This is a genomic window from Synechococcus sp. MEDNS5 (assembly GCF_014279875.1).
Classification (GTDB): domain Bacteria; phylum Cyanobacteriota; class Cyanobacteriia; order PCC-6307; family Cyanobiaceae; genus Synechococcus_C.
This window is the reverse complement of record NZ_CP047952.1, coordinates 1262117-1315687: the sequence shown is the minus strand read 5'-3', so window position 1 is coordinate 1315687 and position 53571 is coordinate 1262117. Positions and strand designations below refer to the sequence as shown.

Annotated in this window: 60 protein-coding genes and 3 tRNA genes (2 of these 63 only partly in view); 34 read left to right on the top strand and 29 right to left on the bottom strand. The window is 57.6% G+C overall.

Going from position 1 to position 53571, the window contains the following annotated elements; all coding sequences use genetic code 11:
• A protein-coding gene (locus tag SynMEDNS5_RS07060) for a magnesium chelatase subunit H (RefSeq protein WP_186582741.1) crosses the window boundary here: on the top strand, positions 1-2991 show its 3' portion. Its footprint begins 1017 nt before the window's first position; 2991 of the gene's 4008 nt are visible here — the last part of the coding sequence; the start codon falls outside the window, past its left edge; the stop codon is at positions 2989-2991.
• A 29-nt stretch (positions 2992-3020) separates the two neighbouring features.
• Here the strand turns inward: SynMEDNS5_RS07060 and SynMEDNS5_RS07055 are convergent, their stop codons facing one another.
• The 4 genes from SynMEDNS5_RS07055 to SynMEDNS5_RS07040 are packed head-to-tail and all read right to left on the bottom strand — an operon-like array spanning position 3021 to position 5275.
• A complete protein-coding gene (locus tag SynMEDNS5_RS07055; RefSeq protein ID WP_186582740.1) occupies positions 3021-3428 on the bottom strand; it encodes a thiol-disulfide oxidoreductase DCC family protein in 408 nt (135 codons plus the stop codon).
• Positions 3429-3471: 43 nt separating this feature from the next.
• The gene (folP, locus tag SynMEDNS5_RS07050; protein WP_186582739.1) at positions 3472-4305 is read right to left on the bottom strand and encodes a dihydropteroate synthase; all 834 of its coding nucleotides are present in this window, start codon (positions 4303-4305) and stop codon (positions 3472-3474) included.
• Between the two features lie 7 nt (positions 4306-4312).
• Positions 4313-5044 (bottom strand): triose-phosphate isomerase, encoded by a 732-nt coding sequence (tpiA, locus tag SynMEDNS5_RS07045; RefSeq protein WP_186582738.1) that lies wholly within the window; start codon positions 5042-5044, stop codon positions 4313-4315.
• A 33-nt stretch (positions 5045-5077) separates the two neighbouring features.
• On the bottom strand, positions 5078-5275 hold the full coding sequence (locus SynMEDNS5_RS07040; protein ID WP_186582737.1) for an RNA-binding S4 domain-containing protein: 198 nt from the start codon (positions 5273-5275) through the stop codon (positions 5078-5080).
• A 39-nt stretch (positions 5276-5314) separates the two neighbouring features.
• Between SynMEDNS5_RS07040 and SynMEDNS5_RS07035 the strand changes: the two genes are divergently transcribed.
• Positions 5315-7057: an ABC transporter ATP-binding protein gene (locus SynMEDNS5_RS07035; protein ID WP_186582736.1), complete on the top strand. Its 1743-nt coding sequence runs from the start codon at positions 5315-5317 to the stop codon at positions 7055-7057.
• Positions 7058-7093: 36 nt separating this feature from the next.
• Complete coding sequence (locus tag SynMEDNS5_RS07030; protein WP_186582735.1) at positions 7094-7324, top strand: DUF6447 family protein; 231 nt, start codon at positions 7094-7096, stop codon at positions 7322-7324.
• On the opposite strand, the gene SynMEDNS5_RS07025 is transcribed toward SynMEDNS5_RS07030, so the two are convergent.
• From SynMEDNS5_RS07025 to carB, 3 genes are read right to left on the bottom strand one after another with little or no spacing between them, the layout of a single operon-like run.
• Positions 7299-8666: a sodium:alanine symporter family protein gene (locus SynMEDNS5_RS07025; protein ID WP_186582734.1), complete on the bottom strand. Its 1368-nt coding sequence runs from the start codon at positions 8664-8666 to the stop codon at positions 7299-7301. The genes SynMEDNS5_RS07030 and SynMEDNS5_RS07025 overlap by 26 nt on opposite strands.
• Complete coding sequence (locus tag SynMEDNS5_RS07020; protein ID WP_186582733.1) at positions 8666-9337, bottom strand: DUF3386 domain-containing protein; 672 nt, start codon at positions 9335-9337, stop codon at positions 8666-8668. The genes SynMEDNS5_RS07025 and SynMEDNS5_RS07020 overlap by 1 nt, the downstream gene beginning before the upstream one ends.
• A 25-nt stretch (positions 9338-9362) precedes the next feature.
• Complete coding sequence (gene carB, locus SynMEDNS5_RS07015) at positions 9363-12686, bottom strand: carbamoyl-phosphate synthase large subunit (RefSeq protein ID WP_186582732.1); 3324 nt, start codon at positions 12684-12686, stop codon at positions 9363-9365.
• 118 nt (positions 12687-12804) lie between these two features.
• On the opposite strand from carB, the gene SynMEDNS5_RS07010 reads away from it, so the two are divergent.
• The 6 genes from SynMEDNS5_RS07010 (at position 12805) to SynMEDNS5_RS06985 (ending at position 17257) form a co-directional block, all read left to right on the top strand.
• On the top strand, positions 12805-13440 hold the full coding sequence (locus tag SynMEDNS5_RS07010) for a DUF3318 domain-containing protein (protein WP_006041593.1): 636 nt from the start codon (positions 12805-12807) through the stop codon (positions 13438-13440).
• Entirely contained in the window at positions 13433-13798 is a 366-nt protein-coding gene (gene rsfS / locus SynMEDNS5_RS07005; RefSeq protein WP_186582731.1) for a ribosome silencing factor, read from the top strand. Before SynMEDNS5_RS07010 ends, rsfS begins: the two co-directional genes overlap by 8 nt.
• A gap of 9 nt (positions 13799-13807) precedes the next feature.
• A complete protein-coding gene (locus SynMEDNS5_RS07000; protein ID WP_186582730.1) occupies positions 13808-14302 on the top strand; it encodes a CGLD27 family protein in 495 nt (164 codons plus the stop codon).
• A gap of 22 nt (positions 14303-14324) precedes the next feature.
• Positions 14325-15296, top strand: a complete 972-nt coding sequence (locus tag SynMEDNS5_RS06995) for an asparaginase (protein ID WP_186582729.1) — start codon at positions 14325-14327, stop codon at positions 15294-15296.
• Positions 15297-15346: 50 nt separating this feature from the next.
• Positions 15347-15423 (top strand) — tRNA-Met (locus SynMEDNS5_RS06990).
• 172 nt (positions 15424-15595) lie between these two features.
• The gene (locus tag SynMEDNS5_RS06985) at positions 15596-17257 is read left to right on the top strand and encodes a GMC oxidoreductase (RefSeq protein WP_186582728.1); all 1662 of its coding nucleotides are present in this window, start codon (positions 15596-15598) and stop codon (positions 17255-17257) included.
• Here SynMEDNS5_RS06985 and SynMEDNS5_RS06980 read toward each other — a convergent pair.
• Positions 17232-17498, bottom strand: coding sequence for a DUF2811 domain-containing protein (locus SynMEDNS5_RS06980; protein ID WP_186582727.1), 267 nt, complete (start codon positions 17496-17498; stop codon positions 17232-17234). The two genes, SynMEDNS5_RS06985 and SynMEDNS5_RS06980, sit on opposite strands and share 26 nt — an antisense overlap.
• A gap of 392 nt (positions 17499-17890) precedes the next feature.
• Positions 17891-18985 (bottom strand): sirohydrochlorin chelatase, encoded by a 1095-nt coding sequence (locus SynMEDNS5_RS06975; RefSeq protein WP_186582726.1) that lies wholly within the window; start codon positions 18983-18985, stop codon positions 17891-17893.
• A gap of 50 nt (positions 18986-19035) precedes the next feature.
• On the opposite strand from SynMEDNS5_RS06975, the gene SynMEDNS5_RS06970 reads away from it, so the two are divergent.
• Together SynMEDNS5_RS06970 and SynMEDNS5_RS06965 are read left to right on the top strand one after the other, a co-directional pair.
• Positions 19036-20265: an FAD-binding protein gene (locus tag SynMEDNS5_RS06970; RefSeq protein ID WP_186582725.1), complete on the top strand. Its 1230-nt coding sequence runs from the start codon at positions 19036-19038 to the stop codon at positions 20263-20265.
• 30 nt (positions 20266-20295) lie between these two features.
• A complete protein-coding gene (locus tag SynMEDNS5_RS06965) occupies positions 20296-21876 on the top strand; it encodes a SulP family inorganic anion transporter (protein WP_186582724.1) in 1581 nt (526 codons plus the stop codon).
• 4 nt (positions 21877-21880) lie between these two features.
• Here the strand turns inward: SynMEDNS5_RS06965 and SynMEDNS5_RS06960 are convergent, their stop codons facing one another.
• Positions 21881-22204 carry a hypothetical protein gene (locus SynMEDNS5_RS06960; protein WP_186582723.1) on the bottom strand — a complete coding sequence of 108 codons (324 nt, stop codon included), beginning with the start codon at positions 22202-22204 and terminating at the stop codon, positions 21881-21883.
• 110 nt (positions 22205-22314) lie between these two features.
• Here SynMEDNS5_RS06960 and SynMEDNS5_RS06955 point away from each other — a divergent pair, with 110 nt between their 5' ends.
• Genes SynMEDNS5_RS06955 through SynMEDNS5_RS06935 form a run of 5 tightly spaced genes read left to right on the top strand, consistent with a single transcriptional unit; the run spans position 22315 to position 26572 of the window.
• Complete coding sequence (locus SynMEDNS5_RS06955) at positions 22315-23367, top strand: amino acid ABC transporter substrate-binding protein (RefSeq protein ID WP_186582722.1); 1053 nt, start codon at positions 22315-22317, stop codon at positions 23365-23367.
• On the top strand, positions 23364-24263 hold the full coding sequence (locus tag SynMEDNS5_RS06950; protein ID WP_186582721.1) for an ABC transporter permease subunit: 900 nt from the start codon (positions 23364-23366) through the stop codon (positions 24261-24263). Before SynMEDNS5_RS06955 ends, SynMEDNS5_RS06950 begins: the two co-directional genes overlap by 4 nt.
• 24 nt (positions 24264-24287) lie before the next feature.
• Positions 24288-24788 (top strand): HdeD family acid-resistance protein, encoded by a 501-nt coding sequence (locus SynMEDNS5_RS06945; RefSeq protein WP_186582720.1) that lies wholly within the window; start codon positions 24288-24290, stop codon positions 24786-24788.
• Positions 24789-24821: 33 nt separating this feature from the next.
• Entirely contained in the window at positions 24822-25832 is a 1011-nt protein-coding gene (locus SynMEDNS5_RS06940; protein WP_186585892.1) for an amino acid ABC transporter permease, read from the top strand.
• Complete coding sequence (locus SynMEDNS5_RS06935; protein ID WP_186582719.1) at positions 25829-26572, top strand: amino acid ABC transporter ATP-binding protein; 744 nt, start codon at positions 25829-25831, stop codon at positions 26570-26572. The genes SynMEDNS5_RS06940 and SynMEDNS5_RS06935 overlap by 4 nt, the downstream gene beginning before the upstream one ends.
• Here the strand turns inward: SynMEDNS5_RS06935 and SynMEDNS5_RS06930 are convergent.
• The gene (locus SynMEDNS5_RS06930) at positions 26557-26772 is read right to left on the bottom strand and encodes a hypothetical protein (RefSeq protein WP_186582718.1); all 216 of its coding nucleotides are present in this window, start codon (positions 26770-26772) and stop codon (positions 26557-26559) included. The two genes, SynMEDNS5_RS06935 and SynMEDNS5_RS06930, sit on opposite strands and share 16 nt — an antisense overlap.
• 77 nt (positions 26773-26849) lie before the next feature.
• On the opposite strand from SynMEDNS5_RS06930, the gene SynMEDNS5_RS06925 reads away from it, so the two are divergent.
• Positions 26850-27755 (top strand): AEC family transporter, encoded by a 906-nt coding sequence (locus SynMEDNS5_RS06925; protein ID WP_255440048.1) that lies wholly within the window; start codon positions 26850-26852, stop codon positions 27753-27755.
• On the opposite strand, the gene SynMEDNS5_RS06920 is transcribed toward SynMEDNS5_RS06925, so the two are convergent.
• Positions 27712-28353: an alpha-ketoglutarate-dependent dioxygenase AlkB gene (locus SynMEDNS5_RS06920; protein WP_186582717.1), complete on the bottom strand. Its 642-nt coding sequence runs from the start codon at positions 28351-28353 to the stop codon at positions 27712-27714. The two genes, SynMEDNS5_RS06925 and SynMEDNS5_RS06920, sit on opposite strands and share 44 nt — an antisense overlap.
• An 11-nt stretch (positions 28354-28364) precedes the next feature.
• On the opposite strand from SynMEDNS5_RS06920, the gene SynMEDNS5_RS06915 reads away from it, so the two are divergent.
• The gene (locus SynMEDNS5_RS06915) at positions 28365-28661 is read left to right on the top strand and encodes a hypothetical protein (protein ID WP_186582716.1); all 297 of its coding nucleotides are present in this window, start codon (positions 28365-28367) and stop codon (positions 28659-28661) included.
• Here the strand turns inward: SynMEDNS5_RS06915 and SynMEDNS5_RS06910 are convergent.
• From SynMEDNS5_RS06910 to SynMEDNS5_RS06875, 8 genes are read right to left on the bottom strand one after another with little or no spacing between them, the layout of a single operon-like run.
• Positions 28658-28900, bottom strand: a complete 243-nt coding sequence (locus tag SynMEDNS5_RS06910; RefSeq protein ID WP_186582715.1) for a hypothetical protein — start codon at positions 28898-28900, stop codon at positions 28658-28660. The two genes, SynMEDNS5_RS06915 and SynMEDNS5_RS06910, sit on opposite strands and share 4 nt — an antisense overlap.
• A gap of 18 nt (positions 28901-28918) precedes the next feature.
• Complete coding sequence (locus SynMEDNS5_RS06905) at positions 28919-29812, bottom strand: homoserine O-succinyltransferase (RefSeq protein WP_186582714.1); 894 nt, start codon at positions 29810-29812, stop codon at positions 28919-28921.
• Between the two features lie 17 nt (positions 29813-29829).
• Positions 29830-31158: an O-acetylhomoserine aminocarboxypropyltransferase/cysteine synthase family protein gene (locus SynMEDNS5_RS06900; protein ID WP_186582713.1), complete on the bottom strand. Its 1329-nt coding sequence runs from the start codon at positions 31156-31158 to the stop codon at positions 29830-29832.
• Positions 31159-31210: 52 nt separating this feature from the next.
• Positions 31211-31888, bottom strand: coding sequence for a hypothetical protein (locus SynMEDNS5_RS06895; protein ID WP_186582712.1), 678 nt, complete (start codon positions 31886-31888; stop codon positions 31211-31213).
• A gap of 9 nt (positions 31889-31897) precedes the next feature.
• Complete coding sequence (locus SynMEDNS5_RS06890; RefSeq protein WP_186582711.1) at positions 31898-33163, bottom strand: MFS transporter; 1266 nt, start codon at positions 33161-33163, stop codon at positions 31898-31900.
• Between the two features lie 41 nt (positions 33164-33204).
• Positions 33205-34218, bottom strand: coding sequence for a lytic transglycosylase domain-containing protein (locus SynMEDNS5_RS06885; protein ID WP_186582710.1), 1014 nt, complete (start codon positions 34216-34218; stop codon positions 33205-33207).
• Positions 34215-34796, bottom strand: coding sequence for a DOMON-like domain-containing protein (locus SynMEDNS5_RS06880; protein ID WP_186582709.1), 582 nt, complete (start codon positions 34794-34796; stop codon positions 34215-34217). The genes SynMEDNS5_RS06885 and SynMEDNS5_RS06880 overlap by 4 nt, the downstream gene beginning before the upstream one ends.
• A 1-nt stretch (position 34797) precedes the next feature.
• Positions 34798-35934: a phosphotransferase enzyme family protein gene (locus SynMEDNS5_RS06875; RefSeq protein ID WP_186582708.1), complete on the bottom strand. Its 1137-nt coding sequence runs from the start codon at positions 35932-35934 to the stop codon at positions 34798-34800.
• Between the two features lie 122 nt (positions 35935-36056).
• On the opposite strand from SynMEDNS5_RS06875, the gene SynMEDNS5_RS06870 reads away from it, so the two are divergent.
• Both SynMEDNS5_RS06870 and SynMEDNS5_RS06865 read left to right on the top strand, forming a co-directional pair.
• Positions 36057-37202: a DNA repair exonuclease gene (locus SynMEDNS5_RS06870; protein ID WP_186582707.1), complete on the top strand. Its 1146-nt coding sequence runs from the start codon at positions 36057-36059 to the stop codon at positions 37200-37202.
• Positions 37193-39865, top strand: coding sequence for an ABC transporter (locus tag SynMEDNS5_RS06865; protein WP_186582706.1), 2673 nt, complete (start codon positions 37193-37195; stop codon positions 39863-39865). The genes SynMEDNS5_RS06870 and SynMEDNS5_RS06865 overlap by 10 nt, the downstream gene beginning before the upstream one ends.
• A gap of 8 nt (positions 39866-39873) precedes the next feature.
• Here SynMEDNS5_RS06865 and SynMEDNS5_RS06860 read toward each other — a convergent pair whose 3' ends face one another.
• A complete protein-coding gene (locus SynMEDNS5_RS06860) occupies positions 39874-41403 on the bottom strand; it encodes a hypothetical protein (protein WP_186582705.1) in 1530 nt (509 codons plus the stop codon).
• A 160-nt stretch (positions 41404-41563) separates the two neighbouring features.
• Here SynMEDNS5_RS06860 and stpA point away from each other — a divergent pair, with 160 nt between their 5' ends.
• Complete coding sequence (gene stpA, locus SynMEDNS5_RS06855; RefSeq protein WP_186582704.1) at positions 41564-42775, top strand: glucosylglycerol 3-phosphatase; 1212 nt, start codon at positions 41564-41566, stop codon at positions 42773-42775.
• On the opposite strand, the gene SynMEDNS5_RS06850 is transcribed toward stpA, so the two are convergent.
• Complete coding sequence (locus tag SynMEDNS5_RS06850) at positions 42729-43640, bottom strand: hypothetical protein (protein WP_186582703.1); 912 nt, start codon at positions 43638-43640, stop codon at positions 42729-42731. The two genes, stpA and SynMEDNS5_RS06850, sit on opposite strands and share 47 nt — an antisense overlap.
• 78 nt (positions 43641-43718) lie before the next feature.
• Here SynMEDNS5_RS06850 and SynMEDNS5_RS06845 point away from each other — a divergent pair, with 78 nt between their 5' ends.
• Together SynMEDNS5_RS06845 and arsS are read left to right on the top strand one after the other, a co-directional pair.
• Positions 43719-44480, top strand: a complete 762-nt coding sequence (locus tag SynMEDNS5_RS06845) for a hypothetical protein (protein ID WP_186582702.1) — start codon at positions 43719-43721, stop codon at positions 44478-44480.
• Between the two features lie 32 nt (positions 44481-44512).
• Complete coding sequence (gene arsS, locus SynMEDNS5_RS06840; protein WP_186582701.1) at positions 44513-45457, top strand: arsenosugar biosynthesis radical SAM (seleno)protein ArsS; 945 nt, start codon at positions 44513-44515, stop codon at positions 45455-45457.
• Here the strand turns inward: arsS and SynMEDNS5_RS06835 are convergent.
• On the bottom strand, positions 45450-45710 hold the full coding sequence (locus tag SynMEDNS5_RS06835; RefSeq protein ID WP_186582700.1) for a cell division protein SepF: 261 nt from the start codon (positions 45708-45710) through the stop codon (positions 45450-45452). The two genes, arsS and SynMEDNS5_RS06835, sit on opposite strands and share 8 nt — an antisense overlap.
• A 55-nt stretch (positions 45711-45765) precedes the next feature.
• Between SynMEDNS5_RS06835 and SynMEDNS5_RS06830 the strand changes: the two genes are divergently transcribed.
• On the top strand, positions 45766-46248 hold the full coding sequence (locus tag SynMEDNS5_RS06830) for a hypothetical protein (RefSeq protein ID WP_186582699.1): 483 nt from the start codon (positions 45766-45768) through the stop codon (positions 46246-46248).
• Between the two features lie 7 nt (positions 46249-46255).
• Here SynMEDNS5_RS06830 and SynMEDNS5_RS06825 read toward each other — a convergent pair whose 3' ends face one another.
• Positions 46256-46705 (bottom strand): Fur family transcriptional regulator, encoded by a 450-nt coding sequence (locus tag SynMEDNS5_RS06825; protein WP_186582698.1) that lies wholly within the window; start codon positions 46703-46705, stop codon positions 46256-46258.
• Between the two features lie 55 nt (positions 46706-46760).
• On the opposite strand from SynMEDNS5_RS06825, the gene SynMEDNS5_RS13040 reads away from it, so the two are divergent.
• The 5 genes from SynMEDNS5_RS13040 to SynMEDNS5_RS06810 are packed head-to-tail and all read left to right on the top strand — an operon-like array spanning position 46761 to position 48904.
• Positions 46761-46946 carry an AAA family ATPase gene (locus SynMEDNS5_RS13040; RefSeq protein WP_222929777.1) on the top strand — a complete coding sequence of 62 codons (186 nt, stop codon included), beginning with the start codon at positions 46761-46763 and terminating at the stop codon, positions 46944-46946.
• A complete protein-coding gene (locus SynMEDNS5_RS13095) occupies positions 46915-47553 on the top strand; it encodes an AAA family ATPase (protein ID WP_255440046.1) in 639 nt (212 codons plus the stop codon). The genes SynMEDNS5_RS13040 and SynMEDNS5_RS13095 overlap by 32 nt, the downstream gene beginning before the upstream one ends.
• Positions 47547-47777: an AAA family ATPase gene (locus SynMEDNS5_RS13035; RefSeq protein ID WP_255440045.1), complete on the top strand. Its 231-nt coding sequence runs from the start codon at positions 47547-47549 to the stop codon at positions 47775-47777. Before SynMEDNS5_RS13095 ends, SynMEDNS5_RS13035 begins: the two co-directional genes overlap by 7 nt.
• Positions 47778-47836: 59 nt before the next feature.
• Positions 47837-48634, top strand: a complete 798-nt coding sequence (locus tag SynMEDNS5_RS06815; protein ID WP_186582697.1) for a metallophosphoesterase — start codon at positions 47837-47839, stop codon at positions 48632-48634.
• Positions 48635-48667: 33 nt separating this feature from the next.
• Positions 48668-48904: a hypothetical protein gene (locus SynMEDNS5_RS06810; RefSeq protein ID WP_255440043.1), complete on the top strand. Its 237-nt coding sequence runs from the start codon at positions 48668-48670 to the stop codon at positions 48902-48904.
• Between the two features lie 13 nt (positions 48905-48917).
• Here SynMEDNS5_RS06810 and SynMEDNS5_RS06805 read toward each other — a convergent pair whose 3' ends face one another.
• From SynMEDNS5_RS06805 to SynMEDNS5_RS06795, 3 genes are all read right to left on the bottom strand, one after another.
• Positions 48918-49265 carry a hypothetical protein gene (locus tag SynMEDNS5_RS06805; protein ID WP_186582696.1) on the bottom strand — a complete coding sequence of 116 codons (348 nt, stop codon included), beginning with the start codon at positions 49263-49265 and terminating at the stop codon, positions 48918-48920.
• A 109-nt stretch (positions 49266-49374) separates the two neighbouring features.
• A complete protein-coding gene (locus SynMEDNS5_RS06800) occupies positions 49375-49512 on the bottom strand; it encodes a hypothetical protein (RefSeq protein ID WP_186582695.1) in 138 nt (45 codons plus the stop codon).
• 40 nt (positions 49513-49552) lie between these two features.
• A tRNA-Pro gene (locus tag SynMEDNS5_RS06795) sits at positions 49553-49626 on the bottom strand.
• A 100-nt stretch (positions 49627-49726) separates the two neighbouring features.
• Between SynMEDNS5_RS06795 and SynMEDNS5_RS06790 the strand changes: the two genes are divergently transcribed.
• Positions 49727-50104 carry a PAS domain S-box protein gene (locus SynMEDNS5_RS06790; protein ID WP_186582694.1) on the top strand — a complete coding sequence of 126 codons (378 nt, stop codon included), beginning with the start codon at positions 49727-49729 and terminating at the stop codon, positions 50102-50104.
• A complete protein-coding gene (locus tag SynMEDNS5_RS06785) occupies positions 50094-51269 on the top strand; it encodes a histidine kinase dimerization/phospho-acceptor domain-containing protein (RefSeq protein ID WP_186582693.1) in 1176 nt (391 codons plus the stop codon). Before SynMEDNS5_RS06790 ends, SynMEDNS5_RS06785 begins: the two co-directional genes overlap by 11 nt.
• On the opposite strand, the gene SynMEDNS5_RS06780 is transcribed toward SynMEDNS5_RS06785, so the two are convergent.
• Positions 51217-51636, bottom strand: a complete 420-nt coding sequence (locus SynMEDNS5_RS06780) for a response regulator (protein ID WP_255440042.1) — start codon at positions 51634-51636, stop codon at positions 51217-51219. The two genes, SynMEDNS5_RS06785 and SynMEDNS5_RS06780, sit on opposite strands and share 53 nt — an antisense overlap.
• Positions 51637-51677: 41 nt before the next feature.
• Positions 51678-51749, bottom strand: a tRNA-Lys gene (locus tag SynMEDNS5_RS06775).
• A 143-nt stretch (positions 51750-51892) separates the two neighbouring features.
• Here SynMEDNS5_RS06775 and SynMEDNS5_RS06770 point away from each other — a divergent pair.
• From SynMEDNS5_RS06770 to trmFO, 3 genes are all read left to right on the top strand, one after another.
• Complete coding sequence (locus SynMEDNS5_RS06770) at positions 51893-52426, top strand: gamma carbonic anhydrase family protein (protein ID WP_186582692.1); 534 nt, start codon at positions 51893-51895, stop codon at positions 52424-52426.
• Between the two features lie 61 nt (positions 52427-52487).
• Positions 52488-52610 (top strand): photosystem II protein Y, encoded by a 123-nt coding sequence (locus tag SynMEDNS5_RS06765; RefSeq protein WP_186582691.1) that lies wholly within the window; start codon positions 52488-52490, stop codon positions 52608-52610.
• Positions 52611-52662: 52 nt separating this feature from the next.
• Positions 52663-53571, top strand: partial view of an FADH(2)-oxidizing methylenetetrahydrofolate--tRNA-(uracil(54)-C(5))-methyltransferase TrmFO gene (trmFO, locus tag SynMEDNS5_RS06760; RefSeq protein ID WP_255440041.1) — the 5' portion only. The gene runs 468 nt beyond the window's last position; only the first 909 of its 1377 coding nucleotides appear in the window; it begins with the start codon at positions 52663-52665; its stop codon lies off the right edge, out of view.

Below are 53571 nucleotides of genomic sequence, written 5' to 3'. Positions count from 1 at the left end.
ACTGGATTCGCACTGGTTGGTGGTCCGGCTCGCCAGGATCACCCCAAGGCGATCGAGTCCCTCAAGAAGCTCAATCGCCCCTACATGGTGGCCTTGCCATTGGTGTTCCAGACCACCCAAGAGTGGGAGGAGAGTGACCTCGGTCTCCATCCCGTGCAGGTGGCTCTGCAGATTGCGATTCCGGAGCTTGATGGTGCCATCGAACCCATCGTTCTTTCCGGCCGTGATGATGCAACTGGAAAAGCCCATACCCTCCAGGATCGGGTCGATGCCATCGCCGAACGGGCGATTCGCTGGTCATCCCTGCGAATCAAGCCGCGTCAGCAGAAAAAGTTAGCGATCACCGTTTTCAGCTTTCCTCCTGACAAGGGAAATGTGGGAACGGCTGCTTATCTCGATGTGTTCGGATCCATTCATCGTGTTCTCGAAGAGATGAAGGCGAAGGGATATGACATTCAGGATCTTCCGCGTGATTCCAAAACTTTGATGGAAGAGGTGATCAATGACCCTGAGGCGATGCAGGGAGCACCGGAGCTTTCAATCGCCCACCGCATGAGTGTGGAGGAGTACGAGCGGCTGACCCCTTACTCCGAGCGTTTGGAGGAGAACTGGGGTAAACCTCCTGGAAATCTCAACAGCGATGGGCAGAACCTGCTGATTTACGGCCGTCACTTTGGCAATGTGTTTGTTGGGGTGCAGCCCACATTTGGTTACGAAGGTGATCCAATGCGCCTTCTCTATTCCCGTAGTGCTAGCCCTCACCATGGCTTCGCCGCTTATTACACCTACCTCGAAAAAGTGTGGGGAGCTGATGCAGTCCTCCACTTTGGAACTCACGGGTCACTTGAGTTCATGCCCGGCAAGCAGATGGGCATGAGCGAAACCTGTTATCCGGATTCATTGATTGGCTCTTTGCCGAATCTGTACTACTACGCAGCTAATAATCCCTCCGAAGCAACAATCGCCAAGCGTCGCGGATATGCCTCCACGATCAGCTACCTCACGCCACCAGCAGAGAATGCTGGCCTTTACAAGGGCCTCAAAGAGCTTGGTGAACTCGTCGGTTCCTATCAGCAATTGCGCGAGGGTGGGCGCGGCGTTCAGATCGTGAACACGATTGTTGAAACGGCCCGACAGTGCAATCTGGACAAGGATGTTGATCTTCCTGATGACGATGCTGCATCCCTTGATCTCGAGGGACGGGATGCTCTTGTTGGAGCTGTTTACCGCCAATTGATGGAGATTGAAAGTCGTCTCCTCCCCTGTGGTCTCCATACCATCGGCAAACCACCCACGGCTGAAGAGGCTGTCGCAACCTTGGTCAATATTGCGGCACTGGAGCGTGAGGAGGATGGTCTTCGCTCACTCCCTGGGCTTCTCGCTGAAGCGATGGGACGCACCATTGAAGACATTTATCGAGGCAATGATGAGGGGGTTCTCGCTGATGTTGAACTGAATCGGACGATCACTGAAACTTCCCGGGCGGCCATCGGCTCCATGGTTCGTTCCTTGACCGGTCTGGATGGCAGGGTGAACATGCGTGGCAACTTCGGATGGCTTCTAGACCTCCTCACCAAGTTCGGCCTTAAGCTCCCGACTCCCTGGTTGAGGTCATGCTGTGGCGCAGGCTTCACCAGCATCGATTCCACCGAACTCGACAAGCTTTTTTCCTATCTGCGTTTTTGCCTTGAGCAAATTTGCGCGGATATGGAGATGGAAAGTTTGCTGCGGGCGCTTGATGGTGAATACGTGCTTCCAGGGCCAGGCGGAGATCCCATCCGTAACCCCGGTGTTCTTCCCAGCGGCAAAAATATTCACGCCCTTGATCCGCAGGCCATTCCTACCCGTGCAGCAGTTGCGGCAGCGAAGGGTGTGGTCGATAAGTTGATTGAGCGCCAGCGTGAAGAGCAAGGCACATGGCCAGAAACCATTGCCTGTGTTCTCTGGGGTACGGACAACATCAAGACCTACGGTGAATCTCTCGCTCAGATACTCTGGTTTGTTGGTGTTAAGCCGATGGCTGATTCTGTCGGCCGTGTCAACAAGCTTGAGTTGATCCCTCTCGAGGAGTTGGGTCGCCCCCGGATTGATGTTGTTGTGAACTGCTCCGGTGTGTTCCGTGACCTGTTCATCAACCAGATGGCTTTAATTGACCAGGCTGTGAAAATGGCGGCTGAAGCTGATGAACCGCTCGAGCAGAATTTTGTGCGACGCCATGCCCTCGAACAGGCCGAAAAGGAAGGTACAAGTCTTCGCGATGCTGCTTGCAGAGTGTTCTCAAATGCCAGTGGCAGCTACAGCTCAAATGTCAACCTCGCTGTAGAAAACAGCACATGGGAAGAAGAAGGTGAGTTGCAGGAGATGTACCTTTCCCGTAAAACGTTTGCCTTCAACGCGGACAATCCCGGCGAGATGAACCAGAAGCGTGATGTGTTTGAGAACGTGATGAAAACCGCTGATGTCACCTTCCAGAATCTTGATTCGGCAGAGATTTCACTGACGGATGTGAGTCATTATTTTGATAGTGACCCCACCAAGCTCATTAAGGGCTTGCGTAATGATGGCAAAGCACCAACCAGCTACATCGCTGACACCACAACAGCCAATGCGCAAGTGCGTTCCCTGAGCGAGACGATTCGTCTGGATTCTCGGACCAAGCTTCTCAATCCCAAGTGGTACGAAGGCATGCTTGATTCCGGTTATGAGGGTGTTCGCGAAGTGGCCAAGCGCCTCAACTTCACGCTCGGTTGGAGTGCTACCAGTGGTGCGGTTGATAACTTCGTATACGAGGAAGCTAACGAAACCTTCATCAACGATCCAGAGATGCGGAAGCGTCTCTTGGAGTTGAACCCTCACAGCTTCCGGCGCATTGTCGGAACATTGCTTGAGGTAAATGGTCGGGGATACTGGGAAACATCCGATGAAAACATCCAACAGTTACAGGAGCTGTACCAGGAAGTTGAGGATCGGATTGAAGGTGTCACGACTTAATCCTGAATGCTGTCAGAACTAGCTGGGATTCAGGTGTCAGTTCGTTCACATCGCTCAGCGCATAATTTGTCCAAGGATGGTCTTCTGGTAATCGGCAGTCGATAGCGCGCCCAAAGTGAATACAACCAGTCGACGATTGGACCGACGACAGGCCATGTTGTAGGCGCATAGATCCAGCCAAGACCGATCAAGCGGTAAGCAGCTCGAAACACAGCCACATCCTTGAGAACTGTTCCGTCGGCATCGATGGCATGAATCCTTGCCATGGCTTGGCGGTAGGTGATTCCACCCCATGATTCAGAGCAGTAATCCAGGGCATTGATATCCACAAATTGCATCGCTTCCTGTAGATCCTTGCGGCGGAGAAAGTCCACCTCTCTGACACAGAGTGGGCAGCCACCGTCATAGAGAAGGGTTAGGGCATGCTCTGATGTCATGGACGAACGTGACTTGCAAGGATCCCTGTTCTAGCGAAATCAATCAGGTGTCTCGGGCAACGGCTTCGCCCATGCTCACCACCTGATGGATCGGACCAACATCGTGCACCCGCAAGACATGCACGCCTGCGGCCTGGGCACGTGCGCAGACTGCAGCAGTCCCCCAGATGCGTGCTTTAGGTCGTGGCTGGTTCAAGACCGCGCCGATGAAGCGTTTTCGAGATGGGCCCAGTAACAAGGGAATGCCATCGTGTTGAAGTTCTTCGAGCTGGCGGATTAGCTCCAGGTTCTGTTCATTGTCTTTGGCAAATCCCAGTCCTGGATCCCAAATTAGTTGCGCAAGCTTCACTCCTTGCTTGCAGGCCTGTTGGGTGCTTTCCCGCAGTTCTCGTCGGACTGCATTCACCACGCCCTCCTTGCCGTAATTGGTGCAAGAGTCCATCGTTGCGCTGTTTCCTCGGCTGTGCATCAACACGTAAGGACAGCCCGCTTCAGCAATCAGCGGAAGCATGGCTGAATCGCGGCGGCCTCCGCTGACATCATTGATCCAGTCGGCACCCGCATCGAGAGCCGCTGATGCCACAGCAGCCAGGAACGTGTCGACGGAAATGATTACATTTGGATGGGCGTGTCTGATTGCTTTGAGGCAAGGGATCAGACGTCTAAGTTCCTCTTCCGCACCCACTTCGTCTGCCCCAGGTCGCGTGCTTTGAGCGCCGAGATCGAGCACATCGGCGCCTTCCCGGATCTGTCGATCGGCTTCTCTTGTGGCCTGATTCTCACCGTTGAACTGGCCTCCATCACTGAAGGAGTCTGGGGTGAGGTTGATCACACCCATCACAGCTGGTCTGTGACCCCAGCAGGTGGGATGGCGCATTGCTCGCTCAGGCTTTCTTGTAGTTCGCGATTCTCGCGAAGCCCTCTGGATCAAGCGACGCGCCTCCGACCAGCACACCATCGATGTCGCTCATGCCCATGAGCTCATCGATGTTTGCTGGTTTCACTGATCCTCCGTACTGAATGATCAGATCAGGTGAACCCACCCAGCTTCGGATCAGTCCGCAGATTCGATTCGCCTCCGCGGACTCACAGGTTTTTCCTGTGCCGATGGCCCAGATTGGTTCGTAGGCCACGACCAACCGAGCCGGATCAAGACCTTCAAGGCCCTGTTCCACCTGACGACGGATGACCCGTTCAGCTTCACCACGGCTGCGCTGCTCATCGCTTTCGCCCACGCACACGATGGGGATCAGGTCGTGAGCTTGCGCTGAACGGGCCCTGTGATTGATCTGTTCGTCGCTCTCGCTGAAGTATTTCCGGGGCTCGCTGTGGCCAACGATGGCGTAACGCACGCCATGCTCCTGAAGCATCGCTGGTGAGATCTCGCCTGTGTACGCCCCATGACCTTCCCAATGCACATTTTGGCTGGAGATTTCGACCCGACTCCCAGTTCCCACATCCGCCAGTGTGCTGATCGCGGTGAAGGGCGGAGCCACCACCAAGTGACGGTCATCCGGAGTCTCAGCGATCAGGGGTAAGAAGGTACCCATCCAGTCCCGGGTCTGGGTACAGGTCATGTGCATCTTCCAGTTGCCTGCGATCACCGGTTTGCGCACGCTTGCGTCCTCTGCAGCTCAGCAGCAGCCAACTTACGGCCCAGCCTGAGGGTCTTCGGGAACCGTGGCGCTTTCTCCACCGAGTTCAACATGATCTCCAGCCGTGAGCTGCCGCCCTCGGCGCGATTCCACTTTGCCGTTGACCTGTACCTGGCCATCGCGGATGCGCAGCTTGGCCTCGCCTCCTGTGGAAACCCATCCCTGCCATTTGAGGAACTGATCGAGCTTCATCAGGGCAGTTCGTCTGGATGCCATTGATAGTGTGCACCGATGCTGACCCCTTCCGAAGCCGGATTCCGCAGACTTCTTCCCCTGTTGCGGCCGCATTCCGTCCAGCTGCTTTGGGGTGCGCTCAGCATGATTCTTTTTGTTGGCAGCTGGCCGCTGCTGATGGATTTGGTCGGACGGTTGATTCCAGCCCTTGGCTCTGGCGATCTCTCGGTCGTGCTCCCAGTGATCGGGCTCGTTCTTGTGGTGTTTCTGCTCCAGAAGTTGGCTCAGTTTGCTCAGGATTCTTTGTTGGCCGGTCCGGCACTGCAAGTGAGCCAGAGCCTGCGCAGGGATCTCTTCCGGCAGCTGCAGCAGGTGGAACTCGGTGCCCTGGAGAAGCTCTCAGCGGGGGACCTCACGTATCGGCTGACTGAAGACGCGGACCGTGTCAGTGAAGTCATCTACAAAACTCTCCACGACACGATTCCCAGTGCTCTTCAGCTTCTAGCTGTGCTGGGTTACATGCTCTGGCTCGACTGGAAACTCACCCTTGCGATCCTTCTGCTGGCGCCGTTGATCGTGTGGTTGATCAGTTTGTTTGGTGGAAGGGTCATGGCCGCCACTGAACGCAGTCAGAAAAAAGTCAGTGAGTTGGCAGGGCTTCTCGGCGAAGCGATTGAGGGTTTGCCTCTGGTGCGGGCCTTTGCGGCCGAACCCTGGTTGCAGGGCCGCTTTGAACAGGAGATCGATCAGCACAGGAGGGCCCGCTACAACACCTACCGGCTGGTTGCCTTGCAACATCCGGTTGTTGGCATCATCGAAGTGCTAGGCATTGCGGTGGTTCTCGTTCTCGCTGCTTACAGGCTGAGCAATGGAGACCTCGACAGCAAGGGTCTCACCAGCTACGTGACCGGTCTTGTGGTGCTGATCGACCCCATCGCTCATCTCACCACGAATTACAACGAGTTTCAGCAAGGTCAGGCTTCGTTGCGACGTCTGAGGGCGATCGAGAAAGAGCCTTCAGAGCCCGCCGATCCCGATCCTGCTCTTCCCCTTGATCGGCTCCGTGGTGATCTCGTCTTCAAGAACGTGCAGTTCGGTTATCGCCTTGATCAACCCGTTCTGCATGACCTCAATCTGACCATTGAAGCGGGAAGCGTTGTGGCCCTGGTCGGTCCTTCGGGGGCCGGCAAGAGCACACTGTTTTCACTGGTGCTGCGCTTCAACACCGCACAGAGCGGCCAGGTTCTGCTGGACGGCAAGAATCTGGCTCAAGTGAAGGCCCGGGACCTGCGCCAGCAGGTAGCCCTGGTTCCGCAGCGCAGCAGCGTGTTCTCAGGCACCATCGCCGAGGCGATTCGCTTCGGTCGCGCGGCGAGCCAAGAGCAGGTCGTGGAAGCGGCCCGTCTGGCCAATGCCCACGATTTCATCATCAACCTCCCGGAGGGATACGCGACCCATCTGGAAGAGAGGGGTACCAATGTGTCCGGGGGGCAGCTTCAGCGCATTGCCATCGCCCGCGCCGTTCTTGGGGATCCTGCGGTGATGCTTCTCGATGAAGCCACCAGTGCGCTGGATGCCGAAGCGGAATCTGCTGTGCAGGTGGGTCTTCGTCAGGCCATGCGCGGCCGGACGGTGCTGGTGATCGCCCATCGACTGGCAACGGTTCAGGAAGCCGACCGGATCGTTGTGCTCGAGAATGGCTCGATCATCGAGCAGGGAACCCACGATGCCCTGATGCAGCACAACGGCCGTTATCGCGAACTGTGTGAACGGCAGATGATTCGTGATCGGCAGCGTTAAGTTTCAGGTGTTTCGCTCGAATCTCGCTGCAAAGCCATGACAACCACTCCCACCGACAATCCAATCTTGACTTTTGAAGGCAAGCGCTATGACCTCAATGCCTTGCCTGATGAGCTCAAGGAGCTTGTACGCGGGATGCAAGTGGCCGATGCACAGCTGAGGATGCATGAAGACACCCTGAAGGTGCTGGCTGTTGGACGTCAGACCATGGCGACGCAACTGAATGAACGCTTGAAGAACGTCACTCCTCTGCCTGAGAATGGTTGAAGTTGTATTCCCTGGTGATCTTGAAGATCACCGGGGAGAGAAGCAGCAAGGACAAAAGATTCGGGATTGCCATTAATCCATTGAGGATGTCTGCAATTAACCAAACCACGTCGAAGCTGGCGGTGGCTCCAATGACAACCACCGCCACCCAGACGAGACGGAACCAGCGAATCGGACGAACTCCAGCGAGAAATTCCAGACAGCGTTCGCTGTAGAAACTCCAACCAAGGATGGTGGTTGCCGTGAACGTGACTGTTGCAAAACTCACGAGATGGCCGGCACCAGGTAAGGCCCAATCGAAAGCACTTTTGGTCAGCATCACACCCTGTTCGCTGTCCATGTAACGCCCACTAATCACGATCACGAGGGCCGTCATCGTGCAAATAATCAGTGTGTCAATCACCGTTCCCAGCATGGCGACAGCACCTTGAAGGACTGGATCTCCCGGACGGGCTGACGCTTGCGCGATCGGCGCCGTTCCCAATCCGGCTTCGTTGGAGAACACTCCACGGGCGATCCCTTTCTGGATCACCACACCCAAGGCCCCTCCCGCTGCTGCCCGACCTGTAAAAGCGTCCTGCACGATCAGCTGAAGTGCCGCTGGAATCTCACCGATGTGGAGAAGAAGAATCACAAGCGCGCTGAGAACATAAATCCCAGCCATCACTGGAACCACCACACCTGCCACGCGACCGATTCGGCGGATTCCACCAACAATCACGACAAATGTAATAAGAGCCATCCCGATGCCTGTTGCCAGGGGGGGGACGCCATAGCTGCTGAGAACGCTTGCTAATTCATGAGCTTGAACACCATTGCCGATTCCGAATCCAGCGAAGGTTCCGAACAAAGCAAACACGATGCCCAGCCAGGCCCAGCGTGGTCCAAGACCATTGCGGATGGCATACATCGGACCGCCAACATGGTCTCGAAGGGAATCAACCTCACGGAACTGAACCGCCACCATGCATTCGCCGTATTTGGTGGCGATGCCAAGAACAGCCGCGAGCCACATCCAGAACACGGCACCCGGTCCGCCGGCCCCAATCGCTGCAGCGACTCCGGCCACATTTCCAGTGCCGATTGTTGCAGCGAGAGCCGTCATCAGGCCCTGGAAGGCATTCACCTCACCTTCACCGGACTGATCGGAACTTTTGTTGGTTCGCATTGACGCCACCATTGCGTTCAGGGCGAAACCCAAGCGACGCAGCGGCATCCACTGCAGGCCCACCATCAGGTAGAGGCCTGTGCCTGCAATGAGCAAGAGTGTTGCCGGTCCCCAGACAACCGAGCTGATCTTTTCGAGGCTCAGACTCCTCAGGGCCGCGATGGAAACGGACATCAGAGGCTGGAACAATCCAGGAAGCGGAAAGACTGAGTGCTGGCCGGTGTTTGGCCGTGCGCTTCGGTGCTGATCACCCGTTGCTCAAGAATCCAGGGACCGCTGGCTTCGAGTGGCACGAATGTGTCTTCAAAACGGCTGAGTCCCCCACGGGCTTCGCCGGTTGATGGGTCCGCATACTGACTTGTGTAAGTACGGCTGAGGTATCCAGACCCTGTGTCGGTCGTGCTGCCGGTGTGAATGGTGACCACAGTTCCGTGAATATGACGGTGAACCATGGTGACCACCCGATCTTTGATGCGGTAGCGGTCTCCCTCACCCTTGCCGCCGATCAGGACTTCCAGGCCTTCATCAGTGGTCGTTCCCGCAGTGAAGGTGTTGTCACCGTGCACCTGATCGAAAGACCTCCGAACCCGGTGGATGGCCACTTCCCAAAGCTGGGATGCCATGGCCTTTTCTACCTCCGCATCGTCAACTCCTGTCACCTTGGCCTTCAGGTCGGCACCAACTTCGAACCGGCCCTCGACAGTGCGGTCGCCCTGTTGCCAGATGCAACGTCCGCAATAGCCGGAGAAGCCAGGATCCCAGGTGTAACGGTTCTCATAAGCAGCCCTAAAAGCCTCGCGGCAGTCGCTGCCTGGTGATGTTTGCGCGGGAGTGCTGACGGTCACTGGGCTTGATCAATCTTCCGTGACCTTACCGGGACTCAACCCCTGCATGAACATCCTGCAGCGCGTGAATGTCGATGCTCCGCGACTGAAGAGCCTCGATCCCCTCAACCGCGGAGCGTGCACCTGCCAGGGTGGTGAGCGTGGGCACGGAATAATCGAGGGCCGCTCGCCTGATGTAGCGATCGTCGTGAGCAGCCTGGCGGCCTATGGGGGTGTTGATCACGAGCTGGACACCCCCTGAGCGGATCTGATCTTCGATATTTGGTCTGCCTTCATGGACCTTGAGCACAGGGGTCACCGTCAGCCCTGCCTCAGAGAGGGTTTGCGCGGTGCCAGCCGTCGCGATTAGATCAAAGCCGAGAGCGGTCAAGCGCTGCGCGACAGGGATCAGGGCCAGTTTGTCGCGGTCGTGCGTTGACAGAAAAACAGTACCCACCGTCGGCAGGGCTTCACCCGCAGCGATCTCGGCTTTGGCGTAGGCCATTCCGAAGTCTGGTGCCCAGCCCATCACTTCCCCAGTGGAGCGCATCTCAGGGCCCAGAAGCGAGTCTGCACCTGGAAATCGTCTGAACGGCAGAACAGCCTCTTTCACAGCTTGAAGGGGCGGGCGAGGTTCGTGCAACAACCCGATGGTCGCGAGACTCTCTCCTGCCATCAGCCGTGTAGCAATGCGAGCGAGAGGTACACCCGTCGCCTTGGCGACGAAAGGGACGGTTCTTGATGCTCTGGGGTTGGCTTCGATGATGAACACCAGTTCTTCTCCGGTTTCTGCCCTTTGGAAAGCGAACTGAAGGTTGATCAGTCCACGCACGTTCAGCCGAAGCGCCAATGCTTTTGTCCAGGTTTTGATGGTGTTGAGCGCCTCATCCCCCAGTGAAATCGAGGGAAGGCAGCAGGCCGAATCACCGGAATGAATGCCTGCAGGTTCGATGTGTTCCATCAGTCCACCGATCACGACTGTTCCCTCGTGATCGCAGAGGGCATCCACGTCCACCTCAATGGCGTTTTGCAGGTACTGGTCGATGAGCACCGGATGATCAGGCTCAACCTGAACGGCTTCGTTCATGTAGCGGTTCAGCTCGTTCTCGTCATAGACAACTTCCATGGCGCGACCACCCAGGACGTATGAAGGGCGGACCACAACGGGATAGCCGACCGTTTCAGCGACTGTTCTGGCTTCCGCTTCACTGCGTGCAAGGCCATTGCGTGGCTGACGAATGTCCAGTTGGCGGAGAATGGCTTCGAACTGTTCACGGTCTTCGGCAAGATCGATTGATTCAGGAGTCGTACCCCAAATTTGCGTGCCGGTGGACTGCCCCTCCGGTGTTTCGAGCCATCGCAATAGAGGCAGGGCGAGCTTGAGGGGCGTTTGTCCACCGAATTGAACGATCACCCCTGCGGGACGTTCCACTTCAATCACATTCAGGACATCCTCAAAGGTGAGGGGCTCGAAATACAGCCGATCGCTGCTGTCGTAGTCGGTGGAGACTGTTTCCGGGTTGCTGTTCACCATCACCGTGCAGTACCCCTGGCTCTGTGCGGAGAAGGAGGCATGGCAGCAGCAGTAGTCGAACTCGATGCCCTGGCCAATCCGGTTGGGACCACCGCCCAGAATCATCAGCTTGGGCCGTGTGTCGGCTGATACTTCGGTGGCTGGTTCCTGAAACTCCAGATCTCCACTGGGGTTGATGCGAGCGACCGCCCTCTCATAGGTGGAGTAGTGATAAGGCGTCGAGGAAGCGAATTCTGCCGCGCAGGTGTCAACGGTTTTAAAGACGGGGTGGACTGCGAGCGTTTTGCGATGGGCACGCACCGACAGCTCATCGCTGTTGGTCTGCCAGGCAATTTGACGATCAGAGAATCCGAGCTGCTTCAGCTCAAGCATGGTGTCGCTTGAGAGCTGATCCAGATGCTTCCCGCGCAGAAACCGTTCTTCGACGTCGATTAAATGGCGAAGTTTGGCGAGGAACCAGGGGTCGATGCTGCTGAGAGCATGGATCTCGGCATCGCTTCGCCCTGCGATCATCGCGGCGCGAACGCTGAGAATTCGCTCGGGTGAGGGGGTCCGTAGGGACCGTTCCAGTTCGGCTGGTTCAAGGGTTGGTTCCGGCCGATCCCCTCCCCAGCCTGAGAGACCCGTCTCGAGCGATCGCAGCGCTTTTTGAAACGATTCCTCGAAACATCGGCCTATCGCCATGGCTTCGCCAACGGATTTCATCGCTGTGGTCAAAACCGCTGGTGATCCTCGGAACTTCTCAAAGGCGAAGCGGGGGACTTTGGTGACGACGTAGTCGATCGTCGGTTCAAAGCAGGCAGGTGTCTTGCCTGTGATGTCGTTCAGGATTTCATCAAGGGTGTATCCAATGGCCAACTTCGCGGCGATCTTCGCGATCGGGAACCCCGTGGCCTTGCTGGCCAGCGCCGATGATCGGCTCACTCGCGGGTTCATTTCGATGACCACCACCTCGCCGTTCTGAGGATTGATGGCGAACTGAATGTTGCTGCCGCCTGTCGCGACGCCGATCTCGCGGATGATTGCGATCGACTGGTCCCGCAAACGCTGGTATTCCCGATCGGTGAGCGTCTGGGCGGGTGCCACTGTGATCGAGTCGCCCGTGTGCACTCCCATCGGATCGAGGTTTTCGATGCTGCAGACGATCACGACGTTGTCGGCGAGATCGCGCATCACCTCCAGTTCGAACTCTTTCCAGCCGAGGAGTGACTTCTCGATGAGGATCTGCGAAACCGGACTTGCATCCAGCCCGCTTTTGCAAATGGCGTCGAACTCCTCAGGGTTGTAGGCGATGCCTCCTCCGCTGCCTCCCAGAGTGAAAGCCGGACGGATGATTCGAGGGTATGAACCGATGGAGGCTCCGACGGCCTTCGCTTCGTCCATTGAGGAAGCAATCCCGGAAGGACAGACCTGCACCCCGATCCGTTCCATGGCCTGCTTGAAGAGCTGCCGATCCTCCGCTTTGCGGATCGCCTTGAGATCAGCACCGATCAATTCAATGCCGAAGCGATCCAGAGTGCCGTTCTCTGCCAGCGCAACAGCCAAGTTCAGAGCTGTCTGCCCACCCATGGTAGGCAGGAGGGCATCTGGTTTCTCCCGTTCGATCACCCTTGTGACGACCTCAGGAGTTAGAGGTTCGACGTAGGTCCGATCCGCCATCTCCGGATCAGTCATGATCGAGGCGGGGTTGGAATTAACTAAGACAACTTCGTACCCTTCGGCTTTGAGGGCCTTGCAGGCTTGCGTTCCTGAGTAGTCGAACTCACAGGCCTGCCCAATCACGATCGGCCCAGAACCCAGCAGAAGGATGCGCTGCAGATCGTTCCGTCTGGGCATTGATGATGGATGGCCAAACCTTATGAGTCTCCCACGCAGCCCATGGGCTTGGGAGCATTTTCAACAATCCGAGCTGACGAGTCGCTAACTTTGAGGGTCAGGTGAGACAGTGAAAATCATGAGCGAACTCCAGCGCCTGAAGGGGCTGCTGCCCCCCGAAATGCAGAGCTGGGTGTTCGTTGAGGCCGCCGCAGCAGTTGATCCTGCTCTGATCACCCTGGAGGAAATCGGTCGCGACGAAGTGGAGATTCAGGTTGACCTCGATGCCTGGGACAGCCTCGCTCTGGATTACCGCAACTTGCTCTTCTGGCATGAGGTGGGGCGAATTCAGAACGACACCATCCCGCGAGACGGTTGGGAGATGGCCGCGCTTGCCATCGGCCTTGGGGGGGCCATTGGGGAACTCTGGGTTCAGGACGGGCTGCTGCTGATCATGGCCTTGGGGCTATCCGGGTTCGCGGGGTACCGGCTCTATCTCAAAAACAACGCCGAGAAGCGTTTGCGGGATGCCATTGCAGCTGATGAGCGTGCGATTGATCTCGCCTGCCGCTTCGGTTACAGCGTCCCGAATGCCTACAAGAGCCTTGGCGGTGCTCTCAAGGATCTGGTGGAGAAGACCAGGAAGAAGAAGAAGAGGGGGTTTTATGAGGATCGCCTGGAGGCTCTGCGCAAGAGTGCCGGTAAGGCCCGAGCTGAAATGGCTCAGCAACAGGGGTCTCGTCAATCCGTTACCAGTGAGAACGTCTATGGATAGTGAGCAGCTGGCTGAACTGGCCGCTGAAGCCTGTGACGATCGCAAGGCTGTGGATATCCAGCTCATTCGCGTGGATGAGGTTTCAAGTCTGGCCGACTGGATGGTGATCGCTGGAGGGCAGAGCGATGTGCAGGTTCGCGCGATCGCCCGTTCCGTCGAAGACCGGCTGGAAGAGGACGTTCAGCGCCTGCCGCTCCGCAAGGAAGGAATCAATGAAGGACGATGGGCCCTCTTGGATTACGGCGAACTGATCGTTCATGTGCTTCAGCCAGGGGAGCGCAGTTATTACGACCTTGAAGCGTTCTGGAGCCACGGCCAGCGCCGCCCCCATCTAACGTCGAATCCCACGAAGGACTGAGATCCCTACATGGTCTCCAGCGTGTCCTGTCCTGTTCCGCCTGAGCAGCGTCCCCAGGAGGAGTTCGTCGAACTGAGCCGTTCTTGGTTTTTTTCGTGGCCATGCCAGTCACAGAACAATCTCGATCGGGCTCTACTGATCAGTTGGCTGCTCATTTCACCGGTCAGCGTTCTGGTGGCGAGTGGAAGCTGGACTCTTCGGAACGACCCGGTGCGACTGTGTCTGGCAGGGGGGGTTGCGGCACTCGTGCTGCCGATGCTGCTTCTGGTGCGTCAATGGCTCGGGTGGAGCTATGTGCACAAACGATTGCTGTCTGAGCAGGTTGAATATGAAGAGTCAGGCTGGTACGACGGCCAGATTTGGGAAAAGCCTCTGGCCTGGCGTGAGCGTGATCTCTTGCTGGCCCAACACGAAGTACGTCCGATTCTCGGCCGCCTTGGCCGTGCGATGGCGCTCGTCACCGGCTTGATGCTCGGTGGTGCGAGCATCTGTCAAGCTCTCTGAACCCAGGGGATCTCGTTCTTTCATGCCGCTTCCATCTGGATACAGAGGTTCAGCGCGAACGTCCGCAGTTCCGCCCTTGGAAGTGCACCTGAGGCGAGGCGCGTCGATTGAATCCAGCCACCGGGTTCATGTTGTTGTCTGCGACAGCCGCGGCCGTGTGTTGATGAGAGCCGGAGAGCCAGATCATGAAACATTCGTGCGTTCGGCTCTCAAACCCTTTCAGGCTTTGCCCTTGTTGAGCAGCGGAGCATCGGAGGCTTTCAGCTGTGGCGAACGGGGAATCGCCATCAGTTGTGCCTCCCATGCCGGGACTCCGACCCATGCCAGGGAGGCGTTCCGTCTGCTTTGGAATGCTGAGTTGGACAGTCACCATCTCCAATGCCCCATTCCTGATGGGGCTCGCAGTCCTCTCGAACACAACTGTTCGGGCAAACATGCCGGGTTTTTAATCACAGCCAAGAAGATGGGCTGGCCTCTCGACTCTTACTTGCGTGGAGACCATCCCATTCAGCAGGAGGTGAACCGTCGCGTTGCTGAACTGCTCGGTCTGCCTGCGGAAGAGCTCGTGGCTGAACGAGACGACTGCGGAGCCCCCACCCTCAGACTTCAGTTGGCCCAAATCGGTCTTCTTTACGCCCACCTCGGTGCCTCAACCCACGCTGAGATGGAGCAGATTAGCCGCGCCATGCTGGCTCACCCCGAGCTTGTGGCTGGGGAAGGACGGTTTGACACCGAGCTGATGCGGCGCTCCCACAATCAGGTCATCAGCAAGGGAGGTGCCGAGGGAATTCAATGTCTCAGTCGAACTGGAGACGGCCTTGGAGTCGCGATCAAGGTCGTGGATGGAGCGCGTCGCGCCAAGCAGGCTGTTGCTTTGCATGTATTGCGCCAGTTGGATTGGCTTACTCCAAGCGGTCTTCAGGAGCTGGAAGAGCAACTGTTGCTTCTCAACCCTGGCGTTCACCTTGTGGTGGAAGGAGAACTGCGTTCATAAATCACATTCGTGGTGTCGTTCGACACCAAGTTGTATAGTGATCAAGTCACCGCGGGGTAGAGCAGTCTGGTAGCTCGTCGGGCTCATAACCCGAAGGTCGGGAGTTCAAATCTCCCCCCCGCCACCAACTTCGAAATAGCCCCGCAGTCGTGGGGTTTTTTTATTGCTTTCTTGAGATTGTGGTGCGATTGTCTGCGCTGGCAAGATGTCGTTTACACGGCTTGTTTTTCATCGCAACATCGCAACTCCGCGTATTTCTCTGACGTTCAGGCGTCCTGAAATGGATCGCTTCTAACCGAATGCCGCACCATCCCTTCGATGCCATTGTGATTGGTTCCGGAGCCACTGGAGGTGTGGCTGCGATGACCCTCGCCAAAGCCGGAGTGCGCGTGCTTGTTGTTGAAGCAGGCCCTGATCAAACTCCTGAGCAAGCACTCGGATCAGAACCGGCGAACAGTTTTAGGCGCGCTGAGGGTCTGCTGAGTGGTCGGCATCAACGACAATCCCAGCATCCCGGTTACTGGAAGCAGAATCCTGCTTTGTATGCCGACGAACATCAATATCCGTACATCACACCTGCGGACCAACCTTATCTTTGGACCCAGGGCCGTCAGGTGGGAGGTCGCAGCCTGACCTGGGGAGGAATCACGCTGCGTCTTTCGGACTACGACTTCAAGGCTGCTGATGCCGATGGTTACGGACAAAGCTGGCCGATTGGTCACGACGATCTGGACCCGCACTACAGCGCTCTTGAGCGCTTTTTTCAGGTGAGAGGAAACCAAGATGGTCTTCAGCATCTTCCTGATGGCGTGTTGGCTCCGGCTCTGCCCTTGCTCCCTGAGGAGGAGAGTTTCCGCTGCGCCTTGCGGAGACATCGGGGCGTTCCCTTGATTCACTCCCGCGGTTTCTCAGCACGCCCTCCTGGCTCCCAATCGTCCTGGCCCCAATCGAGCAGCAACGGATCGACGTTGCTGCATGCCATGGCTTCAGGCCGGGTGGAGCTGCTCAGCGGCTCCATGGTCGTGAATTTGGTGATGCATCCCGGTCAGGACAAAGCCAGAGCCGTCGTTGTGGTGGATCGCTCAAGCGGTGAGCAGCGTCTCCTTGAAGCCGATCTGATTGTGCTGTGTGCTTCAACCATCGCCAGCCTTCGGTTGCTGCTGCAATCGGAGCAACAGCACGATTCCCGCGGTTTCCGCGATTCATCCGGTTTGCTGGGTCAAGGCCTCATGGATCACGTGTCCTGTTGCCGCTTTTTTTCAGTGCCATCGCTGACCGGCAGGACGCCCATGCAGGAGCAGGATCCATCCAGCCTGCTTTCGGGTGCGGGAAGCTTTTTCCTCCCCTTTGGGAATGATCCTGCCCACTGCAACGGGCGTTCGTTTCTGCGGGGCTATGGACTCTGGGGTGCGATCAATCGCTTTGATCCTCCTTGGTGGCTCAAGCGCCAACCCGATCATCGCCTCGGCTTTCTGATCGGCCATGGAGAGGTCTTGGCCTCTGAGGCCAATCGCGTCTCACTCTCGGATCGCTGTGATCCTCTCGGGGTGCCGATGCCCATGATCAGCTGCCGCTGGGGGCCCAATGAAAAGGCGATGGTGTCGCACATGCAAAACACCATTCGAGACTGCATCGACATTGCTGGTGGCACTTCAGCTTCACTCGCTGATTTGTTGCATCTCCCTTTCGTTGAACCCGTCGTCCGCGGAGCCATCGCTGTTCAAGAGGATGCCCCGCCTCCGGGGTATTACATCCATGAAGTGGGTGGGGCTCCCATGGGCCTCAGAGAAGAGACGAGCGTTGTGGACTCTTGCAATCGATTGTGGCGCTGCCGGAACGTGCTGGTGGTGGATGGTGCCTGCTGGCCCTCATCCGGATGGCAAAGTCCAACACTCACGATGATGGCCATTACCCGTCGTGCCTGCCTGGAAGCTCTCAGGCCTGCGAGCGACTGCGGCTGAAGAGGTCATCGAGGTAGCGCTGCGTCACAGCCTTCTCAGAGCAGCCGTTCTGGAATAGGAACTGGGCCAGTGCAGAACTCATCACCTGGTATTGGTCCCAAGAGGGATTGGAGCCGATGAAGCTTTTCATGCCTTCGTAAAGCACTTCGGGAATCTCCGCTTCAAGGCTCACAAAGGGCGACTCCGCTTCGCTGGTTGGTGTTTGCGAATCAATGCAGCGTTCAAGATGATTCCGATCCATCAGCCCTCCAGGCGTTCTTTATTTCACTGGTAAGGAAGCCACAACCAACCCCTTGTCGTCAAAGTGCACAGGTTGAATGCCATCGAATCCTGATCTCGATTGAGACTCATCTCTCCGCCAGTCTTCTTTAAGCGCGTTGAGGACTTTTTGTTCCCCTTAAGGCAGTAGTGCTTCGGTTGTCAAGTGGTTGCTGCCCCCCATGGAACTCCCCACAGTCCAGGGATGAGTGCTGGGGTTTCTGCGATTGATCAGTGGAAAACGGCCCTGAAGTTGTGGAAAAAAGATCGCGATCTCCACAGTTCCAACGATTGATCAGTCACTCTGATGAGTGCGTGTCTCTTGTGACGCATTGAGACAGAGACGGGTGAGCATCGAAAACTGTCTGAATTGCTTCAGCTTTCGGGCTCAGATGTGTCGACCTGTGACGACGCGCTCCGCAGCGTGTTGGGCCCGAGGGGGTGTTCTGCATGGGGGTAGGGATGGTGGTGTCCATGGCTGTGGTCATGGCTGTGGTGCTGGTTGCCCCCAAGTGGAATCGGGACTCCGTCGGGCTGGCAAGCGCCAGTGCACTCCCTCTCGCACAGGTCGCAGGCCTCAGTGAGGCCCTCCACGTGATGGTGGTGACTGGCTTGCTCCAGGCCCACTTCCTGCTCGAACCCCAGCACCTGGGCTCTGTACTTGCAAAGTGAGCAGTTCATGGCCGCTTCTCCCCCCAGCACCTCGCTCACCCTTTCGAGGAACGTGTCCAGCACGAAGCTGTGATCTCCGAGATAGGGGGCATCAAGGAAATCGATGTTGGGATGATCTTCAGCAACACCATGGGTGTGCTGTCTGATTCGGCTCACCAGCACTCCCGAAAACAGGAAATAAGGAAAAACGACGATTCGCTTAAACCCCAGCTTCACAACGTGCCGCAGACCCGGATCCACCAAGGGAAATGTGACGCCTGAGTACACCGTTTCACCCCAGCCGAAGCCAAAGCCTTCCACCAGCATGCGGGTCACTTTGGCCACGTTCGAGTTGGCATCGGGATCCGATGATCCCCGTCCAACGACGACCAGCAGGGTGTCCGCAGCCGGGCAGGGATCCGCAGCCATGAGTGCCTCGCGGATTCGTGCTCCTGCTGCAGCAATCATTAGGCGATCAACGCCCAGTTCCCGGCCGTAATCGATGTCCAGACCCGTTTCAGCGCTGTAGGTGTTGAGGACCGATGGAATGTCGTTCTTGGCATGCCCGGCGGCAAATAGCATCGCCGGGATGGCCAGAACCTTCTTAACTCCCTGGGCCCGGAGGCGATCGAGTGCTTCACGGAGAATGGGTTGAGCAAATTCAAGAAAGCCGTACTCCACAGGAAGGTCAGGAAGTCTGGCCTTCAGTCCATGGGCGAGGCCTTCGAATTCCTCAACCGCCAGACGGTTCCTGCTCCCATGACCGCAGATCAGAACACCATGTTTCCGATCAGAAAGAGCATCGAGCGCCAGGGTCACACTGAGTGGGCATCTCTACCGAACCTATTCGTCCCCGTGAGCGTGATGTCATGAATGCTTTGGCACAGGATGCACGATCTGAAGGACGGCTCATCCTTGGCCCTGAGCTATTGCCAGCTGTATTGGCTCACCCTCTGCATCCAACCCCGTTGTTGGTGAGCTCTGGTGCAACGAGCAGTCGTTGTGCCGGTGATGGACTCTGGACGCTCGATCTGAGACGGCGTTACCGGGAGCTCCGTTATCAAGTGGAGTCTTCTCAGGTCACGATTGGTACCGGACTCACCATGGCTGAATTGCTCGAAGGTCTGCGCTCCGATCGACGCGCTCTGCCGATCGGGCTGTCGGGATTGCCTGGATCTGGATTTCTGCTCACCGGAGGGATGGGTCCGCTGAGTCGCTCTCAAGGTTTGGCCATGGACCATATCCAGCGGATTGAGGGTGTGTGGGGGAACGGTGAACCCTTCAATGTTCACCGTGATCACGTCATCGGTGATGAGCGGGCTGCCAGCTACTGGCGAGGCCTTCTAGGCGCCGCTCCTTTTCTGGCTGTCGTGACAGGACTGGAGCTAAGGACACACCCCATCGAGCCCCTGGCCGTTCTGCAGGAGCGCATCGCTGTTGAGTTATTGCCGAATTGGATCCGTTTGGCAGAGCAGTGGCCTTCTTCAGCCAGCCTCCAATGGTCCTGGGGTGACTACGTCGAGATCTACGCCGTGCAAGGTCTTCCCGATGGGTGCACATCAGATCTGCTCCCGGCTCTGGCGGGTGATGCCGCTGAGATCTGTGCTGATCAGCTGTCACTTCCTGCTTTCGGCCGGCTCACGACTGATCGCCAACCGTTGCCGTCCCACTGTGAGGTGCTCGGCAGACTCGGGCAGAGATGGGGGGAGGAGGCTGAGTCAGTCGTCGATCATCTGCGTGAGCTGATGATGCGGAGGCCACATCCGTCCTGCCGAATCAGTGCTCAGCAACTGGGTGGGGCAACCGGCACTGTTGAATCGGCGTCCACATCATTCATCCATCGCAATGCTGAGTGGAAGCCCTGGATCACCGCGGCCTGGACACCTGAGGACCGTGCTGGACGGCAGCATTCCCTGGATTGGATGGAGCGTGTGAGCGAGGCGTTGATGGCGCTGAACCCAGGGGTGCATCTCGCTCAACTCCATGACCATCTTCCCTTTCATGACCAGGAATTGAAGGATGCCTTTGGATCCTGGTTGCCATCACTCAAGCAATTGAAGGCCGAGCTTGATCCCGACCAACGTCTGTGCCGGCTTTGAGATACGGTCGCCACACGTACAGATTGATTTATGGCAACCGGACCCGCAGCGCTGCGGTTGGAGTCCCTCATCGGTAACCCCAGCAAGGAGCTTCTTTCCGGCTTGGTGGTGGCCTTCGCCATGATTCCCGAGGCCATTGCCTTTTCCGGGATTGCCGGCGTTGACCCCCAGGTGGGTTTGTTCGGGGCCTTCTGCTTGTCGATCACCATCGCCTTTGTGGGTGGTCGTTCGGCAATGATCACGTCGGCCACGGGATCAACCGCTCTGTTGATGACCGGCCTTGTAGCCACAGGCGAAGCTCGCGGACCCGGCCTTGGCCTGACTTATCTGCTGGTGGCCGGGATCGTCACGGGGCTTCTGCAGGTGTTGTGGGGCTGGATGCGTCTGGCTTATCAGATGCGTTTTGTGCCTCTCGGGGTTCTCAGTGGCTTCGTGAATGCCCTCGCACTGTTGATTTTCCAGGCTCAATTCCCCCAACTCGGAATCAATCTCCATTTCGGTGAGGCGTCAGCTGCAGGCCATGGGCATGACGCTCTGCCCCAAGCCGCTCAGTTGCCTTTGATCTGGGGGCTGGTTCTGTTGGGGCTGCTGATCATCTACGGCCTTCCTCGACTGACCCGTGCCGTGCCTTCGCAGTTGGTGGCCATTGTTGTGCTCACTGCGATTTCAATGGGCTTCAACTTTGATATTCCCACCGTGCAAAGCCTGGGCAGCTTGCCTGCGGGTCTGCCGGTGTTCCAGATCCCCTTTGGTGCTCTGGCCGATGGGCGCGTGCCCTTCAGCTTGGAAACCCTTGGAATCGTTTTGCCAACGGCGATGGCGATTTCCCTGGTGGGGCTGATGGAAACCTTCCTGACCCAAGACATTCTCGACGACCGCACCGACAGCACGTCGAACAAAAATCGCGAGGCACGGGGGCAAGGCATCGCCAATATCGTCTCGTCGTTTTTTGGAGGTATGGCGGGATGCGCGCTGGTGGGGCAGTCCGTGATGAATATCGACAACGGAGGGCGAACGCGCCTTTCCACACTGTTTTCAGGCGTCAGCCTGCTGGCGATGATCCTGCTGGCCAGACCCTGGCTTCAGCAGATTCCGATGGCTGCACTGGTGGCCGTGATGATCAGCATCGCAGTCAGCACCGCTGATGTGGCGGGCCTGCGCAGGATTCGCTCTATTCCGAAGAGCGATACGGCGGTGATGTTGATGACCTTTGCCGTGACCATGCTCACCACTCCCCACAATCTGGCACTGGGTGTGTTGGCCGGAGTGGCGCTTGCCGGGATTCTGTTCAGCAGAAAGGTTGCGAAAGTGATTCGTGTGGAGCCGGTGGATATTGCTCCAGATCTGCGTCGTTATGTGGTGACGGGCCAACTGTTTTTCGTGAGCAAAATCTATTTCCTCCAGGGCTTTGATGTGCATGAGCACCCAGCAAAAATCATTATTGATATGTCTGCAGCGCACATCTGGGACCAGAGCGGTGTTGGAGCACTCAATCAGTTGATCAGGAAACTGAAACAAGGTGGATCGGAGGTTGATCTGGTAGGGCTTAACACCGAAAGCCTTGATCTGTTTGAGCGAATCGGCTCTCAGCCTGAAGGCTCTCACGGCTGATGGATCAGCGGCGTTTGTAGAGCAATGCCAGACATGCGGTGAGGTCATTGCGCATTCCAGCGAGTCGCTTTTGAATCATTGCGTCGTCAGCGCGCGACCTCAGATAGGTTTCGGTGACATCATTGCCAATACTCATGATTAGGCACATCGTCTCAAGATCATTTGTTGCGATGGCGCGTTCCCTGGCACCTTCCAACATGACCTTGAGTATGGCCATCTTGTTGCTGTAGGCCTGGCGGTCAGCTTTATCCCAGGCGGCCGAAGGCGAGACACTCAAAAAAGTTCCCACAATCACGACCGAAACAGATCCCAGCAGGGATCGATACATCACATTCGGTCAAACCACAAATTAATGTAGGTAGGGCCTGCAGAGATTTTCAATCACTGCAAGGGCTGTGTGCAACTTCTGACAAACTGGCAGCGGTTCTGGGAATCTGCATGGTGCAGCGTGGTTTTCTTGTTGCTGTCTGGGTCTTGGCGTTCGGCTTGCAGGCCTGTGCCACGCTCGGCGAGGGAGGCGCCTCTCGCCTGGATCTGATCCGTCAGCGAGGGGAGCTTCGCTGTGGGGTCAGCGGCAAGATTCCTGGTTTCAGTTTCTTGGATCGCGACGGTCGCTATGCAGGTTTGGATGTGGACATGTGCAAGGCCTTTGCTGCGGCTTTCGTGGGGGATGACAGCAAGGTTGAGTACAGACCATTGACGGCTCCGGAGCGTTTCACGGCCTTGAGAACTGGTGAAATAGACCTTCTCTCGAGGAACACCACTTTTAACCTCAGCCGTGATGCGTCTGGCGGAAATGGCGTTACCTTTGCACCGGTTGTGTTCCACGATGGTCAAGGTCTTCTAGTGCGCCGAGATTCCGGCATCAAAAGGCTCGAGGACCTCAGAAATCAAACAATCTGTGTTGGCTCAGGAACCACAACGGAACAGAACCTCAACGATGTTTTTCAGGCCAAGGGAATTTCCTACAAACCGGTCAAATATCAGGACCTGAATCAGCTAGTTGCTGGATATTTGCAGAAGCGTTGCGCAGCGATGACATCGGACCGATCTCAACTGGCCTCGGCTCGCTCCGGCTTTGAACAGCCGAACAACCACCAAATCCTGCCTGAGGTGCTCAGCAAGGAGCCCTTAGCCCCCCTCTCCTCCGGTGGAGATCAGCGCCTGGCCGATGCTATGCGCTGGGTGGTTTATGCCCTGGTGACCGCTGAGGAGATGGGAATCACGCAAGAGACTGTGGACGCCAAGCTTCAGGAGGCAATCAATGACCCGAGCAAAACAGCATTGCGTCGGTTTTTGGGGGTTGAAGGAGAGCTTGGATCCAAACTGGGTCTTCCGAATGATTTCGTTGTCAGTGTGTTGAAGGCCACCGGCAATTACGGCGAGATCTACAACCGCCACCTCGGTCCGCAGAGTGCTGTGCCCATCCCGCGAGGACTCAATCAGCTGCATCGGGATGGTGGTGTGTTGATTGCTCCACCATTCCAATGACGCGTCGCCAACGCTGGTGGATCCAGGTTCTGCTGCTGGCGGCCGTGCTCGCGCTGGCGGGAATTCTGATCAATAACCTCACCGTCAATCTGATCCGTACAGGGTTGGGTCTGAGTTTTCGTTGGCTGAGCAGACCAGCGGGATTTGCGATCAGCGAGCATCTTCTGCCGTTCCAGCCTGGCGACAGCATGGCCTGGGCCCTGTTGATGGGATGGTTGAACAGTCTTCGGGTGATCGCCTGCAGCATTGCCCTGGCCACGGTGCTGGGCGTGGTGGCAGGCGCTGCTTCTCGCAGCAATAACCCACTGTTCAGTGCGCTCGCAGGTCTTTATGTGGGGCTGATTCGTCAGATTCCCCTGCTTTTGCAACTGCTCTTCTGGTACTTCGTGGCCTTTCTGGGGCTGCCATCCGAACCGCTCGCTCCGCTGGGGGCACTGATCCGCGTCTCCAACCAGGCCATCAGCGTGATGGGACTCAATCTCAGCGTTGAATTTGCGGCTGTCCTGGTTGGACTCAGCGTGTTCACAGGGGCTTTCATTGCCGAGGTGGTGCGCGGAGGTCTGGATGCCGTGCCGCGGGGACAGTGGGAAGCGTTTCGCAGCCTGGGCATCGGTGAGGGGCTCGGGCTGAAACGTGTGGTTCTGCCCCAGGCTCTTCCAGCCATTCTTCCGGCTCTTAGCAGCCAGTACCTCAACCTTGCCAAGAACAGCACCTTGTCGATCGCGGTTGGCTATGCCGATCTTTATGCCGTCAGTGATACAGCCATCACCCAGACGGGACGTGCCATCGAAGGCTTTCTGCTCCTCTTGTTCAGCTTTCTTCTGCTCAACCTGCTGATCAACGGCTGCATGCAGATCCTCAATCACGCTGTGCTCAATAAGGGTCAACGCACTTAACATTCGGCGACTGTGGTTGGAGCCATGACCTCACGCCGTATTGCTGCCGTACTTCTTGTCATTGCGGCTATTGCTGCCATCCTTCTTCCATTCGTTTCGGCCACATTGCTGACCATTGGCATCGGAGGAATTGCCTTCGCCGCCGGGATCGGACAGTTTCTTCGCCTTGGTGCCGAGTCCTCCTCTCAAGGCAAACTGTTTCGTGTGTTGTCTGCCCTTCTCTACATCGGTGGCGCCGTTTTCATTCTGCTCGATCCGATCGATAGTGAAATCAGCCTCACGCTGTTCGCTGGCGTTCTTCTTCTGATTGAAGGCGTGATGGAACTGGCCTCCGGTGCAACGACCCCTGGAGCTGCTGCTGGTTTGACAGTTGTGGATGGTGTGGTCACCTCCATTCTGGGTTTGTTGCTCGTTCTTGAGTGGCCCTCCGACAGCCTCTGGGCCCTGGGAACCCTTTTTGGTGTCGCCTTGTTCCTCTCAGCGCTGAACTTGTTTCGGTCTCCGTCCAACCAGCCTGGTGTCTGAGCATTGACGAGGTCGTCGTCCCTTCGCGCTGGGTTGCGTCATTTTCGTCGCCATCCCTTGCAAGGTTGTTTCAGTGTTGTTCTCCTGGCACTCATCGCCTGGGCGCTCTGGTCAACAGGCTTCTGGCTTGTCCGGCAAGCCGACTGGTCGGTGGTCACGGGGAATCTGCCGCTCTTTGCAATCGGTGGCTACCCGGCGGCGTCCCGATGGAGGCCAATCCTGTGGCTTGGATTGCTGGTGTTGCTGACGATCTTCACGTTGGCCCAGCCTTTCCTTCTGCGACGAGGGATGGGCCTTAACAACACGGTCCTGTCCTGGAGCTGGTTGTTGATGATGCCCCTCGGGCTTTGGCTTCTTGCTGGTGGTGGTGTGCTGGATCCCGTGCCCTCCCGTCTCTGGGGAGGACTTGTTCTGACGCTCCTGCTGACCTTGTTTAGCGGGTTGATAGCCCTTCCATTCGGTGTTCTTCTCGCCCTGGGGCGCTGCAGCGACCTGACCACAGCACGCCAGCTTTCCAGGATCTACATCGATGGGATGCGTGCTGTTCCGTTGATTGCTGTTCTCTTCTTTGGCCAGCTTCTGCTTCCGCTGTTCCTTCCGGTTCAGATTGAAATCAACCGTGTGCTTCGTGCGGTTGTGGCCTTTGCCTTGTTTGCAGCTGCCTATGTGGCTGAAGATGTGAGAGGAGGGTTGCAGGCGGTGCCTCCAACGCAATTCGAAGCAGCTGCAGCACTCGGACTTGGACCATGGCAGATCCAACGTCTGGTGATTCTTCCGCAGGCTCTGCGCATCGCCGTTCCTGCGCTCACGAACCAGGCGGTGGGTTTACTTCAGAACACGAGTCTGATGGCCATTCTCGGTTTGGTGGAATTGCTTGGCATCAGCCAAAGCTTGTTGGCCAATCCGGCCTATATCGGGCGCCACCTCGAGGTTTATGTCTGGCTAGCAGGGTTGTATTGGTTGCTCTGCACCGCGATGGCTCTCATGGCGCGCCAGTTTGAGCGACAAGACTCCTCCAATCTCATTGCAGCCCGCCGTTCATGACCATTGCTGTTCGCGCTGAGTCAGTCAACAAGAGCTTCGCCGTTGGGAATCGCGCTCTTGACGATGTCAGCCTCAGTGTTCGCCATGGTGAGGTCCTTGTGGTGATGGGACCGTCCGGTTCCGGAAAGAGCACGCTCATTCGCACCTTCAACGGTTTGGAGTCGATCGATTCCGGTTCCCTTGAAGTGGTTGGTATTCCACTCGATTCCGACCATGACGATCGTCAGATTCGCAGAATCCGTCGTCGTGTGGGCATGGTGTTCCAGCAGTTCAACCTGTTTCCTCACCTCACGATTCTTCAGAACATCACCCTGGCGCCCATTCAGGTGAAGTCGATCCCAAGGGTTCAGGCTGATCGCCGGGCCTTCGCTCTGCTCGAGCAGATGGGAATCGCTGATCAGGCTTTGAAGTATCCAGCGCAGCTCAGCGGTGGCCAGCAGCAACGGGTTGCCATCGCCAGGGCTTTGGCCCTGGATCCAGAGTTGATGCTGTTCGATGAGCCCACCAGTGCGCTCGATCCTGAACGGGTTAAGGAGGTTCTCGATGCCATGCGCCAACTGGCTGCCGCTGGCATGACAATGGTGGTGGTCACCCATGAAGTCGGTTTCGCCCGTGAGGTGGCGGACCGGGTGATGTTCATGGATGAGGGACGGGTTGTTGAGTTAACCGATGCCGAGGAGTTCTTCACCCATGCCAAGGAAGAACGTTCTCAACGTTTTCTCAATCAGATGGCCCACTGAGAGGCGTGATGAAGTCGATCCAGAGCTTGTTCAGCGGCGACCAGCTCTCGCTCCGTTTGCAGCCAGCTTTCATTGCCCAGCGGAAGTTGGTCGATCTGTTCGGCCAGATGAAGTTGAAGCTGCTCGCAGCGCTCCATCAGTGCGGTGCTGAGTTGCAGAAGATGTTGCTGGATCAGACAGGACGGTGCAGCGAAGGCCATGCTGCTGGTCAGGCGAGGACGGTGGAAATTTTGGCACAAGGCCTGGTGCGTCGATTTGGCCTGGCTGGCGGTGAGAGGTGCTGAGCCTGCTCTGGGAAATGGTTCCCTGCCTTTTGGCAGGGGCTCTGATCGGTCGTTGCCGTCCGCAATGGATCAATCCACTGGCCACGCCCTTGGTGCGTTTTGGAGTTCCCCTGAGCCTGATGGGGTTGCTTCTTCACGGCGGTCTTAACCGCTCTCTTCTGTTCATGGCTTTGCTGGCTGTGACAGCGATCGTGCTCATGCTTGTTGTGCTGCGAAGCTCGCGGTTGATCACTGACGCCCTGGTACTGCCTGATCGACAGCTGGCCAGTTGCATCGGTAATACGGCCTACTTCGGCATTCCTGCTGCATTGGCACTGCTTCCACCCGAGGCGCTTCCCGTGAGCATCGGTTACGACTTTGGCGCCACGCTTCTGGCTTGGGGACTGGGTCCTCTCTGGCTGCACCAGACCAACCATCAAGGCCATGCCTACCGCTGGAGCTCGTTGGCAAGCCATCTCATGGCGAGCCCTGCGACGCGGGGTCTGCTTGGAGCTCTGATTGTGCTGGCCACTCCATGGCATGACGTGATCAGTACAGGCCTGTGGTTGCCTTCGCGGGTGGTGATTGTGATGGCACTTGCTGTTGTGGGGATGCGTTTGGGAACCATTGCCACGCGCGCGCCCTCGCCTGTGCCCATGGGTTTGCTGTCTCCTTTGGTCTGCAAGCTTCTGTTGTTTCCGATGCTGATGCTGCTGATCAGTCTTCCCCTCCCCCTACCGCTGCTCGCAAAGAAAGCCCTCGTGCTTCAAGCAGCCGCTCCAACAGCGATCTCAGTGCTGTTGATGGCTGAATCCGAGCAATGCGATGCATCGGCTTCCGCACAGTTGATTCTGCGCAGCACGCTTATTGCATTGGTCAGCGTGCCCCTTTGGAGTGTCGTACTGAATCGTTGGTTCTGAACACACGGAAAGTGAGATTCAGTCTCCGCGTTGTGATCTTGCGCCGGGTCGGTAGTCCGTGCATCCACAGGCTCTGGCATTCAGGATCCATCAGCAACAAGTCGCCATCCGAGAGCGTGAGATCAAGTCGCTGCCCAGTCGTTCTGTGGCGAAACTGCAGGTCCCGCGTTGCCCCGAACGAGAGTGATGCGATCGGGAACGAAGTGTCGATTTCGGGTTCGTCATCGGCATGCCATCCCATCCGGTCTTCGCCGTTTCGATACAAGTTGAACAAGCATCCGTTGAATGGTGCGTTGCACTGTTTTGAGACTTTCTCGAGCAGTGGCAGAAACCACTGCGGCCAACCTGTGCCCCGGTGAAGAGCGCCGCTGTAGCGATAGGTCACCGATCGATCGGCCAGGAATGCTGTGAGTCTCGGCACCTTGTGCCATCGCCCATAGACCCTGACGTCGGTGTGCTCCCACTTGATTTGCTGGTGACACCGCTCCATCCACTCTTGGGTGGTGTCAGGGGAGAGCCATTGGGATTGAAGGTTCCAGTTCATTGTGTCGACGTAAAGACGAATAACAGCAGTGGAGCGCCGAATCCATTCGTCCATAGATTGCCGCCATGGCAGCACGGATTTCCCTTGAGATCTTCTTGGAGCGGGCGAAGCAGCGCTTCGGTGATCGTTTCGATTACTCCGAGATCCAGTGGCGCAGTTACAAGAGCCCGGTGAAAATCCGTTGCCGCAAGCATCCTGTTCACCCCATTACCATCACCCCTGAAAAACACCTGCAAACCACGGGGGGGTGCCGTCATTGCCTGCGTGAGCGACGGGTGGAGTGCCTGGAACGGGAATTGAACCGTGCTGCGGCCAAGCCTGTGGAAGCCCTGCGCCCTGTCGAGACATCAGTCGCGCTCTAGAAACCGCGGCCGTCCTGCTCTCGGATCTGCAGACGCAGTTTCTGGTACTGCAGAACAGCGCGGTCTTTTTCAAGGTGCGGGAAGAGTCGACACGCTTCATCGGCATCGATGGGCTCCAACAACCAGTCCTCAGAGCCATGGGGAGCTACAGCATCTGGAGTGCGATCAAACGCCTGACGAATCGGTAACCAGCGAAGCAAACGTCGCCGCCATTGGTCATAGAGATCAAGTGGGTGCATCTGAGGCTCGAACGCTGTTTATCCCTGCAGTGAAACCCGCTGGTAGCAAAACCAGAGCCATTGCTGGAACAACAGGTTTCGATGGGAACGCCACAGAGTCCTGGGATGATCGGCGTTGAAATTCTCCGGCGGTGGAACATCGCCACGGGCTTTGTCCCTTTCCATCTCCGCGATGATGCGGCCGACGTTGTACTCGGGATGTCCGAGATGCATCAGCTGCCTCTGATCCGGTGTTTCGAAAATGGTGTAACCGACGGATTCACCGTGGGCGAGCAGCCGCAGCCGTCCCTGCCGTTGTGCTGATTCCATGGCCGCGTCGGGCAAGCCGGCATGGCGACTCTGGGGACAGAGAAATTGATCATCCTGAGTGCCCATCAATGAGTGGCCTGGGACAAGGCTGCGCAGGGGATAAACCCCGAACAGTTTGCGCTTGAAGGTCTGTTTGTCCACGCCGGCCAGGTAGGCCAGAGCAAATCCGGCCCAGCAGAGACCCAGGGTGCTGGCGCATGTGTGGCGAGCGTTCTCGACCACTGTGACCAGTTCTGGCCAGTAGGTGACATCCTCAAACGCCAAGTGTTCGACAGGTGCACCAGTGATGATTAATCCGTCGAGCGGTCCCTGGGACAGGGCTTCCTCCCAGCTCACATACAGGTCATTGAGATGGGACTGGTCCCAGCTTTTGTAAGCATGGGTCTGCAGTCGTATCCAGATTGGCTCGATCTGGAGCACTGAGAGACCGAGGGGGTGCAGAAGATTGAATTCATACTGCTTTCCCAGCGGCATGATGTTCAGAATGCCGATACGCAAAGGACGGATGTCCTGTCGCTCAGCCTCCTTCGGCTCGATCCAGGAGATGCGGTTGCGTTCAACCGCCGTGATCTTGTGATAGTTGGGCGGAAGGATCAGCGCCATTCAGCTACTCACCCCCATCAATCACCTGATGCAAGGGCCTGATCGAAGTCAGCCTTGATGTCATCAATATGTTCCAAGCCCACCGAGACCCGCACCATGGTGGGTGTGACACCGGCTGAAGCCTGCTCACTTTCGCTCAGCTGCTGGTGGGTTGTTGATGCAGGATGAATCACCAGCGTCTTGGCATCGCCAACGTTGGCGAGGTGACTGGCCAGTTTGAGGCTGTTGATGAAGCGAACGGCATCGTCATAGCCACCCTTTAGCGAGAACATGAGCATGCAGCCCATGCCGCGGCCCGTGAGGTATTTCTTTGCCGCTGGGTGGTACGGATCAGCCGGCAACCCCGGATAGCTGACATCCGACACCTGGGGATGGGCTTGCAGCCAGGTGGCAAGGGCCATGGCGTTCTGTGCATGGCGTTCCACACGCAAACTCAGCGTTTCGAGTCCCTGGAGAAGCAGGAAACTGTTGAAGGGGCTGACCGCCGGCCCCCAATCCCGAAGTCCCTCCACGCGTGCCCTTAGCGCAAAGGCGATGTTGCGGTCGTCAGGAAGACCAAGCATCTTGCAGATGTCACTGCCGAAACCAAAGGCGTCCCAGTGAACGAGTCCGTGGTATGCAGCGCTCGGCTGGCTCATCAGAGGGAATTTGCCGTTGCCCCAGTCGAAGGTGCCTGCATCCACAATCACCCCGCCAAGGCTGGTGCCATGGCCACCGATCCATTTGGTGGCACTCTCCACCACAACGTCTGCTCCATATTCGATTGGCCTGAGCAGGGCGCCGCACGCTCCAAGGGTGTTGTCCACGATCAGGGGGATGTTGTTGCGGCGTGCAAGGTCTGAAAGACCCTCGAAATCGGGGATGTTGAAGCGTGGATTGCCCATGGCCTCCACATAGATCGCCTTTGTTCCCGCATCGATCTGAGCTGCAAAGCTGGCGACGTCATCTCCTTCGGCGAATTTCACATTGATTCCAAGCCGAGGAAACTGAACTTTGAACTGGTTGTAGGTGCCTCCGTAGAGGAATGATGTGGAGACGAAATTGTCGCCAGCCTGCATGCAGTTGGTGATGGCCAGAAACTGTGCGGACTGGCCGGAAGCAGTGGCCAGGGCGGCCACACCACCCTCCAGAGCTGCCACCCGCTTCTCGAACACGTCGGTGGTGGGATTCATTAGACGGGTGTAGATGTTCCCGAATTCCTTCAGCCCGAACAGATTGGCGCCGTGTTCGGCGTCGTTGAACACATAGGAGCTGGTCTGATAGATCGGAACAGCTCTGGAGTTCGTGGTGGGATCAGGAACCTGGCCTGCGTGGAGCTGGAGGGTTTCGAAACGCTGATCCGTCACGGCGTTGTTGATGTCTATCTCCAGTTCTAGCGACAGGACCTTCAGCCCTGACTCAACCCTCGGTTGGTTCGGGCTTGTCGCTGTCTTTGAGCGACGGAAGGGTCTCACGCAGTAGCGGGGTGAACTGGCTGCGTACGTCGGCGCGGAAGCTGTCGACAGCTCCCTGCAGAAGAACCGGATAGGGTTGCTCTCCGCTCTGCTCGCGCAGGTGGCGCCATTTGCTGTTCTCTTTCTCTTTGAGAACAATCAAAGCGTTCTGAAAGTCGTAACTGCCCTCCTGCATGCTCCCTTCAGGCAGAGCATCTGCCTGCTCGGCCATCAGTTCACGGAATGCATCGAATGCCTTGGCTTTCAGCGTGTCCGGCAGGCCGAGAACAGGTTGATAGTGGTCAAGAAGCCGAAGTTCCTCCTCGAGAAGAATCGGCCAAGCCCCTCGGGCTCCACTGGGAAGGGGCATGTGAGCCTCGGATGCTGTCATGGCATCCAGATGAAAGGTAAGCCAGCGGTAGTAAGACTTGTCTTTGGTGCTTTTTTTCGCCGCTGCTTTGCCAGAGACGATTTCCGGGAGTGCAGCCTCCGCCTTGCGCAGGAACAGGCGGTCTTCCCGCTCGAGGTTCATCGCACCCCAGCGTTGCCGGTAGTCCCACAGCTCGGCGTAGCGGTTCACGTCCTCCGCTGACCAGCCGAGAGCGGCCAGTTCATCGGCGCGATGGGTGAGTTCCTTGGCCACGCAGCTTTTTCAGTCCTGTCCCTGGAAGCGTAAATGCCGGGGGCCGGAGGACCAGGCCCAGAATGCTGGGGCCGCCAGAATCAGCAGGTAGAGAATCAGTTCATTGGGCCAGCCCTTGAGATCCCTGAGCCAGGTGGACACAATTGGCGCGGTGCCTCCCACTACAGCCACCACGAGGCTGTAGGAGAAGGAGAAACTGGCACATCGCGACCCCCCCGGAAAGAAAAGCGGGTGGAGCAGGGGGGTGACCCCGGAATAGAAAAAGATCGGAAGCAGCACCATGGCCTGCCCCATCGCAAAGCTAACGGGGCCTCCCTTGGCAAGGATCAGCAGTCCTGGGACCATCAAGACCATGCTGATTAGAAGAGAACGCCGCACAAGCGGAAGGGGGGAGAAGCGATCGGCACAGCGGCCGGCGAGGAGCGCCATTCCAAGTCCGAAGAGCTGCACGACCGTATTGATGCCGTTGTAGAGCGATGCATTGGCGGGATCAAGCCGGGATGCCTCGTCGACGTAGTACACCCCAACGGCGTAAAACACCGCCGTGGCGACGCCCACGGTGCCCATCAGGCGCAGCATGGCTGGCCAGTCCGTCATCACCTGATGCCATTGACCGGTGATAGAACTCGAAGCCCCCTCAGGACGGCTGTCCTGAATCGATCTGCGCAGCATCAGTGCCAGAAGTGCCAGCAGAGAGCCAATGACGAAGGGAATTCTCCAGCCTCCCGCATTCATGGCGGTGATCGGGATGAAGTGATCAATCACGGTGGCCACCAGCGAGCCGGAGATGAAGCCCACGGTGGCGCCAGCCGCTGTCACGCTGGCGAGAAACCCACGCGTTTTTTGAGGGGATGTCTCCACACTCCAAGCGATCGAGCTGGAGTATTCCGCACCCACAGAAAGACCCTGAATCATTCGCAGCAGCACCAACAGCACCGCTGCTGTGGGGCCGATCTGATCTGTCGTGGGTAGTAGCGCGATCAACAGGCTGCAGCTGCCCATGATGGCCACACTCATCAAAAGCAGAATCCGCCGGCCGAACATGTCGCCAATGGGGCCGAGCACCAATCCCCCGATTGGACGCATCAGGTATCCGGTGGCAAACACCCCAAAGGCGCTCAGAAATTGCAGGCTGGCTGAATCTTGTGGAAAAAAAGCTGCACCGATTGATTCAGCGAAGTAGCCATACACAGCGAAGTCGAACCACTCCACCGTGTTGCCGATCGCGGCAGCAATCGGCGAATGGTTGCCCGTTGACTCAGGGGTGGCGTTCAAGGGTGAGGGGCTGACCGCTTTTCGACGCCATGGTGAAGGGTTCAGTTGGGTTTTGCACGCTGAGGGGAGGCACTGTGGGGGTAGCGCTTCAGATGCTCAGCCACGGGGACAGGTGATGCCGCTGAATATCCCTCATGCAGCCAGAGATCACCCGCTGAGGCGGCGTAATGGATCTGCCAGTTGTAAAGGCCTCGATAGGTGAGAGGTTCCCGTTGGAGCAACGCGGCGTAGTGCAAAACGGCCTTGCCGTAATGGTCACTGTTGTTGTAACCCCATAGACCGCGTCGGATGTCCTTGAGGCCGCCACGTCGTACTAAATATCGCGCAGCCGCATGGATGGCATCCCACGGATCGCGAATGTCTCCATCTCTGCCGATTCCAGGCTCAGCCCAGGTGGTGGGGAGAAATTGCATGGGCCCCTGTGCATTGGCGACGGAAACACCATCGATCCGGCCCATTCCTGTTTCCACAAGATTCACTGCGGCCAGGACTTCCCATGGAATTCCGGTGGCATCCGCTGCGCTGCGGTAGGCCTTGAGAAGAGCCTCCTGTGGTGCAGGAGCCTGGATGCGCCACGCAGGCAGGGTTGTGGAGGCCGGTCCGCGGTGCATGGCCAGGAATGAGCGTCGTGCGGCGATGTGTTGATCGAATACCCATTGCCAACGCGAGGGCAGACGATTCCGCACCTCTTCAGATAAGGCCGGGTTATGGGACAACACCCGGTAAATGACCTGCTGTTGATGGGCGAGTTGAGGAATTTCCGCTGGATCGTGATCCGGGTCGATCAAGGCGGTTTCGATGCTGACCAGGAGAGACGCTGTGTTGTCTTCCTGGGCCGGAACCAGGGGGTAGTGGTTTCCGTTCGGGGCCACTGGAAGGTCTGATTGGGTTGGCAGTTCCATCCCAACGCCAGCCAGCGTTGGCTTGACGGCTTCAGGGGGATCCGATGCCGGCGCGTTCAGCTGCCGGCAGGCAACGGTGAGGGGCGTGAACAGAAGCGGCAGACCCAGCAGCAGAGTCGCCCAGTGGTGACGACGGATGAGGAACCGGGTCATGCGCAGAGAAAGGCTCGCCTGTCGTGAAAGTCTGGCTCGTTTCCGTGGTGAGACAAAGCCCAGTAGCTGAGGTTGTTGTCGCTGTCCTCGAGCACCATCGAGATCGCTAACTCCGGCAATTGCACCGGAGTCCACCAGGGATCAAGGCTCAACACGATGGTGCAGCGGCAATCCCGGGTGGAGCTTTGCCAATGAATCAGTGGCTTAGGAGTCTGTTCATGCACACCATCAGTCCGATAGCTCTCGAATCGGTAGAGATTCCAGTCGCCCGTTGGTGAAACATTCAGCTCCCAATAACGATCCTGGTTGGGTTGGGCAAAAAACGCTTCAAAACAGGTGTGTTCCCAGAGACCATCGAGGCGCTGCCCGCTACGCAGGCTCGAGCCAGGTGATGCGTCCATGAATTCCAGCTTCGGAAGCTGCTGCCCCGATTGCGGTGGCCTCAGGCTGAAACTCAATTCGAGGGTGTTTTGTTCTTCCCATACGAACTCGGCACTGGCCAGCAGTGTCGGGGATGCGTCTGGAGAAAAGGGGACCAGCGGGCAGACCTGACGCACCATCACTGGATGGCGTGCCACGTCAGCTCACTCCGCGAAGGCTCTCGATCAGGGCAACCAGCTCGTCCCACTGCTGCTCAATCGAGAGGGTTAGAGCAAACTGCACCCAAGCCCGATCCAGATTGTGACCGGCTCGCTCCGTTTTGAAATAACAGTCGCCTAAAAGGTGATCAGTGAGAAAACGCAGGCCCAGTTCCAAGGGGATCAAGTGGATGCACGCAGGCAGGTGGCGCACATCGTCATCGCTGAGAAAGGATTGCCCAACCTTGAGGTACCCCTTCAGGATCGAGCGGCAGAGCTCCAGATCAAAAACCACATCCTGCGGACTTGCGGTTTCCTCCCCGAGGCGGTTGCAGCAGGAGCGTAGACAGTCGCCGATGTCGTAGTGCAGCAATCCAGGTTTGACCGTGTCAAGATCGATCAACCCCACCGCATGCCCGGTGCGTTCATCGATCATCACGTTGTTGATCTTCGGGTCACCGTGAATGGGCCGGCGTTGCAGTTCCCCCCTGGCGCAGGCCTGCTCAAGCACATCAAGGCCGTCACGGCGCGCATTCACGAAGGCGAGAGCTGCATTCACTCTGGCGTCTGTGATGGGCACTGTGCTCCCGACCACGGCATCGAGCTCAGCCAGATACGCCGGTGCAATGTGGAAATTTTCAAGGGTGTCCGCTAGCTCCTCTGTGGGCAGATCACTGATCAGGTGGTGGAACATCCCCAGGCCGTAACCGAGCTCCCAGGCATGGGCTTCATCCTTGATGACATCGGTTGTTGTGGCCGCTCCGATATACGAGATCGAGCGCCAGAACTCACCCTCATGCTCAACCCAGTGCCCGTCGGCATCGAGGGTGGGGAGAACCTTTGGAATCTCCCAGCGTCGCCCCGAAAGCTCAGGTGGTTCCTCCGCTAATCGCCGCTCAACGTGATCGCCGAGGCGAAGGAGATTGCGCATCACCAGTTCCGGGCTCTCAAACACATCCGTGTTGAGCCTCTGCATCACGAAGGCTTGCCTCGCTGCGCTGGCCTCAAGGGTGACCAGGAAGGTGTCGTTGACATTTCCAGATCCCAGCTGATCGATGGCCTTGATCTGGTCTGGTGGATGGAACAGTCCGGCGATGGTCTCCAGGGATGCGTTGGAGCCGGAGGGAGCCTTGGTCACGGTGTATCGCCTGGGTCTCACGTCGAAACAATGCCGTCTTCCAGCTGTCTTGCCAGGTGAGAGTGTGCGGAAAAACAGCCGGGGAGGCGGCACCATGGGCTGCGACCGCATCAAGGGAGCGCGTGCCCCGCATTCTTCACACGGCTGACTGGCAGATCGGTAAGCCTTACCGGTGGATTGCTGATCCTCAGAAACAGGCTCGTCTGCAGCGAGAACGTATTGAGGCCGTCAGCCGCATTGGTGAGGTTGCCCGCCGTGAATCGGTGGATGCTCTGCTCGTTGCCGGCGACCTTTTTGATTCCTCCACCGTTCCCGCCTCGGAGGTTTTGGAGGTGATGGAGCTGATTGGTGCGATGCCGTGCCCTGTTCTTGTGATCCCAGGCAATCATGACCATGGCGGGGCTGGTGGCATCTGGCGGCGTGAGGATCTTCGGCGTCGGATGCGGGAGCGGGCCCCGAATCTGGAGCTTTTGACCCAACCGGAGCCCAAGAGCAGAGCGGGAATGACCCTATTGCCCTGCCCCTTGCTACGCCGTCACGACAGTGTCGGTCCGATGCGCTGGCTTGATCAGCTCAATTGGCAGGACCTGGATCCAAAGGCTCCACGCGTTCTGCTGGCCCATGGATCGGTGCAGGGCTTTGGCTCTGGGACTGATGTGAACGCCTTGCATCTGGAACAGTTGCCCACAGGAGAGCTCGATTACATCGCTCTCGGCGACTGGCATGGATTGATGCAGGTTCAGAGCAATGCCTGGTACAGCGGCACCCCGGAGCCTGATCGATTCCCGACCGGGCCAGATGATCAGCGATCGCAAGTGATTCTTGCCGACCTCACAAGGGGGGACGATCCTCGGGTTCAGATGATCACGACTGGCCGGGTTGCGTGGCATCGGATCACCATGCAGCTCCAGGGGCTTCCCGATCTGGAGCGCTTGAACCAAGAACTTGATGCCTGCATCGGCAGTCGTGTGGGCCGTGATCTGCTGAGACTTGAACTCAACGGCCAGCTCGGCTTGGATGCCCATCGTCGTTTGCAGGCGCTACTCAGCGAGCTTTCAGAGCAGCTTCTGCATCTGCGCTTGCGAGGTGAGCTTCGGCGATATCCGACTGATGGAGAGCTCGATCAGTGTTTGAACCGGAGTGATGGGCCGCTTCTCAGTGGCATTGCTGCAGGTTTGAAACAGGAGCTCGAGGGTGGTGCTGACCCACTGATCGAGCAGGCTTTGATCGAACTTCATCAGCTCTGCGCCACCTCTCCATGCGCTTAATCCGCTGCAGACTGGAAAGTGTGCGCCGCCATCGAATACTGGAGGTGGGCTTTGCGCCTGGGTTGACGTTGATCGGCGGTGGCAACGAAACCGGGAAGAGCTCGCTGGTGGAGGCCATGCATCGCACGTTGTTCGTGCGTGCTACAGCAACCGGTGCTGCTGTTCGTGACCTGCGCTCCGAGATGCATGCCGGTCATCCCCAGATTGAACTCGATTTCGAAGCGGATGGGCATCACTGGTCACTGCAGAAATCTTTCAGTGGTGCCGGTGGTACCTGCCGCCTCAGTCGGATGGGAGCTCCAGCGCATCTGGGCGGTGAGGCGGAGGATCGCCTGGCTTCACTGCTCGGTGTCGAGGAGATCATCGGCAGTCGGCAAGTGAACCGGATCCTGCCCAGCCGCTGGGCCCATCTCTGGGTGATGCAAGGGCTTGCAGGCCGTAATCTTCTTGAGCTTGATGGCAGCCATTACGACCTCAATGGCCTCATTGCCGCTTTAGAGAACCAGGCTTCGGACTCACTGCAATCACCCCTGGATCAACACATACACGATCAGCTTGAGGTTCTGGTCGCTGCCAGCTTCACCAGTCGAGGCGTCAAGCAGCAGAGCGAACTCTGGAAGCGGCGTCAGGAGTTGCAGCAGGCTGAGCAGCGGCATCAGGACGCGTGTCAACAGCTGGAGATCTATGAATCGGCCTGCGAAGAGCTTGATCGCAATGAGAAGGCCCTGCGAGATCTTGAGACTGGCGCGGTTCCTGAACTAAGACAGCAGCGCAGCCGACTGACCGCCTTACTGGATCTGCAGCGGTTGCTTGCACCTCTCATTCAGGAAGAACAGCAGCTCAAGCAGCAGCTCAACAGCCTGAAGACTCTTGATTCCGAAACAGAGTCGACAGACCGCTCAATCCAGGCTCATCGCCGTGATCTGGAGAAAGCGGTGGTGCAGGCCACAGAGCAGTCCGAGCAGCTCAAAACGCGGCAAGCCTCTCTTAATGCTCTGGAAGAACAGCGGCATGCGCTTGAGGAGCGCGGTCATGCACTGCGCCGACAGCAGGAGCTTCGGAGCCTTGAAACTCGGATTCGTGACCATCAACAATGGGATGATCTGCGGGCCCGTCTTCAATCGCAACAGGGATCACTCCAAAACAATCTTGATGCTGCACCGGCACAAAACACCGAGGCTCTGTCTGCTCTGCAGCGTTTGCAAGAACGGCTTCGAGAATTGGAGATCCGACTGAACAGCATGGCGTCGTCGATTCATCTGGAAGCGGCTGATCAGGAGGTGGTGCTTGATGGTGATGCGTTGTTGGAAGGACAGACCCTTCAGCGTTCCGGTGCGTTCCGGCTGCAAGTGGGTGAGGGGGTGATGGTGCAGGTGCTTCCCGGAGAAGGCACCGGTATGACGGCATTGACCACCGAGCGCACCCAACTCCAGGAGGCGTTCGATGAGGGACTGCGTCAGTGGGGGGCGTCATCCCTCGATGAGGCCAGGGAGCAGCTGCTTCAGCAGCAAAACCTCACCCAGGAGCTTGCACTTGTGAAGGCGCGCCTCCAGCAGTTGGATCAGCAGCGCCCTGTCCAAGTTGACGGCGATGAATCCCTTGAAACCCTGCGGCAGAAGCTGTCAGCCCTCCAGCAGGACCTTGGACCGGAGGCATTGTTCACGATGGATTCCTCGGCTTTGGACCAAGCACTCTTCGACTGCAGGGCTACCTATAAATCCGTTCAGGAGCAAACCCGGGCGCTTCGTCCGCGCCTTGATGCACTGGAACGCAACTTGAGTGCTGTTCAGTCGCAACGCCAGGAGCGACGGGTGAGTGTTGAACGCCTGGAAGCCCAACAGCTGCAGCGACGCCAACAGCGCCAAGCATTTGTGGAGACTCACGGTGAAGCGGCACAGATTCAGCGTCAGCTGGACGTTCTGACGGAGACCAGCCGCGTTCAGCAATCCAAGCTTTTCGCGCTGACCACCGAGGCTGGTCTTGAGCGAACGGTCGACGCCGAGAGGCAGTTGACCTCGCTTGAACAGCAGGAACACAATCTCTCCCGTCGGCGTGAGGATCTCAATCGAGAACAGGGCGGCCTGCTTGAGCGTTGCGATCGTCTCGGCCGTAGCGACTTGCACGCGCTGGTCGAGGAGACAGCAGCCGCAAGGGATCTGGCGATCCGGGCTGAACAGCAGGAAACTCTGGTGGCTGAAGCGCGCCAGCTGCTGCTGAGGCGTTTCCAGGAGGCGCGACGGGATCTTTCCAGGCGCTATTCCATGCCCCTCAGGCAAAGCATCAATCGCTTTATGGCTCCCCTACTCCTGGAGGCCTCGGACGACTGTGAGCTCAATGTCGATCCCACCGAAGGCTTGAATACGCTGCGGCTGCAACGATCCGGGCGCTCATTTGATTTCGCCCAGCTGAGCGGAGGCATGAAAGAGCAGTTCAATGCCGCTCTGCGCTTTGCGATGGCTGACACCCTGCGCAGCAGTCATGACGGTTGCTTGCCGCTGTTGTTCGACGATGCCTTCACCAACACCGACCCCAAGCGTTTGGTGTCAGTGTTGGCGATGTTGCGCCAGGCTGTAGACCTTGGGCTTCAAGTGGTGGTGCTGAGCTGTGATCCAGACCCATACCGCGAGATCGCTGATGCCTGCGTGATGCTGCCGCCGGTGTAGCGAATGGATCAGAGTGCATTTTCAATCACATTCATGGCCTTGAGATAGGCGGGAGGTTCGGCGTTTGCCTCCGACTCCTCGAGTCCTGAGTCGTCTCTGATCAAACGGCGGGCATTGTCAGCAATGACGGCATTCACCACTAAGTCCATCGCTTCTGGCTGATCAAGGTTTTGAAGCGCGTCCGCGTAGCGACGGCTGTGGGTGGGGCGGACAGACTCCTGGCAGTAATTCGACAGCTCCCGGCTTTCGGTCATCACCGAAAAGGCCACATCCTTGGTGCTGGATTGCCCATAGATGGCCATATACAGCAGGTTGACCATGGAGGCGTCATGGACTGGAATCGCATACTTACGGGCGATTTGAGGCCAATAGCGCAGTGCTTTGAGTCCCTCAAGACCTCCTTTGCGCAAGCCAGCGTCTTCGCACCAGCTTTCCAGTTCATCCATTGATTGCGGGCAGCGTTGCTCAGCGCGCATGTGTTCGGCGAGCACTTGTCCGGCCTGGAAATTTCGGGTTGGGTTTCCGGAAACAGGGCGCATCATGCTGCCGCGGACATCAGCAACCATCGCCGTGAGCTGGGCAAAGGTGTGATCCCTTACCTTCTCCATATCCCCTCCTCTTACAAGAGCGGCTTCGATTCTCTGGACCCCGTAGCCGAGTTCGGTGAGTGGAAAAGGTTGCCGGTTGTACAGGCGTTGCCTGTTCCGGCGTGCCATCGACACGGTGGCTGCCTGATCGAGGCATTGATCCAGCAGCAGGGTGAGCAAGGTGGGGAGCACCCCGGGGTTGTCGTGGTGGTAGGTGTATCCGAACCCTGCGAACACAGACGACATATTCTTGGCGGCCTTGATGTATTGCCCCTCGACGTTGTGAATACCGGGCGAAACCTGGATATTCGGGGAGAGTCGATCCAGCATCCGTGCTGCAAGCAGGGCCGTGAGGGCGCTGGGATGGCAGAAGTTGGCTGTGAAGCTGTCGTGGGGATTGCGCAGTGCACCGTGCCGATGGAATCCGGAGAAGAATCCGAGATTGGGGACTTTCTCACAGAGCACATACGACTCGTTGGCGATGTGGTCGTGGCTGAATGAGCCGGCCAGGCATGCCAGAACCACATGTTCGCGGTTGAGTTCCTCACGCAACCGGCAGGCTTCCTGCAGGTCTTCCTCCACGTGATTGCTGTTCGCACTAAGCACTACCAGCTCGCAGCGCTGCAACAGGTCCTTGAGGGTGTTGGGACAGCGCTGACCGTTCTGGAGATGGCTACCCATCCGCTCCACGGTGGCCACGTGATCCGGGTCCATCCCCTCGAGGGCCTCCTGGGAGAACGCTCCAAGTAGTTCTCGCCCAGGGCGGGCAGCTAGCAGCAGTGACGCAGGTTCCTCCTGCTGCATGGCGCAGTTGTAAGCGAGTGACGCGGGGTACAACCCCACGCTGTAGAAGCCGACCTTCCCTGACTCAAGATCGCGAATGCGTTGCCGAACCAGATCTCCATCCAAGCTGCGAGGGAAGAAGCCGTTGCTGTTCAGGGCCGTGTCCATGCGTTCGGCGCAATCTCCTTTGATCAAGCCTTGATCACTAAGACTAAGCAGATGCCACGATCTATCTCAAGAGTTCTGGCGAGAAGTCTTCGCTGAGTGATTGGCTGGATGGCCTGATCGTGGGATCGTGACGATCGGTTCAGCGATCAGGGTGTTTCGGATGGATCTTGCTCAACTTCACCAGGAGCTGATGGCCAGCTCGGATCTGCTGATCGTTCAGGACCTTGATGGCGTCTGCATGCCGCTGGTGAAGGACCCGCTCACCCGCAGGATGCCAGCGGACTATGTGCGAGCGGCCGCGCTCTTGAAAGGGCGCTTTCAAGTGCTGACCAATGGCGAGCACGAAGGTCGCCGTGGTGTGAACCGGCTTGTGGAGGCTGCCCTTGGTGATGCTGAGTTGCCTGCTCGGGAGGGCCTCTACCTCCCCGGATTGGCAGCTGGTGGCGTGCAGCTGCAGGACTGTTACGGACAGCTCACCCATCCGGGTGTCTGTGATGCGGAGATGGCATTTCTCGCCGATGTGCCAACGCGAATGCAAGGTCTTCTTGCCGAGCGTCTTCCCTCCGTCATGACCGAGCTTGGAGACGCGGCGATGGCCATGGAGATTCAGCGAGCGATCCTCGACACTCAGGTCTCGCCAACCATCAATCTCAACAGCCTGTTCAGCCTGATTCCCAATGACGTTGCGCGGCAACGGCAGCTGCAGGCGATGCTCCAGGAGGTCATGGATGCGTTGATGGCGATGGCTGCAGCGGAGGGCCTGGGCCATTCCTTTTTCCTGCATGTGGCTCCGAACCTGGGCCGGGATCAGGAGGGGTACGAGCGCCTTAAGCCAGCTGAAACCGGTGATGTGGGAAGTACCGATATTCAGTTCATGCTCCGGGGCGCGATCAAGGAAGTGGGATTGCTCGTGTTGATCAATCGCCACATTGCCGATCGAACCGGTACCGCACCCTTGGGTGAGGACTTCAACGTCCGCACAGCTCCCCACGACCATGCGGCTTTGCTTGCGCTCTGTCATGAGCGCATTGCCAAGGACCAGATGCCCCACCTCGTCGGCGTTGGCGACACCGTTACGTCAACTCCTTGTCTGTCAGGGAATGGATGGTTGCGCGGTGGCAGTGACCGGGGATTTCTCACCCTTCTCCAGGAGCTTGGCGAAAGCTATGGGCACCGCAACCGGGTTGTCCTCGTTGATAGCAGCGGCGGAGAGGTGGATCGCCCTTCTCTGCTGGATGGCTCTTTCGAGGGGATCAGTGATCCAAACGACTCCCTGCGGTTTGATGTCTGTATCCCTGAAGGCCCGGAGCGCTATGTGACCTGGTTCATCGCGTTGGCGGAAGCGCATCACGGGCGAGAACCCTCAGCATGAATGGCAGCTGGGTAATGGAGGGTTTGCCTCCACTCACCCAGACGGCCTTTTCCTCACTCCACGGCCGGGTGCCCGGAACGATCAGCCGTGATTTTGAGGCATGGTCGGGAAGAAAGGCTGCCTTGAAGTTGCGCTGTTCCACCAGCAGCTTGAGGTCATTGAAATGCACACCGTCGGCTGTCTCAATCACTTCAAGTGCACCATCGGACCGAAGTGCGTAGATGATGCGAACGTCGGCCAGTCTCATCTCTCCGTAGACACCGCGATAGTCGTCTGGAGGGATCCGATCTTGATGACTGAAGGCATGCAGCCCACCAACAAAGAGACGGTATTTCTCCTCACGGGATGGAGTGAGATCGCCGTATCCGAACACCAGATCTCCCTCCCTTGAAACGGCGATGTAGGCCCGTCCCGCCGCCGCTGCTCGGTTTCCAGCCCGCCAGGTTCCATTGCTGAGCATCAGATCGCCATGGAGAGCCATATCCAGTTCCCCGCGGCCGAACTGCTTCTCGAAGGTTGGGCCGGTGAAAAAGAGCAGGGCCTCTTGATCTTCATTGGCTTCGAATTCCCGGTTCCAACCTCCGAAAAATTCCAGCTCGATCCAGCGCGGATCCAGAATCACGCTGCTGTATTCAACAGCGATGGGGTCTCCGTTCGCTCGAACGAGTTCGGCACGTTGATCAGCGACGTAGCGAGCAATCTCATCCCGTGATGGGGGTTGGGGCGGTGGCTCCTTTCGCAGGACCGAGATCAGTTCGGTCGACGGCTGAGACCAGTTCAAGGATCCGCCACTGAAGATGCGAGCACTGATTCCCCCGGCGATCCCGGCGAACACTCCGAGCGCAATCAGCGGCCAGATGCGCACAACTGAAGCTCAAAGTCGCTCGCTGATGATGGCCCAATTCGCTGATTTCTGCACACTGAGTTCAGTGGAGTCTTAAGCATGCGTTCGCTGTTCTTCGGACCGATGTTGTTGGCTGTTCTCTTGCCGGCATCGGTTCGTGCCAATCAACCGGAACCAAAGGAGTGTGCCGCTCCGCGTCCTGGCAGTTATCTGGTGATCCGCCAGGGCCAGCGTGGCGGATCACCTCTGGGTGGTTTGCAGGTTGAGACCTGGTCGGAGGATGGATCGGTTCGTGGTCGACGCTTTCTGCGTGTGGGACGTCGTTACAGCGAAACCCGGTATCAGGGACGGTGGCAACAAGTTTCCACATGCGGTCTCACCGTGACGCGTGACCAGCAGGGAAGTGGGAGCAGTGTGCTGCTCACCGATCAAGGGACCCCCCGTTTTGGCATCAGCACGAAGGTCGGTGATGTCGTGACGGAGCAGTGGTTGCCCCAGCCAGCTGGTGACTGCAAACCCTCTGCAATGGATGGCACCCTGCTCAGTCGTCAGATGGGGATGACGTTCGCGAATGGAGCCTGGACTCCCAATGCCGTGATTCAACGAGAGACCTGGTCGGCGTGGCAAATGGCTGGTCTGGCCGTGTCGTCGTACGACGGTGCCGGTGAGGTGGCGGCCTATCAAGGTCGCTTTCTTCAGGATGACAATTGCGTCGGTCGCATTCGTCAGCAAGATGCCCGGGGAGTGAATTACGTGTATGCAGCGGTTCTTCGTTCCGACGGAACGGGGTATGCCTACCTTCAAACCCAAGGGGACGATCTAACGGTGGCGCTCATCGACCGAATTGCTGCGGAACCTTGATGGCGGAGTCGGTCAGAATCCAACCTGACGCCATGGATGCTCTGCTTTCGTCATTCCCATCAATCCGACGACGTCGCCTGGAAACACTTCAGGTCAACCTCGGGTACCGCTGCAATCAGAGCTGCAATCACTGCCACGTGGATGCGGGGCCCTGGCGCACGGAAATGATGGAGCCTCATCAAGTGGAGCTCATTCCGCAGGTCCTGAAGCACTGCCAGTTGAAAACCCTCGATCTGACTGGGGGTGCTCCTGAGCTTCATCCGCAGTTCAGAGACCTTGTCAGTGCCGCCCGCGCCCAGGATGTTGAGGTGATTGACAGATGCAACCTCACGATTCTTACGGAACCTGGTCAGGAATCACTTGCTGAATTCCTCGCTGATTCAGGTGTTCGCATCGTGGCATCGCTGCCTTGTTATGAGCAGGAACGGGTTGATCGACAACGAGGCCGAGGTGTGTTCGAGCGCAGTCTCGATGCCTTGCAAGTGCTCAATCGGTTGGGATACGGAATGCCTGGCTCCTCACTGAAGCTGGATCTTGTCTACAACCCATCCGGTCCCTCCTTGCCACCACCCCAGCATTCGCTGGAAGAGCAATACAGAAAGCAGCTGAAGGCATCCCATGGGATTTCTTTTCATCATTTGCTGACGATCGCCAACATGCCGATCAAGCGTTTTGCTCGAGATCTGGAAGTTAGTGGAGAGCTGGAGTGTTATCAAAACCTCCTCCAAGAGGCGCATCGTTCAGACAATCTTGATGGTGTGATGTGTCGGACGTTGATCAGCGTCAGCTGGACGGGTGCACTTCATGACTGCGATTTCAACCAACAACTTGGTTGTTCAGTCGGCGCGGAGCCTGCCGTGCTCGCGGATCTGTTGACAATTCAGGATGGCTTGGTCGATCAGCCCATTGCCGTTGATGATCATTGCTTCGGTTGCACAGCTGGACAGGGATCCAGTTGTGGCGGTTCGCTCAGCTGAGATTCACATCGACGTTTGCTGGCGCAAAGAGCAAAACCTGATCTCCAACGCGGTGTTCCTGGCCATCGAGTGCTCTGACGCCCCCGGAGACGAAATCGGCAGTCCTCTGTGCCAAAGACGGTTCCATGGCCGTGAGATTCAGCACCACGGTGCATTGGTCGCGAACGGCCAGGACCACCTCCGCACCCTGCTCGAATGTCAGGGGGGTGATCACGAGAACCTCGTGGAATCCTTGAAGCTGACCAATGTTCATCACATTCAGCTTGGCTCGGCGTAGGCGTGGTGGGGGCAAACGTCATCATGGGTGCATGAACGCATTGCAATCGTCTGATCAGGGGCCTGCACATTGCGGCAGCAAACCCAAACGCCTGGCCATTGGTATCGCTCCTTTGGGCACGGTGTCCATTGGAATCGTTCCGATGGGGGTCGTGTGTATCGGAATCGTTCCGATGGGTGTGGTTTCCATTGGCGTTGTGGCCATGGGTTTGATCAATCTCTCGATTGTGGGTATGGGGTTGCTTGCGGTTGGGGTGAACACCATGGGGGTGTGGACCGCAGGACCGATGAGTATGGGCCTGGTGCGAATGGGAGCCCAACCTGGTGATCACGATCACCACGCGCATCAGCGCGGCGAAGGATCAGGGGCCCTGACCGGGGATGATCCCCGAACTCTTGCCTACCCAACCCGAGAGCTTGCCGAAGAACAGGCCAAGAGCCTTGGCTGCAAGGGTGTCCATCAAATGGGTGACTTCTGGATGCCTTGTTTGGAGCATCCGCAGGAGCATCACTGATCTCTCTTCATCGGCACTGAGGGCAAATGCCTCGCACCGTGAGGCTGGAGCCGATGAGGTCAAAGCCAAATCCCTGGCTGGCTTTCAATCCTGCATTCAGAACGGCTTCACTTTCGAAATCCTCCGTGCGCCCGCAGCGCACACAAACGAGGTGGTGGTGGCGGATGTGTTCGGCGTCAGCGAGTTCAAACTGGCTGCCGTTGCTGGTTTGTAGTTCCTGAAGAAACCCCATCTCCACCAGCAGCCTCAGTGTGCGATAGATCGTGGCGAGCGAGACCTTTAACTGACGATTCAGCAGTTGATGGTGCACGTCCTCCGCGCTGAGATGCCGTCCACCCCCAAGCGATTCGAATAACTCAAGGATCCGCCGGCGCTGGGGGGTCAGACGACGTCCGCCTTGATGCAGCCCTTGCTTAAGAGATCCGGCAGTCTCGGGTTGCGTGGAGACCGATGGCATCCGAATCCTGCTTTTCATTCTCAATAGTAATGTTTATTGAGACTGGAGGCCAGGTTTGACCCTCACTCACCTGGCGGTGTCTGGTTATCGCTCCCTCAGGGATGTGGTGATTCCTCTGCATCGCCTGACTCTGATCACAGGGGCCAACGGCAGCGGTAAATCCAATCTTTTCCGTGCCCTCACGCTGATCGTGGCGGCTGCCCGCGGTGATGTGGGCTGGTCCGGAGACCTTTGGCCGTGAAATGCGTTCGGGGGAATCCCCCATCCAGGGTGGACCTCGCTCCAAACCGGTCCGTCTGCGTTTGGGATTCGCAGCAGATCCCTTTTCCTATGCCGTAGAGCTTGGTTACCCCCAGGAACGACGGACCGCATTTGCCCTTGATCCCGAACGCAAGGGGGAATGGATCTGGGCAGGACCAGCCTTTCACCCCCGTGCTCTGTTGTGCTCCGATGCCGGAGGGCGAGATCCAGACCGCGGACTGTTCCAGTTGGGGATGGATCCGAAGGAGCGACCAGAAGCCCTCCTCCTGCGCGAGCAAATTCTGAACTGGCGTTTTTATGACAGCTTCAGAACGGATCAGGAGGCTCCCGCCCGCCGCCCGGGAGTGGGCACCCGCTGCTTCGCCCTGGCTGCTGATGGCCACGACTTACCCGCTGCTGTGCAAACCATTCTTGAGAGCGGAGATGGTGAGGCTTTTCTGGCAGCGGTGGATGATGCATTCCCTGGCGCCCATTTATCTGTGAACCATGGCGATGGTCTGTTCCGGATGCAGTTCCATCAACCTGGCCTTCTGCTCCCCTCCAGTCAGCAGAGCTTTCCGATGGCACCCTGCGTTACCTCTTGCTGACCGCTGCGCACTTCAGTCCAAGGCTTCCGCCTCTGATGGTTCTCAACGAGCCGGAAGGGAGTCTTCATCCCGACTTGTTGCTGCCTCTTGCTCGGTTGATTCGTTCCATCTCTCAACTCACCCAGGTGTGGGTGATCGCCCATTCCCGCCAAATGATCGACGCCTTGGCGGATGGTGACGGCTGTCACCGGGTGCATTTGGTGTGTGAGCTGGGATCTACATAAATCCCTGATTAGACCATGCTGGAGCGCAGTCTCTAGCGCTGGCCTTCCTGACCCTGCACATGCCAAGACTGATCCAACTCAGTGATCCACATCTGGTAGCGCAAGCCGATGGGCGGGTTCGCGGGCGATCAGCGTTGTCTCTGTTCCGAAAGGCTCTCGATCAGGCCCTTCATGAACAGCCGGATCTATTGCTGGTCACAGGCGATTGCTGCCACGACGAGACCTGGTGCGGTTACGTGCGCCTGCGGGATTCGCTTGAGGATGCGATCCAAAAAAAACCTGCAAGCGCCGTTCGCTTTGGCCTGATGGCCGGGAACCATGATCATCCCCAAAGGCTGCGTGCCGTTCTTGGTCGCCGCTGTGTTGTTGCTCCCGGCATGGTGGAGGAGGGTTCCTGGCGTTTGCTTGTTCTGTCCAGTCACCGAGCGGGGGGATGCACCGGGCTGATCGGTGGCGCTCAGATGTCTTGGCTCATGCGTCAGCTAAGGGAGGCACAAACGCTCGGAAAGTTCGTGGTGGTTGCTCTTCACCACCCTCCTGTTCCGATTGGTGACCCAGCGATGGACCCCATCGGTCTTCTGGATGGAATGCAGTTGATGGAGGCTCTGCAGACGTATCCCGTGGTCAGGGCTGTTCTGTTTGGACACATCCATCAGCACTGGCAGGGAGTTCCTGCTCTCCAATCAGATTTCAGCCTGCTCGGTTGTCCTTCGACGTTGGCTTCATTTGATCCTGTGCAGCCCTGTCCGCTCGGAAGGGCCTGGGACCCTGGCGGCCGGGTGCTCGATCTCATGGGGGATGGTTCTGTGCGGGAGCGACTCATGCGCTGGTCCGCAGGTCAGGACGACGCAGGCTGAACCAGATAGTGTGATGTCTGTTTGAGGGCGAGGGTGTCAGCTTCCTGGACGGTGTTGATGCGATTCGTCGCCAGTGGGCTTTTTCTCCTAGCCCACGGGCTTTTGGTTCTCGAGCACATCGCTTTGGGGACGGCTCTTCATGGGATTGCTGAAGTCTTTCTCGCTCCTTGGGCGTTGCGCCATAAAGCCTGGGATCTGATTGTGATCGGAATTGTCTTTTGCGTTTTCGATCTCTGGGGAACTCTTCGACTTGTGAACGGGTTGGCTTGAAACCAGGCCGGCCTCAGGGTTCAGTCCACCACTGGGTCACGATGCCCGCTTTTTGAGGTTGGGCGCCGTCAGCAACCGTGACAACGAACAGACGCTGACCATCGCGTTGATAGTCGTACCGACAGAAGCCAGAGCCTGTTCCTGAGCAGGACGCTAAAGCCCTTAGATCAGTTCCGGACAGGGTTTTCTCAAAGTTGAGAACCGGGCGTTCTGGTGCTGGACGCCATCCCGATGCTGTGAGGGATGCATTGGCTTGCACGATGGACTGACCGCTTTGCAAGGTGACGCGGGAGGTGTCGGCTTTGGATGTCGCTGCAATTCCCCCCAGAATCAGACTTGCAAGAACAAGCTTCAAGGGCATTGCATCGACCGGCACTGATTCCGGCTTAGCAACGGAAGTCGGGCGGACCACCGATACAACCCTTATCGGATCCGAACCTTCACATTCGAATGTTCAAGGCCGATTTGGATCAGCTGTTGCGGCTGGCGTCTTCCGCCTCGCGGGCTCCGACGACGAGAGCAGCCAAAAAGGGAAGGATGGCCAGGGCAGTGAGAACTTCCACAGGTTCTTTAAAACTGCTCAGACAATGACCGGTTGGAACGATCATCAAGGTCTCAACAGCTACTAATGCTGAGACAACAAGCCAATCGGGGCGACAGGATTCGAACCTGCGACCTAGTGCTCCCAAAGCACCCGCGCTACCAAGCTGCGCCACGCCCCGCCTCTGGAATTGTAATTGCTGGCCCGGGCAAGCTCGGACTGCCTGTTTGCGCTTGCTCTCAACCCTCAGGCCTAACCTGGACTAAGACGATGAATCCTCGATGGATTGGACTCCAGGAGCGGTTGCGTCCTTGCGCGAGCGTTTCGACCTTCCCTTTGTTCGCGCCGATCGAGAAGGGCTTGTGGTTGAGTTCAATGATCGTTTTGGCGCGATCTATGGATGGGATTCATCGCTCCTCGGAGAGACCCTCGGGATGATCCTTCCTGAGCAGTTCCGTGAACTCCACCACGCCGGCTTCGCCCGTTTTCAGATCACCGAGTCGTCCCAGGTGGTCAATCACCCTCTAGAGCTGGCCACGATCTGTGCGGACGGCTCGGTGATCCGCAGTGAACACTTCATCGTTGCTGAAAAAGATTCGAAAGAAGGCTGGAGTTTTGCGGCCACGTTGAGGCCCCTGGAAGGCCCCCATGCCTGCTGAAGGATCCGCGACGCCGCATCCTGAGGCCTCGGCACTCGTGACCCAGCTGCGTCAATCCCTTGGATTGCTGCGGGTGGCTTTTGACGCCACCGGTGAAGCCATGCTGATCGTTGATTCTGAGCGTCATGTGCGCTGGGTGAATCAAACAGCGGCTGATCTTTGGGGTGCCGGTCTTTCCTTGCGCGTGATCGGAAAGCCCCTGGAGGCATTGCTTCGCTTACGCCATCTCGATCAACGGTTGCTTGCGTTGTCGGATCCCCATCACCCTTTGAACCAGGCTCGGTTGGGTGAAGGACAGACCTCCTTGCTGGTTCAGCCAATCTCGCCTCCTGCTGGAGATCAACCGGATGTCCTGCAACGCATGGTGTCTTGGCGTCCAATCTCTGAAATGGGCGGTGTCTTCACATTGCTGATCTTCAGAGATCTTGAGCCCCTCGAAAAGTCGCTCCAACAACAACGCGCTTTTATCAACACTCTGGCCCATGAATTGCGTACGCCGCTCGCCATTCTCACCGGTAGTTTGCGCCGCCTGGATCGCAAGTCTCAACTGGTTGCTCCATTGGATCGTGCATTGAACGATGCCATCGATGAAACCAAGCGGATGGCGGCACTGGTTGACAATCTGTTGCTCCTTTCAGAGTTGGATACGGATCATTTTCATTGGAACCTGAAGCGTGCTCCACTACGACAATTTTTAGATCAGTGGCTTCATAAAATTGAGCCGGACAGGCTCTCAAAAGTTTCTTTTCAGTTGGACGAATCCCTCTCCAGCTGCTGGATTGATCTTGATCAAGTCGCTGTATCTCGTATACTCGATACCCTGCTTGAAAATAGCTTGTTGCTTGGATCAGAGGGGATTACTCTGCAGGTCAGTGAGTCTATTCCCCTTCGATCTGTTGATCTGGTGGTTTTTCTCAATGGTGCCGACTTGGCCTTCAATTATGAAGGCGATGAGGCGATGAATCACTCCAACTCTGATGAAAAAAAGTTAGTCCTGGGGGATGGGAGGGACTGCAGCCTTGGGATGTCTGTCGTGAAAAACCTTGTGGAGGGAATGGGAGGGCTGATGGTATGGAATAAAGCTGACAACGGAACCAGAGCGACTGGCTCAGTCAAAATGACTCTTCGCTTTCCGCTGGTAAGCCCTGATCGTGAAGGTTCCTAGGCCTCGGAAGGTGTTGATTCAGAAGCTCGGGAAGACGCTCAAACAGATCCGGCTTGAGGATGTAATCAACTGCACCGAGATCATGAACTTTCTGGTGTTTGACTTCGTCATTCAGGGCGGTCACCACAATCACAGGGACCTGGATTGAGCGCTTGACAAGTTCTTCAAGACACAGAAAACCATCCATTTCAGGCATCATCAGGTCGAGCAGGATCAGGTCGACTGATTCAGACTGAAGCAGATCCAAGAGTTTCTGCCCTGTCTCGCAGGGAAGAGGCGTGACTCCTTCATCGGTTAACTCCTCAACAATTAATTTGCGCAAGCGTGGATCGTCATCCACAACAGCAACTTTGAACAGTTCAGCCATCGCTCATGGGTGCCCAAGCACGCTGATGAGTTAAACAGATATGGGTCGCCTGAGATTCGAACTCAGGACCAATCGGTTAAAAGCCGAGTGCTCTACCGCTGAGCTAGCGACCCTCTTGTACCGGCCTGTCGACACAGGTACAGGTTGTGCTGTGAAGCACCTGAGAAAAGTATCACCCGGGGGAACCTTCGTCCAATCGGCGCCCAGGACAAGTTCAGAAGAGCTGAAATGATGGCTCCATGCAGCAGTTGGTCCGATGACTGACCCGATCGGCCGGCGGACCGTCGTTTTTCCCTCACCCCGGATTGATCCTGGTGCTTGGGTTGCCGAAAGTGCTGTGGTGATGGGTGATGTTCAGATTGGCGCTGAGGTGAGCCTTTGGCCGATGGCTGTTGCTCGCGGGGATATGGCACCGATCGCGATCGGTGCGGGCAGCAATGTCCAGGATGGTGCCGTCCTGCATGGTGATCCTGGCGCACCCGTCATCATTGGATCGGACGTCACCATTGGGCACAGAGCCGTGGTTCATGGCGCCACCCTCGAGGATGGTTGCCTGATCGGGATCGGTGCCGTCGTTCTCAATGGCGTGACCGTCGGTCGGGGCGCTCTTGTAGCTGCAGGGGCCGTGGTCACGAGGGATGTTCCTCCCTGCAGCCTCGTCGCCGGCGTGCCGGCGCAGGTGAAGCGCCTACTGGATGCCGATGCATTCGATGCTCAGAGGGAACATGCCCGGCGCTATGCCGACCTGGCGCGGAATTGGCAGCGAATGCTGCAAATCCAAACGGAGTGATGCAATCCAGCGTCGTTGGGCTCTGTAATCCTTAGGATCTCTCAATCTCCCGACTGGATTCATGGACCTCCGGCTCGTCCTCGTGGCATCTCCCATCCTCCTTGCATTGGGTTGGGCCGGCTTCAATATCGGTCGTGCCGCTGTTGGCCAGCTTCAACTGATGCTTAAGCGCAGTCGGGTCTGATTGGGATCAACCGCCTCGATCGATAGGGTGAGATTCATCGACCCTGACCCTTTTGGCAGCTCCATCCGTTGTTGTGATCGGTGCAGGACTCGCTGGCACGGAAGCCGCTTGGCAAGTCGCTGAAGCAGGCCTCGATGTTCATTTGGTGGAGATGAGGCCGATTCGTCGTTCTCCTGCCCACCACAGTTCTGAATGTGCCGAGCTTGTCTGCAGCAACAGCTTTGGAGCACTCAGCAGTGACCGGGCAGCGGGTCTCCTCCAGGAAGAGTTGCGGAGGTTGGGGTCTGTTGTCATTCAGATGGCTGATCGTCATGCTGTGCCCGCTGGGGGTGCCCTTGCCGTTGACCGTGGTCGTTACAGCGCGTCACTGACCCAATTACTGGATCAGCATCCCCGGGTTTCATTTGTGCGCAGGGAGCAGCTCGCCCTTCCTGCGGCCGACCAGGTCACGGTGCTGGCCACTGGCCCGCTCACTAGTGATGCCCTTGCAGAGGATCTGCGTCGCTTCACGGGGAGGGCTGACTGTCATTTCTTCGATGCAGCGAGCCCGATCGTTGAAGGCGACAGCGTCGATATGACAAGGGCTTTTCGGGCGAGTCGCTACGACAAGGGGGACGCGGACTACATCAACTGCCCGATGAACCGTGAGCAGTACCTGGCTTTCCGCGATGCCTTATTGGCGGCTGAACAGGCAGAGCTCAAGGACTTTGATCAAACCAGTGCCACCTTCTTTGAAGGATGTTTGCCCATCGAAGAGCTGGCCAGGCGCGGTGAAGACACCATGCGCTACGGCCCCCTCAAACCGATTGGCCTCTGGGATCCACGATGGGGAGATGTCAATGATCGGGATGTCCGCCGGGCCAAACGCGCCTATGCGGTGGTACAGCTCCGTCAGGAAGACAAAGATGGCCGCCTGTGGAACCTTGTCGGCTTCCAGACCAACCTCAAATGGGGGGAGCAG

Excerpts from the sequence above, each read along its gene's own strand:
- SynMEDNS5_RS06970 (WP_186582725.1), top strand. The coding sequence starts at position 19,036 with ATGAATGCTTTGGCACAGGATGCACGATCTGAAGGACGGCTCATCCTT.
- SynMEDNS5_RS06920 (WP_186582717.1), bottom strand. The coding sequence starts at position 28,353 with ATGGACGAATGGATTCGGCGCTCCACTGCTGTTATTCGTCTTTACGTC.
- SynMEDNS5_RS06915 (WP_186582716.1), top strand. The coding sequence starts at position 28,365 with ATGGCAGCACGGATTTCCCTTGAGATCTTCTTGGAGCGGGCGAAGCAG.
- SynMEDNS5_RS06995 (WP_186582729.1), top strand. The coding sequence starts at position 14,325 with ATGCCGCTTCCATCTGGATACAGAGGTTCAGCGCGAACGTCCGCAGTT.
- SynMEDNS5_RS07040 (WP_186582737.1), bottom strand. The coding sequence starts at position 5,275 with ATGAAGCTCGATCAGTTCCTCAAATGGCAGGGATGGGTTTCCACAGGA.
- SynMEDNS5_RS06770 (WP_186582692.1), top strand. The coding sequence starts at position 51,893 with ATGACTGACCCGATCGGCCGGCGGACCGTCGTTTTTCCCTCACCCCGG.
- SynMEDNS5_RS06935 (WP_186582719.1), top strand. The coding sequence starts at position 25,829 with ATGACCATTGCTGTTCGCGCTGAGTCAGTCAACAAGAGCTTCGCCGTT.
- SynMEDNS5_RS13095 (WP_255440046.1), top strand. The coding sequence starts at position 46,915 with ATGTGGGCTGGTCCGGAGACCTTTGGCCGTGAAATGCGTTCGGGGGAA.
- SynMEDNS5_RS06765 (WP_186582691.1), top strand. The coding sequence starts at position 52,488 with ATGGACCTCCGGCTCGTCCTCGTGGCATCTCCCATCCTCCTTGCATTG.
- SynMEDNS5_RS06955 (WP_186582722.1), top strand. The coding sequence starts at position 22,315 with ATGGTGCAGCGTGGTTTTCTTGTTGCTGTCTGGGTCTTGGCGTTCGGC.
- SynMEDNS5_RS06885 (WP_186582710.1), bottom strand. The coding sequence starts at position 34,218 with ATGACCCGGTTCCTCATCCGTCGTCACCACTGGGCGACTCTGCTGCTG.
- SynMEDNS5_RS06945 (WP_186582720.1), top strand. The coding sequence starts at position 24,288 with ATGACCTCACGCCGTATTGCTGCCGTACTTCTTGTCATTGCGGCTATT.
- SynMEDNS5_RS06785 (WP_186582693.1), top strand. The coding sequence starts at position 50,094 with ATGCCTGCTGAAGGATCCGCGACGCCGCATCCTGAGGCCTCGGCACTC.
- SynMEDNS5_RS06985 (WP_186582728.1), top strand. The coding sequence starts at position 15,596 with ATGCCGCACCATCCCTTCGATGCCATTGTGATTGGTTCCGGAGCCACT.
- SynMEDNS5_RS06835 (WP_186582700.1), bottom strand. The coding sequence starts at position 45,710 with ATGAACATTGGTCAGCTTCAAGGATTCCACGAGGTTCTCGTGATCACC.
- SynMEDNS5_RS07010 (WP_006041593.1), top strand. The coding sequence starts at position 12,805 with ATGAGCGAACTCCAGCGCCTGAAGGGGCTGCTGCCCCCCGAAATGCAG.
- folP (WP_186582739.1), bottom strand. The coding sequence starts at position 4,305 with ATGCGCCATCCCACCTGCTGGGGTCACAGACCAGCTGTGATGGGTGTG.
- SynMEDNS5_RS06950 (WP_186582721.1), top strand. The coding sequence starts at position 23,364 with ATGACGCGTCGCCAACGCTGGTGGATCCAGGTTCTGCTGCTGGCGGCC.
- SynMEDNS5_RS06865 (WP_186582706.1), top strand. The coding sequence starts at position 37,193 with ATGCGCTTAATCCGCTGCAGACTGGAAAGTGTGCGCCGCCATCGAATA.
- SynMEDNS5_RS06980 (WP_186582727.1), bottom strand. The coding sequence starts at position 17,498 with ATGGATCGGAATCATCTTGAACGCTGCATTGATTCGCAAACACCAACC.
- SynMEDNS5_RS06845 (WP_186582702.1), top strand. The coding sequence starts at position 43,719 with ATGCGTTCGCTGTTCTTCGGACCGATGTTGTTGGCTGTTCTCTTGCCG.
- SynMEDNS5_RS06965 (WP_186582724.1), top strand. The coding sequence starts at position 20,296 with ATGGCAACCGGACCCGCAGCGCTGCGGTTGGAGTCCCTCATCGGTAAC.
- SynMEDNS5_RS07035 (WP_186582736.1), top strand. The coding sequence starts at position 5,315 with ATGCTGACCCCTTCCGAAGCCGGATTCCGCAGACTTCTTCCCCTGTTG.
- SynMEDNS5_RS07000 (WP_186582730.1), top strand. The coding sequence starts at position 13,808 with ATGGTCTCCAGCGTGTCCTGTCCTGTTCCGCCTGAGCAGCGTCCCCAG.
- SynMEDNS5_RS07025 (WP_186582734.1), bottom strand. The coding sequence starts at position 8,666 with ATGTCCGTTTCCATCGCGGCCCTGAGGAGTCTGAGCCTCGAAAAGATC.
- SynMEDNS5_RS06905 (WP_186582714.1), bottom strand. The coding sequence starts at position 29,812 with ATGGCGCTGATCCTTCCGCCCAACTATCACAAGATCACGGCGGTTGAA.
- SynMEDNS5_RS06825 (WP_186582698.1), bottom strand. The coding sequence starts at position 46,705 with ATGCCATCGGTCTCCACGCAACCCGAGACTGCCGGATCTCTTAAGCAA.
- SynMEDNS5_RS06790 (WP_186582694.1), top strand. The coding sequence starts at position 49,727 with ATGGATTGGACTCCAGGAGCGGTTGCGTCCTTGCGCGAGCGTTTCGAC.
- SynMEDNS5_RS06800 (WP_186582695.1), bottom strand. The coding sequence starts at position 49,512 with ATGATCGTTCCAACCGGTCATTGTCTGAGCAGTTTTAAAGAACCTGTG.
- SynMEDNS5_RS06805 (WP_186582696.1), bottom strand. The coding sequence starts at position 49,265 with ATGCCCTTGAAGCTTGTTCTTGCAAGTCTGATTCTGGGGGGAATTGCA.
- SynMEDNS5_RS06910 (WP_186582715.1), bottom strand. The coding sequence starts at position 28,900 with ATGCACCCACTTGATCTCTATGACCAATGGCGGCGACGTTTGCTTCGC.
- SynMEDNS5_RS06815 (WP_186582697.1), top strand. The coding sequence starts at position 47,837 with ATGCCAAGACTGATCCAACTCAGTGATCCACATCTGGTAGCGCAAGCC.
- stpA (WP_186582704.1), top strand. The coding sequence starts at position 41,564 with ATGGATCTTGCTCAACTTCACCAGGAGCTGATGGCCAGCTCGGATCTG.
- carB (WP_186582732.1), bottom strand. The coding sequence starts at position 12,686 with ATGCCCAGACGGAACGATCTGCAGCGCATCCTTCTGCTGGGTTCTGGG.
- SynMEDNS5_RS07030 (WP_186582735.1), top strand. The coding sequence starts at position 7,094 with ATGACAACCACTCCCACCGACAATCCAATCTTGACTTTTGAAGGCAAG.
- rsfS (WP_186582731.1), top strand. The coding sequence starts at position 13,433 with ATGGATAGTGAGCAGCTGGCTGAACTGGCCGCTGAAGCCTGTGACGAT.
- SynMEDNS5_RS06830 (WP_186582699.1), top strand. The coding sequence starts at position 45,766 with ATGAACGCATTGCAATCGTCTGATCAGGGGCCTGCACATTGCGGCAGC.
- SynMEDNS5_RS06780 (WP_255440042.1), bottom strand. The coding sequence starts at position 51,636 with ATGGCTGAACTGTTCAAAGTTGCTGTTGTGGATGACGATCCACGCTTG.
- SynMEDNS5_RS06860 (WP_186582705.1), bottom strand. The coding sequence starts at position 41,403 with ATGGACACGGCCCTGAACAGCAACGGCTTCTTCCCTCGCAGCTTGGAT.
- SynMEDNS5_RS07055 (WP_186582740.1), bottom strand. The coding sequence starts at position 3,428 with ATGACATCAGAGCATGCCCTAACCCTTCTCTATGACGGTGGCTGCCCA.
- SynMEDNS5_RS06930 (WP_186582718.1), bottom strand. The coding sequence starts at position 26,772 with ATGGCCTTCGCTGCACCGTCCTGTCTGATCCAGCAACATCTTCTGCAA.
- arsS (WP_186582701.1), top strand. The coding sequence starts at position 44,513 with ATGGATGCTCTGCTTTCGTCATTCCCATCAATCCGACGACGTCGCCTG.
- SynMEDNS5_RS06960 (WP_186582723.1), bottom strand. The coding sequence starts at position 22,204 with ATGTATCGATCCCTGCTGGGATCTGTTTCGGTCGTGATTGTGGGAACT.